Annotated in this window: 48 protein-coding genes and 3 tRNA genes (1 of these 51 running past the window's edge); 20 read left to right on the top strand and 31 right to left on the bottom strand. The window is 54.1% G+C overall.

The window, feature by feature from the left end:
- Positions 1–302 carry the beginning of an ABC transporter substrate-binding protein gene (locus TH30_RS20155; protein WP_114099879.1) on the bottom strand. It extends 496 nt beyond the left edge of the window, so 302 of the gene's 798 nt are visible here — the first part of the coding sequence; its start codon is at positions 300–302; its stop codon lies beyond the left edge, outside the window.
- 175 nt (positions 303–477) lie between these two features.
- On the opposite strand from TH30_RS20155, the gene TH30_RS20150 reads away from it, so the two are divergent.
- Complete coding sequence (locus TH30_RS20150) at positions 478–1,167, top strand: FadR/GntR family transcriptional regulator (RefSeq protein WP_114099878.1); 690 nt, start codon at positions 478–480, stop codon at positions 1,165–1,167.
- Between the two features lie 11 nt (positions 1,168–1,178).
- On the opposite strand, the gene TH30_RS20145 is transcribed toward TH30_RS20150, so the two are convergent.
- A complete protein-coding gene (locus TH30_RS20145) occupies positions 1,179–2,105 on the bottom strand; it encodes a LysR family transcriptional regulator (RefSeq protein WP_114099877.1) in 927 nt (308 codons plus the stop codon).
- 120 nt (positions 2,106–2,225) lie between these two features.
- Between TH30_RS20145 and TH30_RS20140 the strand changes: the two genes are divergently transcribed.
- From TH30_RS20140 to TH30_RS20120, 5 genes are all read left to right on the top strand, one after another.
- Positions 2,226–3,530 carry an aspartate aminotransferase family protein gene (locus TH30_RS20140; RefSeq protein ID WP_114099912.1) on the top strand — a complete coding sequence of 435 codons (1,305 nt, stop codon included), beginning with the start codon at positions 2,226–2,228 and terminating at the stop codon, positions 3,528–3,530.
- 38 nt (positions 3,531–3,568) lie between these two features.
- Entirely contained in the window at positions 3,569–3,916 is a 348-nt protein-coding gene (locus TH30_RS20135) for a Dabb family protein (RefSeq protein WP_258548806.1), read from the top strand.
- Between the two features lie 192 nt (positions 3,917–4,108).
- The gene (locus TH30_RS20130; protein ID WP_114099876.1) at positions 4,109–5,119 is read left to right on the top strand and encodes an HlyD family secretion protein; all 1,011 of its coding nucleotides are present in this window, start codon (positions 4,109–4,111) and stop codon (positions 5,117–5,119) included.
- Complete coding sequence (gene rbbA, locus TH30_RS20125) at positions 5,119–7,890, top strand: ribosome-associated ATPase/putative transporter RbbA (RefSeq protein ID WP_114099875.1); 2,772 nt, start codon at positions 5,119–5,121, stop codon at positions 7,888–7,890. Before TH30_RS20130 ends, rbbA begins: the two co-directional genes overlap by 1 nt.
- Before the next feature lie 4 nt (positions 7,891–7,894).
- Positions 7,895–9,037, top strand: a complete 1,143-nt coding sequence (locus TH30_RS20120) for an ABC transporter permease (RefSeq protein ID WP_114099874.1) — start codon at positions 7,895–7,897, stop codon at positions 9,035–9,037.
- A 53-nt stretch (positions 9,038–9,090) separates the two neighbouring features.
- On the opposite strand, the gene TH30_RS20115 is transcribed toward TH30_RS20120, so the two are convergent.
- The 3 genes from TH30_RS20115 to TH30_RS20105 all read right to left on the bottom strand — a co-directional run bounded on the left by TH30_RS20115 (position 9,091) and on the right by TH30_RS20105 (position 9,353).
- Positions 9,091–9,167: transfer RNA gene (locus TH30_RS20115), tRNA-Val, on the bottom strand.
- A 16-nt stretch (positions 9,168–9,183) separates the two neighbouring features.
- A tRNA-Val gene (locus TH30_RS20110) sits at positions 9,184–9,260 on the bottom strand.
- A gap of 16 nt (positions 9,261–9,276) precedes the next feature.
- Positions 9,277–9,353, bottom strand: a tRNA-Val gene (locus TH30_RS20105).
- A gap of 259 nt (positions 9,354–9,612) precedes the next feature.
- Between TH30_RS20105 and TH30_RS20100 the strand changes: the two genes are divergently transcribed.
- On the top strand, positions 9,613–10,479 hold the full coding sequence (locus TH30_RS20100; protein WP_114099873.1) for an N-formylglutamate amidohydrolase: 867 nt from the start codon (positions 9,613–9,615) through the stop codon (positions 10,477–10,479).
- Positions 10,479–11,054 (top strand): GNAT family N-acetyltransferase, encoded by a 576-nt coding sequence (locus TH30_RS20095; RefSeq protein ID WP_114099872.1) that lies wholly within the window; start codon positions 10,479–10,481, stop codon positions 11,052–11,054. The genes TH30_RS20100 and TH30_RS20095 overlap by 1 nt, the downstream gene beginning before the upstream one ends.
- Positions 11,055–11,861: 807 nt before the next feature.
- On the opposite strand, the gene TH30_RS20090 is transcribed toward TH30_RS20095, so the two are convergent.
- From TH30_RS20090 to dgcN, 3 genes are all read right to left on the bottom strand, one after another.
- Entirely contained in the window at positions 11,862–12,833 is a 972-nt protein-coding gene (locus TH30_RS20090; protein WP_258548805.1) for a GGDEF domain-containing protein, read from the bottom strand.
- Positions 12,834–13,433: 600 nt separating this feature from the next.
- Positions 13,434–14,414, bottom strand: coding sequence for an N-acetyl-D-Glu racemase DgcA (dgcA, locus tag TH30_RS20085; RefSeq protein WP_114099870.1), 981 nt, complete (start codon positions 14,412–14,414; stop codon positions 13,434–13,436).
- A 1-nt stretch (position 14,415) separates the two neighbouring features.
- Positions 14,416–15,420, bottom strand: coding sequence for an N-acetyltransferase DgcN (gene dgcN / locus TH30_RS20080; RefSeq protein WP_114099869.1), 1,005 nt, complete (start codon positions 15,418–15,420; stop codon positions 14,416–14,418).
- Between the two features lie 270 nt (positions 15,421–15,690).
- Between dgcN and TH30_RS20075 the strand changes: the two genes are divergently transcribed.
- From TH30_RS20075 to TH30_RS20055, 5 genes are all read left to right on the top strand, one after another.
- On the top strand, positions 15,691–17,040 hold the full coding sequence (locus tag TH30_RS20075) for a glutamine synthetase family protein (RefSeq protein WP_114099910.1): 1,350 nt from the start codon (positions 15,691–15,693) through the stop codon (positions 17,038–17,040).
- Between the two features lie 224 nt (positions 17,041–17,264).
- The gene (locus TH30_RS20070) at positions 17,265–18,365 is read left to right on the top strand and encodes a polyamine ABC transporter substrate-binding protein (RefSeq protein WP_114099868.1); all 1,101 of its coding nucleotides are present in this window, start codon (positions 17,265–17,267) and stop codon (positions 18,363–18,365) included.
- 399 nt (positions 18,366–18,764) lie between these two features.
- Positions 18,765–19,931 carry an ABC transporter ATP-binding protein gene (locus TH30_RS20065; RefSeq protein ID WP_114099867.1) on the top strand — a complete coding sequence of 389 codons (1,167 nt, stop codon included), beginning with the start codon at positions 18,765–18,767 and terminating at the stop codon, positions 19,929–19,931.
- On the top strand, positions 19,928–20,857 hold the full coding sequence (locus TH30_RS20060) for an ABC transporter permease subunit (RefSeq protein WP_114099866.1): 930 nt from the start codon (positions 19,928–19,930) through the stop codon (positions 20,855–20,857). Before TH30_RS20065 ends, TH30_RS20060 begins: the two co-directional genes overlap by 4 nt.
- The gene (locus TH30_RS20055) at positions 20,854–21,687 is read left to right on the top strand and encodes an ABC transporter permease subunit (protein WP_114099865.1); all 834 of its coding nucleotides are present in this window, start codon (positions 20,854–20,856) and stop codon (positions 21,685–21,687) included. Before TH30_RS20060 ends, TH30_RS20055 begins: the two co-directional genes overlap by 4 nt.
- A gap of 98 nt (positions 21,688–21,785) precedes the next feature.
- Here the strand turns inward: TH30_RS20055 and TH30_RS20050 are convergent, their stop codons facing one another.
- Entirely contained in the window at positions 21,786–22,499 is a 714-nt protein-coding gene (locus TH30_RS20050; protein ID WP_114099864.1) for a TetR/AcrR family transcriptional regulator, read from the bottom strand.
- Between the two features lie 359 nt (positions 22,500–22,858).
- Positions 22,859–23,317: an Lrp/AsnC family transcriptional regulator gene (locus TH30_RS20045; protein WP_114099863.1), complete on the bottom strand. Its 459-nt coding sequence runs from the start codon at positions 23,315–23,317 to the stop codon at positions 22,859–22,861.
- 204 nt (positions 23,318–23,521) lie between these two features.
- On the opposite strand from TH30_RS20045, the gene ald reads away from it, so the two are divergent.
- Positions 23,522–24,637, top strand: a complete 1,116-nt coding sequence (gene ald / locus TH30_RS20040; RefSeq protein ID WP_114099862.1) for an alanine dehydrogenase — start codon at positions 23,522–23,524, stop codon at positions 24,635–24,637.
- Positions 24,638–24,710: 73 nt separating this feature from the next.
- On the opposite strand, the gene ilvD is transcribed toward ald, so the two are convergent.
- A complete protein-coding gene (gene ilvD / locus TH30_RS20035) occupies positions 24,711–26,564 on the bottom strand; it encodes a dihydroxy-acid dehydratase (protein ID WP_114099861.1) in 1,854 nt (617 codons plus the stop codon).
- A gap of 503 nt (positions 26,565–27,067) precedes the next feature.
- Between ilvD and TH30_RS20030 the strand changes: the two genes are divergently transcribed.
- On the top strand, positions 27,068–29,140 hold the full coding sequence (locus TH30_RS20030; protein ID WP_114099860.1) for an O-linked N-acetylglucosamine transferase, SPINDLY family protein: 2,073 nt from the start codon (positions 27,068–27,070) through the stop codon (positions 29,138–29,140).
- 20 nt (positions 29,141–29,160) lie between these two features.
- Here the strand turns inward: TH30_RS20030 and TH30_RS20025 are convergent, their stop codons facing one another.
- The gene (locus tag TH30_RS20025) at positions 29,161–29,802 is read right to left on the bottom strand and encodes a D-glycero-alpha-D-manno-heptose-1,7-bisphosphate 7-phosphatase (RefSeq protein ID WP_114099859.1); all 642 of its coding nucleotides are present in this window, start codon (positions 29,800–29,802) and stop codon (positions 29,161–29,163) included.
- A gap of 193 nt (positions 29,803–29,995) precedes the next feature.
- On the opposite strand from TH30_RS20025, the gene TH30_RS20020 reads away from it, so the two are divergent.
- Positions 29,996–30,871: an AEC family transporter gene (locus TH30_RS20020; protein ID WP_114099858.1), complete on the top strand. Its 876-nt coding sequence runs from the start codon at positions 29,996–29,998 to the stop codon at positions 30,869–30,871.
- Between the two features lie 3 nt (positions 30,872–30,874).
- Here the strand turns inward: TH30_RS20020 and TH30_RS20015 are convergent, their stop codons facing one another.
- The 4 genes from TH30_RS20015 to glmM form a co-directional block, all read right to left on the bottom strand.
- Positions 30,875–31,222, bottom strand: coding sequence for an aromatic amino acid lyase (locus TH30_RS20015; protein WP_147252085.1), 348 nt, complete (start codon positions 31,220–31,222; stop codon positions 30,875–30,877).
- Between the two features lie 21 nt (positions 31,223–31,243).
- Positions 31,244–31,786, bottom strand: a complete 543-nt coding sequence (locus tag TH30_RS20010; protein ID WP_181850414.1) for a DinB family protein — start codon at positions 31,784–31,786, stop codon at positions 31,244–31,246.
- 49 nt (positions 31,787–31,835) lie between these two features.
- Positions 31,836–32,633: a bifunctional hydroxymethylpyrimidine kinase/phosphomethylpyrimidine kinase gene (thiD, locus tag TH30_RS20005; protein WP_114099855.1), complete on the bottom strand. Its 798-nt coding sequence runs from the start codon at positions 32,631–32,633 to the stop codon at positions 31,836–31,838.
- A gap of 63 nt (positions 32,634–32,696) precedes the next feature.
- Positions 32,697–34,046: a phosphoglucosamine mutase gene (gene glmM / locus TH30_RS20000; protein WP_114099854.1), complete on the bottom strand. Its 1,350-nt coding sequence runs from the start codon at positions 34,044–34,046 to the stop codon at positions 32,697–32,699.
- Between the two features lie 245 nt (positions 34,047–34,291).
- Between glmM and TH30_RS19995 the strand changes: the two genes are divergently transcribed.
- Both TH30_RS19995 and TH30_RS19990 read left to right on the top strand, forming a co-directional pair.
- Positions 34,292–36,331, top strand: coding sequence for a sensor histidine kinase (locus tag TH30_RS19995; RefSeq protein WP_147252083.1), 2,040 nt, complete (start codon positions 34,292–34,294; stop codon positions 36,329–36,331).
- A 58-nt stretch (positions 36,332–36,389) separates the two neighbouring features.
- The gene (locus TH30_RS19990) at positions 36,390–38,342 is read left to right on the top strand and encodes a sensor histidine kinase (protein WP_181850413.1); all 1,953 of its coding nucleotides are present in this window, start codon (positions 36,390–36,392) and stop codon (positions 38,340–38,342) included.
- A gap of 36 nt (positions 38,343–38,378) precedes the next feature.
- Here TH30_RS19990 and TH30_RS19985 read toward each other — a convergent pair whose 3' ends face one another.
- The 15 genes from TH30_RS19985 to TH30_RS19915 form a co-directional block, all read right to left on the bottom strand.
- A complete protein-coding gene (locus tag TH30_RS19985) occupies positions 38,379–39,167 on the bottom strand; it encodes a response regulator transcription factor (protein WP_114099909.1) in 789 nt (262 codons plus the stop codon).
- Positions 39,168–39,433: 266 nt separating this feature from the next.
- On the bottom strand, positions 39,434–40,549 hold the full coding sequence (gene folP, locus TH30_RS19980) for a dihydropteroate synthase (RefSeq protein WP_114099851.1): 1,116 nt from the start codon (positions 40,547–40,549) through the stop codon (positions 39,434–39,436).
- Between the two features lie 12 nt (positions 40,550–40,561).
- Entirely contained in the window at positions 40,562–42,505 is a 1,944-nt protein-coding gene (gene ftsH / locus TH30_RS19975) for an ATP-dependent zinc metalloprotease FtsH (protein ID WP_114099850.1), read from the bottom strand.
- Between the two features lie 84 nt (positions 42,506–42,589).
- Complete coding sequence (gene tilS, locus TH30_RS19970; RefSeq protein WP_114099849.1) at positions 42,590–44,041, bottom strand: tRNA lysidine(34) synthetase TilS; 1,452 nt, start codon at positions 44,039–44,041, stop codon at positions 42,590–42,592.
- Between the two features lie 21 nt (positions 44,042–44,062).
- Positions 44,063–45,193 (bottom strand): tol-pal system protein YbgF, encoded by a 1,131-nt coding sequence (gene ybgF, locus TH30_RS19965; protein ID WP_114099848.1) that lies wholly within the window; start codon positions 45,191–45,193, stop codon positions 44,063–44,065.
- Between the two features lie 153 nt (positions 45,194–45,346).
- Complete coding sequence (gene pal, locus TH30_RS19960) at positions 45,347–45,841, bottom strand: peptidoglycan-associated lipoprotein Pal (RefSeq protein WP_068518111.1); 495 nt, start codon at positions 45,839–45,841, stop codon at positions 45,347–45,349.
- A 129-nt stretch (positions 45,842–45,970) separates the two neighbouring features.
- The gene (gene tolB, locus TH30_RS19955; RefSeq protein ID WP_114099847.1) at positions 45,971–47,341 is read right to left on the bottom strand and encodes a Tol-Pal system beta propeller repeat protein TolB; all 1,371 of its coding nucleotides are present in this window, start codon (positions 47,339–47,341) and stop codon (positions 45,971–45,973) included.
- Positions 47,342–47,381: 40 nt separating this feature from the next.
- The gene (locus TH30_RS19950) at positions 47,382–48,344 is read right to left on the bottom strand and encodes an energy transducer TonB (protein ID WP_114099846.1); all 963 of its coding nucleotides are present in this window, start codon (positions 48,342–48,344) and stop codon (positions 47,382–47,384) included.
- Positions 48,345–48,350: 6 nt separating this feature from the next.
- On the bottom strand, positions 48,351–48,803 hold the full coding sequence (gene tolR, locus TH30_RS19945) for a protein TolR (RefSeq protein ID WP_114099845.1): 453 nt from the start codon (positions 48,801–48,803) through the stop codon (positions 48,351–48,353).
- A gap of 2 nt (positions 48,804–48,805) precedes the next feature.
- A complete protein-coding gene (tolQ, locus tag TH30_RS19940; RefSeq protein WP_114099844.1) occupies positions 48,806–49,537 on the bottom strand; it encodes a protein TolQ in 732 nt (243 codons plus the stop codon).
- 7 nt (positions 49,538–49,544) lie between these two features.
- A complete protein-coding gene (locus tag TH30_RS19935) occupies positions 49,545–50,006 on the bottom strand; it encodes a YbgC/FadM family acyl-CoA thioesterase (RefSeq protein ID WP_114099843.1) in 462 nt (153 codons plus the stop codon).
- Positions 50,006–51,079 (bottom strand): Holliday junction branch migration DNA helicase RuvB, encoded by a 1,074-nt coding sequence (gene ruvB, locus TH30_RS19930; RefSeq protein WP_114099842.1) that lies wholly within the window; start codon positions 51,077–51,079, stop codon positions 50,006–50,008. Before ruvB ends, TH30_RS19935 begins: the two co-directional genes overlap by 1 nt.
- Positions 51,076–51,762, bottom strand: coding sequence for a Holliday junction branch migration protein RuvA (gene ruvA / locus TH30_RS19925; RefSeq protein ID WP_114099841.1), 687 nt, complete (start codon positions 51,760–51,762; stop codon positions 51,076–51,078). The genes ruvB and ruvA overlap by 4 nt, the downstream gene beginning before the upstream one ends.
- A complete protein-coding gene (gene ruvC, locus TH30_RS19920) occupies positions 51,759–52,289 on the bottom strand; it encodes a crossover junction endodeoxyribonuclease RuvC (RefSeq protein WP_114099840.1) in 531 nt (176 codons plus the stop codon). Before ruvC ends, ruvA begins: the two co-directional genes overlap by 4 nt.
- A gap of 130 nt (positions 52,290–52,419) precedes the next feature.
- A complete protein-coding gene (locus tag TH30_RS19915) occupies positions 52,420–53,166 on the bottom strand; it encodes a YebC/PmpR family DNA-binding transcriptional regulator (RefSeq protein WP_114099839.1) in 747 nt (248 codons plus the stop codon).
- 485 nt (positions 53,167–53,651) lie between these two features.
- Between TH30_RS19915 and TH30_RS19910 the strand changes: the two genes are divergently transcribed.
- Both TH30_RS19910 and TH30_RS19905 read left to right on the top strand, forming a co-directional pair.
- Positions 53,652–55,826 (top strand): HAMP domain-containing methyl-accepting chemotaxis protein, encoded by a 2,175-nt coding sequence (locus TH30_RS19910; protein ID WP_114099838.1) that lies wholly within the window; start codon positions 53,652–53,654, stop codon positions 55,824–55,826.
- 362 nt (positions 55,827–56,188) lie between these two features.
- On the top strand, positions 56,189–57,671 hold a 1,483-nt coding region (locus TH30_RS19905), incomplete at its 3' end, for a HAMP domain-containing protein (RefSeq protein WP_114099837.1).

The raw sequence follows: 57,671 nt of genomic DNA, 5'->3' as shown, positions 1-57,671 counted from the left end.
AGCCGCTTGTCGGTGATGGTGATCGAGGAAACTGCCATGTCGATACGGCCCGATTGCACCGCCGGGAACAGACCGTTGAACGGAATGTTGACGAATTCGACGCTTTTGCCCAGACGCTTGGCGATTTCATTGACCAGATCGACTTCAAAGCCAACCACGGTGCCGTCTGCGGTTTCGAATTCCCACGGAACGTTGCCGATATTCGCCCCGACCGTCAGATCGGCGGCATTGGCCGAGCTTGCGACACCCATCGCAAGAACCCCACCGACAACGGAAGCCGCAACATATGAAAAGAGCTTCATTTTATTATCCTTGTGTTTTTCGATATCCCTGATAACTACTGGTCTAACTGGTCAGACCAGTTAGACCACAAGGAAACATAAATCCGGAACCGTTGCAAGTGGGTTGGAGAAAAATCGTGACAAGCACACAACCAGCGCGGTATTCGCTTTAAGAACAAGGAACGAGGGAAGAGCAATGTTCAACAGGACCCTTTTGCCACAATCGGTGGCACGGGAAATTCAGGGGATGATTCAGGACGGCACCCTGAAGCCCGGCGAAAAGATTCCCTCGCAGCGCGAATTTGCTCAGAAATTCGGGGTAAGTCGCGCATCGCTTCGCGAAGCCCTTTTAACGCTCGAAACCCTTGGCCTGATCAAGACCGAAGCCGGACGTGGCACCTTTGTTACCGCCGGTGGCACAAAATCAGAAGGCGATATGGCGCCTTGGCGCTATTCGGAAACCCATAGCGTTTTTGACGTTTTCCAGACCCGTCTGATCCTCGAAGGTGAAATCACGGCACTGGCCTGCGGCCGGTTGGCAGCAACCCAGTTTGAAGCCATGGAAGATGCCACCAACCGCATGGAAAAATGCTGGGCCGATCAGGACCTTATTGCCAATGTCGAGGCCGACCTTGAGTTCCACGGCACCATCGTGGCGGCATGCAGCAACAGCATGTTGCGTGATCTTTACAAAACCGTGCGCGATCAGATCACCGAAACCCAGCGCCAGCCGATTCCGATCACCGATCCGGAACGCATGCGCGAATCCATTGGCGAACATCGCAAAATCATGGCGGCCCTGCGCGACAATGACGCGGACCGTGCCCGCAAGGAAATGCAGGCCCATGTGCGCAATACCGCACGCTGTGCGGGTTTGCAGGCCTAGCACCCCTCCCCTTACAAAAACGGCAGCATGTTTTTGACGTGATCGGCAAAGGCGGCTGTGGCGGGGTTTTGGGTGCCCTCGCCTGCCATCACCTTAAGGCCCAGCTTGGGCAAGGCCGGTAGCGGCGCCTTGAGGATGTAAAGGTCATTGGGCACCGCCTTTTGCATCATCACACTGATGGCAAGTCCCGAACGGGCCACCGCGATCAGGCCGGTCAGGCTGCTGCTGGCATAGGATATCTTGTAGGGAATTCCGGCGGCGTTCATGGCATCACAGGCGGCCTTGTGATCAAGCGCGTTTGATGCCGGAAGGGCAAGCGGGATGATGCGACTGCTTGATGTTGTGGTATCGCCTGCCCCTTCTCCGATCACGTTTCCGATCCCGTTTCCAATCCCTGTGTCGAAATCATGCAGATCAAGGGTCGGTTTGGCACCTACCCATGCAAGTTGCTCGGCCCGTGCGATGTTAGGTTCCCCGTCCGGGTTGGCGACAGAGACCAGTGCCAGATCAATCTGGCGCGCGCGCAGCATTTTATGCAGTTCCGGCGTCGGGGCCGAAACCACCTTGATCTCCACATCCGGATAGATCGTCCCGAAGCTTTTGAGCAGGGCCGGGAAGAAGGCGATCAGGTAATCCTCTGGACAGCCAAATACCATGGAACCGCGAAGACCCCGGTCGGAAAAGGCAAAGACTGCCTCGTCATGGAGTTTTAATATCCGTTCGGCATAGCCAAGGAACCGTTCGCCACTGCCGGTCAAGGTAACGCCACTGCCACTGCGATGAAAAAGCGTCTGGCCCAGCGCATCTTCAAGACGTTGAATTTGCATGGTGACGGTTGATTGCGTGCGCCCGACCTGAAGCGCGGTGGCGCTCAGCGTCCCGGAATGGGCGGCGCGCACAAAGGTCGTCAGCAGTTTGAGATCAAGCAAGGTTTGCATGGCTTTGCCACCGCATATCAATTTTTCCAATACCGGAATACCATCATTATCAATTTTACGATGATATCAACAGCCGATACCCTGCATCCATCAAAGACACATGCTGACGGGGAGCCGATCATGTCAAACAATGCCGATCCGAAATTCTGGGATGCCGCCCAAAAACACCTGATCCGCTATGGCGGAACGTTTGAGCCCGCAATCATTGAACGTGCCAAGGGATCGTTTGTTTATGATGCCGATAACCGTGCGATCCTTGATTTCACATCCGGGCAGATGAGTGCGGTTTTGGGGCATGGGCACCCGAAAATCGTCGAAACCGTGCAGCGGCAGATCGAAACCGTCGCCCATCTGTTTAGCGGCATGTTGAGCCGCCCGGTGGTGACCTTGGCCGAACGGTTGGCCGCCCTTGCGCCGGGGCTGGATCGGGTTTTACTGCTTTCGACGGGGGCAGAAAGCAACGAAGCGGCCATTCGCATGGCAAAGCTTGTCACCGGTAAGCATGAGATTGTGGCGTTTTCCAAAAGCTGGCACGGGATGACCGGGGTTGCGGCATCGGCGACCTATAGTGCCGGGCGTAAGGGATATGGCCCGGCCGCGGTCGGATCACTTGCCATTCCGGCCCCCAATGCCTTTCGCCCGCGTTTCAGGAATGCCGACGGGTCGCTTGACTGGCAGACCGAGCTTGATGACGCCTTCACCCTGATTGATGCGCAATCGACAGGCAATCTGGCGGCCTTTGTCGCCGAACCGATCCTGTCAAGCGGCGGGATGCTGGAGCTCCCCAAGGGATACATCGCAGCCCTTAAGCAGAAATGCCATGAACGCGGGATGCTGCTTATTCTGGACGAAGCCCAGACCGGCATTGGCCGTACCGGCACCATGTTTGCCTTTGAACGCGATGGCGTGATGCCCGATATCATGACGCTTTCAAAAACCATCGGGGCGGGATTGCCGCTTTCGGCTGTGATGACCACGCCCGAAATCGAGGATGCCGCCCATGAAAAGGGGTATCTTTTCTATACCACCCACGTATCCGATCCCCTGCCCGCCGCCGTGGGTGTCACGGTTCTTGATGTTGTGGCGGAGGAAAACCTTGTGGCGCGGGCCGGTGTGATGGGCAAACGGTTGTTTGACGGGCTTTCCGCGTTGAAAGACCAGTATTCATGTGTTGGCGATGTGCGTGGACGCGGGCTTATGCTGGGTATGGAAATCGTCAAGGATGGTGGTGCGCCTGATCATGATCTTGGCGCTGCGATTGCGCGTGAAGCGTTTAAACGCGGGCTTAGCATGAATATCGTCAAGCTTCCGGGCATGGGCGGCGTGTTCCGCATTGCCCCGCCCCTGACCATTTCCGAGGACGAACTTGATCTTGGCATTTCGATCATTGGCGACAGCATTGCCGCAAGCCTTAATGGCCGCTGATCACGTTCAGATCAGTTGACAGACCAGACGAAACAAAGGTGAAATCAGGCAAAGTCAACCTTCATAAAGGCAGTGTCATGATCCGCCATATCGTTCTGGTCAAATTCCAACCCGGCATCAAACAGGATGACATCGCATCCCTGTTTGATGCCCTTGCCAATCTTGGCACGCTTATTCCCGGCATGCGGGGATTTGACGGCGGCGTTTCCGTCAGCCCGGAAAAGCTTGAACAGGGTTTCCGTCATGGTTTCTGCATTGATTTTGACGATGCCACCGCACGCGACGCCTATCTTGAACATCCCGAACATCAGAAACTCGGCGGGCAACTGGTCGGGATGCTTGACGGCGGGCTGTCGGGGTTGGTGGTGTTTGATCTTGAGATGTGAACCTTCGCAAACTGGTACTTTCTAATTTGCTCGACATCAAAGAATGCAGTGCGGCAACCCATTAGGATCATTCCAGAAAATCGGACATTGCAAGCGTAAGCGAACTCTGGTCAGATAATACGATCCGAGATTGTAAATTCCTTGCCTACATGTTCGAGGGTCAGAACCCTAGCCCCGTTTCCGGAGGATGGAATGAAGAACCTGCGTTCTTTGATGATTGTTCTTGTCGTGATTGTTGCCGCGGCCGGTGGCGGCTTTGCCTATTGGAAATCGCAGCAATCCGAACTTCCATCCTATATCGCATCGGGCAATGGCCGCATTGAAGCCGAAGAAATCCGGGTGGCGACCAAATATGCCGGGCGGATTGATGAAGTCCTTGTCGATGAGGGCGATACGGTCACGACCGGTCAGGTTCTCGCACGCATGGATACCGCCGAACTGATGGCCAGTCAGGCGCGTGCACGGGCCGAAGTTGCCGGTGCCGAACAGGGTATTGCAGAGGCCGAGGCCCTGATTGTCCAGCGCCAAAGCGAGCTTTCCTTTGCCCAGCAGCAATTGGTGCGCGCCAATGAGTTGGTCAAAAACAACAACATTTCGCGTGAACAGGTCGATCAGCGCCGCGCAGACCGCGATGTGGCACAGGCCGCGCTCAGTGCTGCCGAGGCCCGGCTGGTCAGCGCCCGGCGCAATGTCGAGGCGACCGAGGCCGAACTCAGACGCATCCAGGTCCAGATTGATGATTCTGTCCTGAAAGCCCCGCGTGACGGGCGTGTGCAATATCGCCTTGCCGAACCGGGCGAGGTTCTATCGGGTGGCGGACCGGTCATCACGTTGATTGATCTGACCGATGTTTACATGAATGTGTTCCTGCCGACCCGTCAGGCAGGCCTTGCCTTTGTCGGCAATGAGGCGCGCATCATTCTGGATGCAGCACAGGGCTTTGTGATCCCGGCCAGGGTATCGTTTGTCGCCGATGATGCGCAATTCACCCCGCGCGAAGTCGAAACGCGGTCGGAACGTGACAAGCTGATGTTCCGGGTCAAGATCCGCATTGATCGGGAATTGCTTTCTGAACATATCAAGCGGGTCAAAACCGGCCTTCCGGGTGAGGCCTATATCATGCTGGCCGATCATAATGACTGGCCCGCCGAATTCACCCCCAATGTGCCCGATGACGCCACCCTTCGCCAGAGCCTGCAATAATGGCGGGCGTGGTGGCGCATCCTGATCACGGCACTGATTTTGCCGTGCGGCTTCGTGATGTTTGCCATCGCTATGGCAAGGTCACAGCCCTTGATCATATCCATCTGGAAATTCCGACCGGACAGACTGTGGGCTTTATCGGCCCCGATGGTGTGGGGAAATCATCGGCCCTTGCCCTGATATCCGGGGCGCGTAAAGGTCAGGACGGGCTGGTCGAGACACTGGGCGGATCCATGAGCGACAGCGCGCATCGCAATGCGGTCCTGCCCCGGATTGCCTATATGCCCCAGGGGCTTGGCAAGAACCTTTATATGGACCTGACGATCCGCGAGAACCTTGATTTCTTTGGGCGTCTGTTCGGTCAGGGCAAGCGTGAACGCAATGAACGCATTGCGTCGCTGACCAGGGCAACCGGACTGGCGCCGTTTACCGAGCGCCCGGCGGGCAAGCTTTCGGGCGGGATGAAACAGAAACTGGGGCTTTGCTGCGCACTTATTCATGATCCCGATATCCTGATCCTTGATGAACCGACCACCGGGGTTGATCCCCTGTCGCGTCGGCAGTTCTGGCTGCTGATTGATGCCATCCGCGAAACCCGAAGCGAAATGACGGTTCTGGTCGCCACCGCCTATATGGATGAAGCCGCCCGGTTTGATCATCTGATTGCGATGAATGACGGCAAGGTATTGGCGACCGGTAGTGCCGACGAGATTTTAAGCCGGACGGGGACCGAGAGCCTTGAAGCAGCCTTCATCGCGCTTTTACCCGAAGAAGAACGCAGCGGGCATCATGAGCTGATCATTCCGCCCCGCACGGAAAATGGCGACATACCGGCCATCGTTGCCGAAAACCTGACCCAGCGATTTGGCAATTTTACCGCTGTCGACAATGTCAGTTTCCGGATCGAAAAAGGCGAGATTTTCGGGTTCCTCGGATCAAATGGCTGTGGCAAGACCACGACCATGAAGATGCTGACCGGGCTTTTGGCAGCGACCGAAGGCACGGCAGAACTTTTTGGCAAACCGGTTGACGGGCAGGATATCGAACTGCGCCGTCGGGTTGGCTACATGAGTCAGGCCTTTTCACTTTATTCCGAACTGACCGTTCTTCAGAACCTTGAGCTGCATGCAAGGCTGTTTCACCTCCCCGATGATCAGATCAAACCGCGGATTGCCGAACTTTCAGACCGGTTCGGGCTCAGTGAATATCACGACGATCTGTCCGAACGCCTGCCACTTGGTGTGCGGCAGCGCCTGTCGCTTGCCGTTGCGATCATTCACGATCCGGAAATCCTGATCCTTGATGAACCGACATCGGGTGTGGACCCGGTGGCGCGTGACGGGTTCTGGGAATTGCTGGTCGAGCTTTCACGCAAACAGGGCGTGACGATCTTTATTTCCACCCATTTCATGAATGAGGCCGAGCGATGTGATCGCATATCGCTGATGCATGCGGGCAAGGTTCTGATCAGCGACACACCCGACGCCATTACCAGGGGGCGAGGATGTGCGACACTTGAAGAAGCCTTTATCAGCTATCTGGTGGAAGCCAGCGGCGAACAGGAAAGCGCACCTGAACCGGACCCCGATCAGATTGCAGGCGATGATATCCAGCCTGATCACTGGAAACCGGCAAAGGCATCGATCTTCAGCCCGAGACGGCTATGGGCCTATTCACTGCGCGAGACCATGGAACTGATCCGCGATCCGATCCGGTTGATGTTTGCCCTGATCGGGACGGCGATCCTGATGCCGGTCTTTGGTTACGGCATTACCTTTGACGTTGAAAACCTGACCTATGCGGTTTTGGATCGCGATCAGACGCCCGAAAGCCGGACCTATATCGAAAATCTGTCGGGATCGCGCTATTTCGAAGAGCAACCCGCACTGATCAGCAATAACGATCTTGAGGCGCGGTTGTTATCAGGCGACATATCGCTGGCGATTGAAATTCCGCCCGGTTTCGGACGGGATGTCGGCCGGGGGGCAAGCCCGGAAATCGGGGCGTTCATTGACGGCACCATGCCATTTCGGGCCGAGACGATTCACGGCTATGTCGAAGGTATTCATCAACGTTATCTGGCCGAAAGTGCACGTCGCGCACAAGGCAGCGCGTCATCCCCCCTGCCGATCCGGATCGAAACCCGGTATCGCTATAATCAGGATTTCAAAAGCATCTATGCCATGGTGCCATCGGTGATTGCCCTGCTTCTGATGTTTATTCCCGCCGTCCTGATGGCGGTAGGCGTGGTGCGCGAAAAGGAACTGGGATCGATCACCAATCTTTATGTGACGCCGGTCTCGAAACTTGAATTCCTGCTGGGCAAACAGTTGCCCTATATCGGGCTTGGGCTGATCAACTTTGTTCTGATGACAGCGATGGCGCTGTTCTGGTTCGAGGTACCGTTGCGTGGCAACGGATTGACGCTTTTGGTCGGTGCAACCCTGTTTGTGATTGCAACCACCGGGCTCGGACTTCTGATTTCGTCCTTTACCAGCACCCAGATCGCCGCCCTGTTCGGCACAGCGATCATCACCATGGTGCCATCGGTGATGTTTTCAGGGATGATGCAGCCGATCTCGTCGCTTGAGGGCGCGCCTGCGGTGCTTTCGACCATCATCCCGACATCGCATTTCATGTCGATCAGTGTCGGCACCTTTACCAAGGCGCTGGGCTTTGCCGAGCTTTATCCCGAACTGATCAAGCTTGCGATATTCTTCCCGGCCCTAAGTGTGATTTCGATGCTGCTTTTGAAAAAGCAGGAGGTGTAAGGCGATGTTTTCAAGACGGATTGGCAATATCTATCGCCTTGGTATCAAGGAGCTTTACAGTCTCAGGCGCGATGTCGTTTTGATGGCCCTGATCGTCTGGGCGTTTTCATTTGCGATCTATAACGCGGCGACCGGTTTTTCGCATGACCTGAATAATGCATCGATTGCAATTTCCGATCAGGACGGATCGGCCATATCGCTTCGCATTCGGGATGCTTTCCTGCCGCCATTTTTCCAGACACCGGTGCAGATTGCCGAGCGTGATCTGGATGCAGCAATGAATAGCGGAGCCTTCACCTTTGTCCTTGTTATCCCGCCACGGTTTGAGCGCGATCTGATTGGCGGGCGCAATCCGGAAGTGCAGCTTAATATCGATGCCACCGCCATGATGCAGGCCGGGATCGGTCAGGGCTATGTCAGCAACATCATCGCACAGGAAGTTTCAAGCTGGCTGGGGGGCAAATCGGCCTATGCGGGGGCCAATACGGATAGTGCGGCACAGATCGTCACACGCTATGCCTATAACCAGAATGCGACGAGTTCCTGGTTTACGGCGACCATGGAAATCATCAATGCCATCACGATGCTGTCGATCATTCTTTCGGGGGCGGCCCTTATTCGGGAACGCGAACATGGCACGATTGAACATCTTCTTGTGATGCCGCTTGATCCGTTTGAAATCATGATGGCAAAGGTCTGGGCCAACGGCCTTGTGATCCTGATTGCCAGTATGCTGTCACTGATCTTCGTGGTTCAGCTGGTGCTTGGCGTGCCGGTGATCGGATCAAAGCTTTTATTCATGGCGGGGACGGTCTTGTATCTGTTCTTTGCCACCGCACTTGGCATTTTCCTTGCGACCATGACCCGATCAATGCCGCAATTCGGATTGCTATTTATCCTTGTCGTCCTGCCGCTTCGCATGCTGTCGGGGGGAACGACCCCGCTTGAAAGCATGCCCGAAACCCTTCAGAACATCATGCAGATCGCCCCATCAACGCATTTCGTCAAATATGCGCAGGCGATCCTGTTTCGCGGGGCCGGGATTGATGTGGTATGGCCCGAATTCCTGCTGGTCTTTGTGATTGCCAGCGCCTTCTTTGCCTTTAGCGCCATGCGCTTCAGAAAAAGCATCGCGCAGATGCGATAATCATTCAGGCTGGAAAATGCAAAACCCCGCGCGGCAACCCGGCGGGGTGGGAATGGTGGGCCTAACAAGACTCGAACTTGTGACCTCTCGCATGTCAAGCGAACGCTCTAACCAACTGAGCTATAGGCCCCTATGGGTGTGAAAGATGGTGGGCCTAACAAGACTCGAACTTGTGACCTCTCGCATGTCAAGCGAACGCTCTAACCAACTGAGCTATAGGCCCCTATGGGTGTGAAAGATGGTGGGCCTAACAAGACTCGAACTTGTGACCTCTCGCATGTCAAGCGAACGCTCTAACCAACTGAGCTATAGGCCCGCAAATCCATCTTTCAGAAGACCGCCCCTATCATATCGAAAGGATTGGTCTGTGCCGTTTGCGTCGGCGAGGCGGTATTTAGCCCAAGGCAGACAAAGGCGCAACCCCAGAAATGGTTTTTTGACAAAAAATCTTCATCAATTCTGCTCCAATTACCATATGCTAGAGGAACATATTGCCCCTGATCAGGTGCAATATGATTTTTGGGGACCGCGGGACATTCAACACACCCATTCAGGGATGGACATTACGAAAGACAATGAACCAGTTGCCTTCGGAAATTGCCTCTAGCGGGCCTGCTACTGTTATCCTGCCGCCACGGCAGACCTTGCCTGTGGTCTTTGCATCCCCGCATTCGGGGCGCCAATACCCGCAGGATCTGATTGAAAGCGCACGGATCGGATCGTTTGAATTACGCGCATCGGAAGATGCCTTTGTCGATCAGCTGTTCAGCGCGGCCCCGAAACTCGGCGCACCGCTGCTTTGCGCGACCTTCCCGCGGGCCTATGTCGATGTGAACCGGGCGGCGATGGAACTTGATCCGCGCATGTTCGAGGGTGACCTGCCCCATGATGCGGAAATCAATTCGATGCGCGCGCTTTCGGGACTTGGGTCGATTCCGCGTGTGGTCAGTGGCGGGGTCGAGATTTATAAAGGCCGCCTGCCCGTCGAAGAAGCATTCGAACGCATTGACACCTATTACCGTCCCTATCACCGGGCCTTGCAGAAGCTGATTGAGCAGACGCGCGATACATTTGGCTATTGCATCCTGATTGATTGCCATTCGATGCCCGGCGATTCCACCGACAGCACAAAAAACCGCGTTGATCTGGTGCTTGGCGATTGCTATGGAACATCATGCCACCCGTCACTGACGCGGTTTGTGGATGATTGTCTTCGCGATATGGGATTTGGCCCGGCGCACAATGACCCCTATGCCGGGGGATATTGCACCCGTCATTACGGCCGCCCCGAGGAGCATGTGCACAGTCTTCAGATCGAGCTGTCGCGCGCGCTTTACATGGATGAAGCCACAATCACCCCGCATCGCGGATTTGACGTTTTGCGCGACCAGATGACCAATCTGATTGCGTCCTTCCATGATCTCGACGGGAACCCGCTTTAATGACCGATACCGCGACCAGTGTTGTTTTGCACGATCTGGTGATCCGTGACGCAGAACCCGAAGATTTCGAGCGCATCACTGAAATCTATGGCCATCATGTCCTGCATGGGCTGGCCTCGTTTGAGGAACGCGCCCCGGAAATCGCCGAACTGACATCGCGCTGGCAACATGTGCGCGAGCGCGGCCTGCCCTATCTGGTAGCAGAGCTTGACGGCCGGGTTGAGGGATTTGCCTATGCCGGGTCCTATCGTACGCGCCCGGCCTATCGTTTTACGGTCGAAGACACGATCTATATCGCACCCGATGTCGTCGGCAAGGGTGCGGGTCGCGCGTTGCTTTCAGAGCTGATTAAACGGTGCACAGCGCTTGGTTATCGCCAGATGGTCGCGGTGATCGGTGACAGCGCCAACGTAGCCTCTATCGGCCTGCATGCGCGTCTGGGCTTCCGGGTTGCCGGAACCCTGCAATCAGCGGGTTTCAAACTCGGTCGCTGGGTCGATAGCGTGATCATGCAGCGCGGGCTTGGGGATGGTGACGGCACGATTCCCGAAGGCAACCCGACCCGAGAGAAGTAATCTCAGAACATTCGAAACCGCGAATTCCAGGGCGCCATTGCAGAAACAACTGTGATGGCGCCCTTTTTAACACTTGAACCGAATCAACAGGGCGCGATGTTCGGTAAAAGCATCCTGCGGTACACAAGAGTTCACACATACAAAAGACACAGCCACATCAGCAAAACCGGAAATTGATTTGCAGCGCACAATAATATTTTCAAAGCAGGGGAGTTTTGGACCAATCGGTTAGTTTCAAGCACAACCATCAACCGAAACGGCAGAATTCAGGCAAAAAAGAAGGCCGCCTGTGACAGCGGCCCAAGTCTAGGGAGGAAACGTCCAAGAAACGAGCGACAAGTCGCTCGCCGGAATGCACTGCGTCCTACCGCAGCGCACAAATGAACATTACCGATTTGCCGGGGAGGACGCAACAGCTTTTTGACTATTTTTTCGCCAAAAATATTACTGCACGTTTTTTGATCACAATTTTATGACAATGCCCGTCAATCGCCCTGAAAATCCCCAGTCAGAGATTATTTTTTGATCACTGAAGAAAAGCGTATTTTCACAATCGGAAAGAGAATCGGCGCGAATCTGGTTTCAGGCAGGACCAAAAATCACCTGTCCGCCACCATCATTTCCCGTTGAACGGTTATTTTGGCCTCTAATTGCACCGGAAATGATCCAAGGGATTCGCAAATCCGCGGTCCAAGCGATCACAATGATGACTTTGGCCCTGCCTAAAACACGTTCCTGTTGTCACAATCCAGCAAGACTGGTGTTTTAATACAAGGATCAAAATAAAATCAGGAAAGCTCTGAAAGCCTAGTTCAGCGTCCGGTCAACAGGCTGAACCTTGGCACTGCAGGGAGCACCGGGATTGCGCGCCACAGCGTTGCGACGCCCCGAGAGGCTATTGGCGATCATATCATCATGATCGCGACGCTTCTTGGCCTCATACATGCGACGATCAGCCAGCTCGATCAGGTTTTGCGGCAGGGCAATCGCATCTTCGATCCGCTCTGACAGGCCAACACTGGCCCTTTGAACCTGACCGTTTTCGAGTGCCGCCAGCCCCGGCGCCATAACACGGTCCAGCACTTCGGCTGCACGCGCATGATCAAGCTCGGGCAGCAGAACAAGGAATTCCTCCCCGCCCCAGCGGACAACAAGGTCGGATCGCCGGAACCGGGTTACCAGATTTTCCCCGACCTCGCCCAGAATGCGATCCCCGTAATCATGACCATAGCGGTCATTGATCTGCTTGAAGTCATCAAGATCGATAAAGGCCACGGTGTAAGGGGCGCGTTTGCGAAGCGCACCATCGAAGCTGACCTTGATCATTTCCATGCCAAAGGCCCGGGTATAACAGCCCGTAAGCGGGTCGATCGCAATTTCCTGGGCAGCCATGATCGTCCGGTAAAGCTGCACAAGGGCCGAAAAAACGGCAAGCGGCAGCAAGACCGACAACAGCATTTCAAGCGGGATGACCCCGGTTGCCAGATCGACATAACTGCCAACGATCAAAAGCGCGATGATGGGAAGCGATAGCAAAATCGCCTCGACCAGGGTCACTGGCATGATCGCAATCATCAGCACAAGGCCCAGCATCAAACAGCTATGGGCGGAATGCATCAAGATAGTGGATTCGGGATCATTGCCGGAAAAGATGCTGAGCAAACAGGCCGCAACGATCAGCATCAACATCGGCAAATAGGGAAACCGGCGTCGCAACCGCGCACTGACAGCCCGATTGGTAATGACCGCCAAGGCAACCAAACCAACCAGCAATCGCATTATAACAGTCTGTGACGACCAGATATCGGTGGAAAAACTGTGATCCCAGAAAGGGGCCGCCAGCAGAAGAACAAGAACAAAAAGAGCAGCAAAACGTGCGGAAAGCTGAATCGACTCCTTGCGCCGCAAATGCATCAATTCTGCATGCCTTGGCGTATAGAGGAAGTCACGATAGCAACACCGCAAAGATCCGGCAGTGCGTCTACTATCTTTAAAGGGATCAGATAGCACGCAGTACAGCTCCAGCTTCAGTTTTTTAAAGGGCCCTACCTGTCCCCTCATATGAGCATCATGGTTCCCTTATTTAACCCAAGATACAACTATCCATTAGAGGTGGAAGTACCCGACCGGTGAGTATTTCGATACTTTTCCGTTGGAAATCTATACGTAAGCACCTGAAAATAAATAACAATTTGTTAACCAATATTTTCAGCGCCGCTTTAAGAAAAATGCAACTTTCTTGATCGGCACCGTAGGTCATCGGCCTGTCAACGACCTTTCCCGAACGAACAAGGCCGCACCGGGTCTTTCGGTGCGGCCTTGTATATCGTAACAGGGATCAGAATTGCCCGATCCCGGGCAATCTCCGGTACATGATGATCAGCCCCAAAGAGCACGATCAGGAAGCCCCATGACCCCATTGTTAAAGGTCAGGGCATTTTCCCGGTCCTTGGCCATCCAGATCGGGCCATCGAGATCGACAATGCGTGACATTGCCCCGGTGATCATGGCCGGTGCCATCGCAAGCGAGGTCCCCACCATACACCCGGTCATCAGCTGCATCCCGGCCTTGGAAGCGGCTTCTGCCAGTTCCAGCGCACCGGTAAGACCGCCGGTCTTGTCGAGCTTGATATTGATCATGTCATAGAGATTGGCCAGACGCGGAATGTCGGCAACCGTGTGAACCGACTCATCGGCACACAACAGAACCGGACAGTCGATATCGATCAGACCATCATCCTGCCCCGCAGGAAGCGGCTGTTCGATCATTTCAACGCCAAGCCCGTCAAGTTCCGAGCCGATATCGGCAAGCAGATCCAGCGTCCATGCCTCGTTGGCATCAACAATGATACGGGCCTTGGGTGAACCTTCGCGAACCGCACGCACGGATTCGAGAACATTTTCACCATTCAGCTTGACCTTCAACAAAGGCGCATGGGCAATTTTGCGTGCCGCTTCGCGCATGTTGTCAGGCGTATCGATGCTGAGCGTTTCGGCCGTCACCAACCCTTCGGGGGCCTTGTGACCGATCATTTCCCAAACGCGGCGTCCGGTGCGCTTGGCTTCGAGATCCCAATAGGCACAGTCGACAGCATTGCGCGCTGCGCCGGCTTTCATGGCATCCTGAAGCTCAAGACGCGTCATGCCACGTGACAGCGCATCAGCCTGTGCATTGATGTCAGCAATGACACCTTCCACAGTTTCGCCGTAACGGGCATAGGGAACGCATTCCCCATAGCCCGTATGCGTGCCGTCCGTCAGGGTCACCTTGACCACATGTGCCTCGGTCCGCGCCCCGCGCGAGATTTTGAAAACCTGCGCCAGAGGAAAGACTTCGGAAATCACACTAAGCTGGGGCAACTTAAATCTCCTGGAGCTTGTCGACGATCGGACCGACGCCGATGCGAACCGGATCAACTGCCGGCAGACCGAATTCCGCTTCGATCTCTGCCAGAAGTTTCTTGGCAGCGGCATCGTCAAGCGCCTTGGTGTTGATTGCAAAACCGACGACCACACAATCGGGATTGGTCAGTTTGGCATGCATCAGGTTGACATCCATGCAGGTCTTGAGATCGGGCAGTTTGTAGCCCGGAAGACCGCGCATATGCGCACGGGTCGGTTCGTGGCAAATCACAAGCGCGTCAGCCTGCGAACCGTGGATGAGGCCCATGGTTACACCCGAGAAGGATGCATGGAACAGGCTGCCCTGCCCTTCGATGACGTCCCAGTGGTCTGCATCATTTGCCGGTGCGATGGTTTCAACAGCACCCGAAATGAAGTCAGAGATCACCGCATCAACCGAGATGCCTTCACCCGCGATGAAAATGCCGGTCTGACCGGTCGCGCGGAAGTCGGACTTCATGCCGCGTTTTTTCATCTCTGCATCAATGGCAAGCGTGGTGTACATTTTACCAACCGAGCAATCGGTACCGACGGCCAGAACACGCTTGCCGGAACGTTTTTCACCGTTACCGACCGGAACCTTGCCATCGAAGTGACGCACGTCAAACAGGTTCACGCCCTTGGCAGCAGCAGCTTCAACCAGTTCGGGAATGGTCGAAAGGCGGGTATGCAGACCGTTGGCGATATCCATGCCGGCATCGATTGCTGCCAGAAGGGTTTCCATCCATGCCGGACCGATGATGCCGCCACGGTTGGCAACGCCAAGTACCAGAGTCTTAACACCTGCTGCCTTTGCTTCGGCAATGGACATTTCCGGAAGGCCCAGGTCGGCCTGACAGCCCGGAAGGCTGAGCTGACCGACGCACCATTCCGGACGCCACTGTTTGATGCCGATTGCGGTTTTTGCTGCCAGTTCGTCCGGCGCGTCACCAAGAAACATAAGATAGGGATGTTCGATTTTCATAATACCTCCTTGACCAGCGTCCAAACGCTGCCCTTATAATCTGGAGCACTTATAGCGCAATATGGTGGAAGCGTTCCAGAGATATGAATTGATATCTTCGACGATAACACCAATATTTCGACTATAATTCGAAAAACAAAGACAATAAGAAAATTAAATACAAAACTCTTCGAAGACCAACATTCTTTCTTGTGAATTTTGTCGGGAATGGCCCGAAAAACGCAAGAAAATGCAATTTTGAAGGACTGGCGTGAAAGCGCCCGACTACATATGAGCACCGATCTCAAGAAGTGGCTATCTGAGCGTAAAATCGAAGAAGTCGAATGCATCGTCCCCGATATGTCAGGGGTCGCAAGGGGCAAGGTCCTGCCGACGCAGAAATTCCTGCGCGGTCTGGAGGCCAAAAGCCTTGCCATCCCGGAGGCAATTTTCTGCCTGACTGTGACTGGCGGCTATCCCGAAGAAACCGATGCATTCCTTGATCCCGCCGAGAAAGACGTTGTGATGGTTCCTGACCCGAAGACCATCCGCGTTGTGCCCTGGTACGAGGAGCCGACTGCTCAGATCATCTGCGACTGTTATCATTTCTCGGGCGAGGAAGTTTCGACCTCGCCGCGCGGGGTTCTCAAACGTGTTCTCAAGGCTTTTGAGGAACGCGGCATGACACCGGTCATTGCCCCTGAACTTGAATTTTATCTGGTGGCAAAAAACACCGACCCGGACAACCCGCTTGAGCCGCCGATTGGACGTTCCGGGCGCCCGGAACGGGCATCGAACGCGTTTGGAATCGACGCGATCAACGAATTCGATCCGCTGATCGAAGACCTGTATGACTATTGCGAGGCCATGGATATCGATGCCGATACCATGAGCCACGAATCCGGCCCGGCCCAGCTTGAAATGAACTTCAACCATGGCGAGCCGCTTGAACTGGCCGACCAGTCGTTCCTGTTCAAACGCACCCTGCGCGAAACTGCACTCAAGCACGGAGTCTATGGAACTTTCATGGCAAAACCGATGGGCAACCATCCGGGCAGCGCCATGCATATCCATCAAAGTCTGATCGACATCAACACTGGCAAGAACCTGTTTGCCGATGATGATGGCGAGAACTCCAAGATGTTCCTGAACTATATTGGCGGCCTGCAGCGTTATCTGCCTGCGGCCATGCCGCTTCTGGCTCCGAACATGAACAGCTATCGCCGTTTGCAGCCCTGGTCGGATGCGCCGATCAACATGCACTGGTCCCTTGATAACCGTACCGTCGGCCTGCGTCAGCCCAATGGCCCGGCTGCGGCACGCCGTATCGAAAACCGGATCCCGGGTGCAGATGCAAACCCGTATCTGGCGGTTGCCGCATCACTTGCCTGTGGCTTGCTTGGCATCATTGAAGAAATCGAGCCGACCGCACCGATCGAAGGTTCGGGCTATGACCGCGCCCATTCCCTGCCCCGCCATATCCATGAAGCATTGGCGAAGTTCCAGCGTTGCAAGCCGCTTAAAGAGCTGCTTGGCGAGGAATTCTCAGCAGCGGTTCTGGCGGTCAAGGAAGCCGAGTGGGATGCCTATCAGACCGTGATCAGTGCATGGGAACGCGAGCATCTTCTGCTGAACGTTTAAAACTGCGGGTCGAATTTTGCGCCGGGTGTGAAGTCCCGGCGCAAGATTATTGCATCGAAAATGCCTAATTTTTTACTTGATGCGAAAAATGCACAATTTTCCATCTTGTGTTTGACAATATCCTGATGCATTCGAAGGATATTGGACGTGTCCTCGGGTCCTGGAGGAAGCAAACAACAGGATCACCAAACTTTCAAACGCTGCCACATGGGAGGCTCAGCGAAATGAAATCTCTTCTTAAATCTTCAAGCCTTGTCGTGCTTGCCTCGATCGGCTTTGCCGGTGCAGCGCAAGCCGAAGATGTTTTGAACATCTACAACTGGTCTGACTATATCGGCGAAGAAACCATTGCCAATTTCGAAAAAGAAACCGGCATCAAGGTTAACTACGACGTCTATGACAGCAACCAGGTTGTCGAGGCAAAGCTTCTTGCCGGCAATTCCGGTTACGACATTGTTGTCCCGACCCTGGCCGATGCCCAGCGCCTGATCCAGGCGGGCATTTTCCAGAAAGTCGACAAGACCAAACTGACCAATTTCGGCAACCTTGATCCGGTCATTCTGGCCCAGACCGCAAAATACGATCCGAACAACGATTTCGCTGTTCCGTATCTTTGGGGCACCAACGGTTTTGGTTATAACGTTGCCAAGGTCAAGGAAGTCCTTGGGGATGACGCGCCGCTTGACAGCTGGTCGCTGATTTTCGATCCGAAATATGCCGAAGCCCTGTCCAAATGCGGCCTGACGCTTCTGGATGATCCGGGCGAGATCGTCCCGCTTGTGAACTTCTATCTTGGCAACATGCCGGAAGGCGCACCGACCGCAGAAAGCATCGAAAGTGCGATGGCCGAGCTGGAGAAAATCCGCCCGTACATCACCTATTTCCACAGTTCGCAATACATTAACGACCTTGCCAACGGCAATGTCTGCGTATCTGTCGGCTGGTCGGGTGACGTTGGTCAGGCAGCAGCCCGCGCAGAAGAAGCCGGCAACGGCAACGAGATCAAATACGTGATCCCGAATGAAGGTACCCTGATCTGGTTTGACGTGATGATGATCCCGGCCGATGCACCGCATGCCGAGCTCGCACACAAATTCATCGATTATGTCCTGCGTGCCGATGTTGAAGCCGACATTGCAAACTATGTCGCCTATGCAACACCGAACCTTGCAGCCATGCCGATGATCGACGAAGCGCTGAAATCTGATCCGGGCGTTTACCCGTCTCAGGAAGTCAAGGAACGTCTGCGTTCGAAAATCGAACCGGGTCCTCGCGAATTGCGTACCCGTACCCGTCTGTGGACCAAACTTAAAACCGGTCAGTAAGAAATCTATTGCGACCATCACTTGATGGTCGGACCTTCTGAACGTCAAAGGGCGCGATTTTGATCGCGCCCTTTTTGATGTGCAGCCGGGCCGTGATGTGACTCGCGATCCTGTGATGATATTCACACATGCCCGACCAACAGCCCACAGCCTGAGGCCCGTTGAATAATGCACATTTTCTGAACACCCCAAGGTCATTTCCTGCCATTTTTGGCGGCATATACGGGTTGTTGTTCAAAATATCGCACACCCCTCTTTACAGATTGTAGAATTGCTTCATCCTGTTATCAGAGCGAACCGACATACCGGCGCCGACGCAACATTCAAAGATTGCGCAGCAGATCATCAGGGACTGTCGTCTGGAATTATCGGTTCATCATGAATTTGAAACAGGGGAGAATGCTGGTGCCTGAGGCGGTTTTGGATCGCGCGCATGAGGACGTGCATAAGACGCAACCTTGGAACAACCCGGATGCGGTTCCCTATATCCGCTTTGAGAATGTGACCAAGAAATTCGGTGACTTCTACGCCGTTGATGATGTTTCCCTTGATATTTATCGCCACGAACTGTTTGCCCTTCTGGGCGGTTCGGGCTGCGGGAAAACAACGCTTCTGCGCATGCTGGCCGGGTTCGAGGAACCGACATCGGGAAAAATCTATATTGATGGCGTCGATATGGACGGTGTTCCGGCCTATGAACGCCCGACCAACATGATGTTCCAGTCCTATGCCCTGTTCCCGCATATGAGCGTCGAGCAGAATGTCGCATTCGGCCTTGTGCAGGACGGGGTTTCGCGCAGCGAGATCAGGGAACTGGTGGCCGAGATGCTTGGCCTTGTCCAGATGAGCAAGTTTGCCAAACGCAAACCCCATCAGCTTTCGGGCGGACAGCGCCAGCGCGTCGCCCTTGCCCGTTCACTGATCAAGCGCCCCAAGGTTCTGTTGCTTGATGAACCGCTTGGCGCACTTGACAAGAAGCTTCGCGAACAGACCCAGTTCGAACTGGTCAATATTCAGGAAAAAGTCGGCACGACCTTTGTCATGGTAACCCATGACCAGGAAGAAGCCATGACGATGGCATCACGTATCGCCGTGATGAATGAAGGCGTGATCAACCAGATCGGAACGCCGTTCGAACTTTATGAATATCCCAACAGCCGCTACACGGCGAACTTCCTTGGTCAGGTCAACCTGATCGAAGGCGTTCTGGTTGATGATGACGAGAAATACGCTGTCATCAAATCCGACGAAGCCGGTTGCGAAATCTACATTGATCACGCGGTTCAGGGCCACGAGGGCATGACATTCTGGGCCGCCATTCGCCCCGAACGCCTGCGTCTGACCAAAGAGGCACCGGAAGACACCAAATATAACTGTGTGTCGGGCAAGGTTGAAGAGATCGGCTATCTTGGCGGCATTTCGACCTATCACGTGCGCCTTGCAAGCGGCAAACGCATCAAGGTGACCGAACCGAATTCCACCCGCCAGATAGAACCGCGTTACACGTGGGAAGACAGCGTCTGGGTATCGTGGGAGGCCGGGGCTGCTTCGGTTCTGAACCAATGAGCAGTGACAAGCTAACCCTGAAACAACGTTTTGATCGCTGGATGATCAAGCATGGCCGGGTACTGGTCATAGGTATTCCGTATTTCTGGCTTTTCCTGTTCTTCCTGGTGCCGTTTCTGATCGTTCTGAAGATCAGTTTTTCCATGGCCGAATATGCGCAGCCGCCTTATAGCGCGCTGTTCGCCTGGATTGATGAAGGTGTAACGATAACGCTTAATTTCGGGAACTACCTGTTCCTGTTATCAGACAGCCTTTATGCGACGGCCTATCTGAATTCGATCCGGATTGCCGCGATCTCCACCGTCATCACCCTGCTGATCGGCTATCCGATGGCCTACGGGATTGCCCGTGCGCGCGGATCGATGCGCAGTGTGCTTCTGATGCTTGTGATCCTGCCATTCTGGACCAGCTTTCTGATCCGTGTCTATGCGTGGATCGGGATTCTGGATCGCGAAGGCCTGATCAATGCATTCCTGCTGTGGACCGGCATCATTTCCGAACCACTGATCATGCGCCAGACCGAGTTCGCGGTCTATGTCGGGATTGTCTACACCTACCTGCCCTTCATGATCCTGCCGCTTTACTCGACACTTGAGAAAATGGATATCAGCCTGATCGAGGCAGCCCTTGATCTTGGCTGCAAGCCCTGGCAGGCCTTTGTCAAAGTTACCCTGCCGCTGTCACTTCCGGGGATTCTGGCGGGATCGCTTCTGGTCTTTATTCCGGCTGTGGGCGAATTCGTTATTCCGGAACTTCTGGGCGGTCCGAATACCCTTATGATCGGTCGAACGCTTTGGAACGAATTCTTTGCCAACCGTGACTGGCCGATTGCATCGGCGGTGGCGATTGCGATGCTGGTCTTCCTGGTTGTTCCGATCATGTGGTTCCAGCATATCCAGACCAAGCAGGAGGAAGGCCAGCAATGAGTGGTAAACGTTCAACCTTCCTGATTTCGGCACTGGCCTTTGGCTTTGCCTTTCTTTATGTGCCGATCCTGCTTGTCATCATCTATTCGTTTAACGAAGGCAAGCTGGTGACCGTATGGTCGGGCTTTTCGACCAAATGGTACGTGTCGCTGTTTAACAATGACGGCATGATTGATGCCGCCTGGAACAGCCTTCGGATCGGTGTGATGTCGGCAACCCTTGCACTTGCACTTGGCACGCCAGCCGGGCTTGTCATGTCACGCTTTGGCCGGTTCAAGGGACGCACCCTGTTTTCAGGCATGATCGCAGCCCCGCTTGTGATGCCCGAAGTCATTACCGGTCTGTCGCTTTTGCTGTTGTTTGTAACCCTTGAACAAATTGTCGGCTGGCCGGCAGGACGCGGGATTTCAACAATCACGATCGCGCATTCGACCTTCTGTGCGGCCTATGTCGCGGTTGTTGTGCAGTCGCGCCTGTCGGGGATGGATATCTCGGTCGAGGAAGCCGCGATGGATCTGGGCGCAAAGCCCGGCAAGATCTTTTTCGTCATCACGCTTCCGATGATCCTTCCGGCCCTTCTGGCGGGCTGGCTTCTGTCCTTTACGCTGTCGCTTGATGATCTGGTGATTGCAAGCTTTGTCGCCGGACCGGGGTCAACCACCCTTCCGATGAAGGTCTTCTCGTCCGTGCGTCTTGGGGTATCGCCAGAGATCAACGCATTAGCCACACTGATCATTCTTGCTGTGTCGATCTTGATTGTGATCGCAAGCATCATGATCCTGCGATCTGAACGAATGCGCAACCGCACAGCAAATGCGAGCGACATATAGACCCGATTTCCTGAACCAAAATGCTCAGACAAAAACAGCGCCGAAAGAAATCTTTCGGCGCTGTTTTCATGTAATCAGATGATCTGAAAACCTGTTGCTCAGGAACATTCACCTGCTGCGGCACGTCGCATCATCTCGCGACATTTCATGCCCGGTGCAGCAACCTGCCAATAAGACACCACGGCCTCTTCGGCAGCTTCTCCAAAATCGATGATAAGGCTGTTCAGGGCGTTCTGTTCCATCAGGCGCTTCACCCGTTCCGGAAGCTGTGACATCTGCCACAACCCAAGCACCAGCGCATAGGAAGACCGCATCAGCTTGCTGGCCTCGTCCGGCGTGATCGCATAAAGCTCTGCCAGGGCATCAGCCGTACGTTTGACCATAGAGGCCAGAAAACGGCGCTGACCGACGACCATTTCATCGTCCGAGCCTGATTCCAGAACGCCTTGCGCCAAGGATGCGAGACAGAGAAACTTCTCGTTCTTCACCAGATATTGCACGAATTCGCGCGCCACACGGGTAGAGTCCCGCTCTTCGGGGCGACGCAATGCTTCCTGATCAATGATATCAAGATTGTTCTCAAACCAGCCCTTCTGGAAATGGCGCAGCACTTCAAGAAACAGGGCTTCCTTGCTTGAGAAATAGAGATAAAGGGTTCCCTTGGCCAGATTGGCCTTTCGAGCAACCTCGGCTGCCGATGGCAAGGTTCCATCGCCTTCAAGATACAGCGCACGTGCAGCCTCAAGGATATCAGCACGACGCTTCAGTTTCTGTTCGTGGCTTCGCGCACGAACAAGATTTTCTTGTTCCATATTTATTAGCTTCCCCCAGCGTTTTTCCCCGCAATATTATTGCATTGTAATTCACCTAAAAGTCAAACCGTGGAACGAGAATAAATAGACAAAACTTATGACACCTTGAAAAAACAGGGATTTTATCTGTGACACATCCTCTCCGGTAGATGAATAACGGTCACATAAAATCAACCAGCACCAAATTTCCGAACAAATCTTGCGAATCTGTACATTTCCCTGACGAGTCGCAGATGCCGAAACCGGTTTTATCCCGCCGCACGACTTTTAAAAGATCAAGGCAAGGTACCATCAAGGCCCGTCAGATAACGGGCCTTGTATTCGCATCAGAGATGCACACGTTCAGTATTTCAGGGGTTCTAGACCGGCAATTCGGTGGTGCGTTTGACTTCACGAAGCGTGATCACGGTTTGAACGCGCTCGACACCGGGAAGCTGGGTCAGGACTTCGCTGTGGATGCGCTCGTAATCGGCGGTGTCACTATAGACAACATGCACCAGATAATCGCTTTGTCCGGCCAGAAGATAGCATTCGACAACCTCGGGCACCTTCTGGACTTCTCGTTCAAAGGTCTCAAGTGCTTCGCGGGTCTGACGGGTAATTGCGATATTGACGAACGCATTGCCCGGTTTGCCAATCCGGGCCGGATTGAGCAGCATCGTGTAATGATCAATAAAGCCCGCCTCTTCGAGCAGGCGCACACGCCGCAAACAGGCCGAAGCCGACAGGTTGACCTTTTCAGCAAGGTCCGCGTTGCTGATGCGACCATCTTTCTGCAACAAACGCAGGATCATGCGGTCACGTTCGTCCATCTGCATTAGAATAATCCTCCGAGATTTAGGTCATTCTTTTAAATTATCTAGCAATGATATCACCAAACGGGTCTGGAATTGAAGATTAATTGCCCCATTTTTAGGGTATCATGCACAAACAATCAAAAATGGGCGCGAAATGCCCGGGAGTCCCCGGTCAAAGCCGGGAGATAACCCGATTACCACCTGAATTCGTCGGGAGAAAACGAAATGCTGATTGGTGTTCCAAAGGAAATCAAAAACAACGAGTACCGTGTCGGACTGACGCCAAGTTCAGTCCGGGAGCTGACCATTCATGGTCACAAGGTGAAAATCGAAACCATGGCAGGTGCCGGGATCGGTTGCAGTGATGAAGATTATGTGGCTGCGGGTGCGGAAATTGTCGGAACCGCAGCCGAAATTTTTGCCACCGCTGAAATGGTTATCAAGGTCAAGGAGCCGCAGAAGGTTGAATATGAACAGCTACGCGAAGGTCAGTTGCTGTTTACCTATCTCCATCTTGCCCCGGACCCGGACCAGACCGCTGGCCTGATCAAATCTGGCGCAACAGCAATTGCCTATGAAACCGTGACGGACCGGAATGGCGGCTTGCCACTTCTGGCACCGATGTCCGAGGTGGCAGGACGCATGGCCCCGCAGGTCGGTGCAACCGCCCTTCAGAAAGCAAATGGCGGACGCGGGGTCTTGCTTGGCGGTGTTCCCGGTGTGGCGCCCGCAAAGGTTGTCGTGATCGGTGGCGGTGTTGTCGGCACCAATGCCGCAAGGATCGCTGCCGGCATGGGGGCTGATGTCACCATTCTCGATAAGAATGTCAAACGCCTGACCTATATTGATGACGTTTTCGGTCCCCGCATCAAAACCCAATATGCAACGATTGACGACACCGAAGCCCTGGTCTTTGATGCCGACATGGTTGTTGGCGCGGTTCTGATCCCCGGTGCTGCGGCCCCCAAACTGATCCGCAAGGAACAGCTTTCAAAGATGAAACCCGGATCGGTGATTGTCGATGTCGCCATTGATCAGGGTGGCTGCTTTGAAACATCCAAAGCCACCACCCATGCTGATCCGACCTATATCATTGATGATGTCGTGCATTACTGCGTTGCCAATATGCCCGGTGCCGTTGCACGCACATCAACCTTTGCACTGAACAACGCCACCCTGCCCTTTGCCCTTGCACTGGCCAACAAGGGGTGGAAACAGGCCTGCAAGGATGATCCGCATCTGGCAGCGGGCCTTAATATCCATAATGGCAAGGTCACCTACCAAGCGGTGGCAGATGCGCTTGGATATGACAATTTACCGCTGGAACAGGCCCTGTCCTGAATGCGGGCATTCCAAAACAAAAAAGGGCACCCAAAGGTGCCCTTTTTCATAACTGTTGTTGGTGCAGGACCGATCAGAACTCGACCTGACTGACATCACGAACTGCCCCCTGATCGGCACTGGTTGCCATGGCGGCATAGGCGCGAAGGGCGGTCGAGACTTTACGCTTGCGCGGCTTGGCCGGACGCCACGCCTCGGGACCCTTGGCCTCCATCGCCTTGCGGCGTTCGGCGAGAACAGCGTCGTCCACAGCGATTTTGATCGAACGGTTCGGAATATCAATTTCGATCATATCGCCCGGCTCGATCAGGCCGATATCGCCACCAGCAGCGGCTTCCGGAGATACGTGACCGATCGACAGGCCCGAAGACCCCCCCGAGAAACGACCATCCGTGATCAGAGCACAGGCCTTGCCCAGCCCCATCGATTTCAGATAGCTGGTCGGATAGAGCATTTCCTGCATGCCCGGTCCGCCTTTCGGTCCTTCGTAACGGACGATGACAACGTCACCTTCCTTGACTTCACCACCAAGAACCTTGGCAACAGCCTCGTCCTGGCTTTCACAGATCACGGCCGGACCGGAGAATTTCAGGATGCTTTCATCCACACCACCGGTTTTAACAATGCAGCCATTGACCGCAAGGTTGCCAAACAGAACCGCAAGACCGCCATCCTGACTGTAGGCGTGCGCCACATCACGAACGCAGCCCTCTTTTTCGTCAAGATCGAGATCGTCCCAGTAGCGTTCCTGAGAAAATGCCGTCTGGCTCGGAACGCCGCCTGGCATCGCACGATAGAATTTGTGGACAGCTTCGTTGGTGGTGCGTTTGATGTCCCATTTTTCAAGGGCATCGGCCATGGTCTTGGTATGCACGGTCGAAACATCGGTGTGCAACAGACCGGCACGATCAAGTTCACCCAGAATACGCATGATGCCACCGGCACGATGGACGTCTTCCATGTGGAATTTCGGGTGGTTTGGCGCAACCTTGGAAAGATACGGGATCTTGCGTGACAGACGATCCATATCGGCCATGGTAAAATCGACCTCGGCTTCCTTGGCAATCGCCAGAAGATGCAGAACCGTATTGGTCGAGCCACCCATTGCGATATCAAGCGCCATGGCGTTTTCAAAGGCCTCGAACGTGGCAATGCCACGCGGGGTCGCAGTTACGTCTTCTTCTTCGTAATAGCGACGTGCGAGCTTGACCGAAGTCCGTGCTGCTTCAAGGAACAGTTCCTTGCGCGCAGCATGCGTTGCCAGCACAGATCCGTTACCCGGAAGCGCAAGACCAAGCGCCTCGGCCAGACAGTTCATCGAGTTCGCGGTAAACATGCCCGAGCAAGACCCGCAAGTCGGGCATGCAGAACGCTCGACCACCTTGGCCTGTTCATCGGAAACATTCGGATCGGCAGCCTGGATCATCGCATCAATCAGATCAAGGTGATGCTCTTCGCCGTTCAGAATGACCTTTCCTGCTTCCATCGGGCCACCCGAAACGAACACAGCCGGGATATTAAGGCGCATCGCAGCCATCAGCATACCCGGGGTAATCTTGTCACAGTTGGAAATGCAGACCATCGCATCGGCGCAATGGGCATTGACCATATATTCGACAGAATCGGCAATGATTTCGCGCGAAGGCAAACTATAGAGCATGCCGTCATGGCCCATCGCGATACCGTCATCAACGGCAATGGTGTTGAATTCCTTGGCCACACCGCCAGCAGCCTCGATCTCGCGGGCGACCATCTGGCCCAGATCCTTGAGATGGACGTGACCGGGCACAAACTGGGTGAAACTGTTGACGACGGCGATGATCGGCTTGTCGAAATCTTCGTCAGTCATACCAGTGGCGCGCCAAAGGCCGCGCGCACCAGCCATATTGCGGCCATGGGTTGTTGTACGGGACCGATATTCCGGCATGGAAGGAACCTCTCTAAATCTTCGCGGGGTCTGTTTCTTTAATATAGTCGCGTTCTAGCACAGTATTCGCGCTTTTTGACAGTTTTTTGCCTGAAAATTTCGCACGGACCGATCATTGGGTATGATTGCTACGCGACCATCCACTTTGCACATGATAATCAGACAAGATAACAGACCATTTCGGAAATAAGTGAACCACTTCACATCTTTTATTCCATTATCCTGAAATACCTACCCCAAATACCAAAGCCACTATCCCCTTGGATAGGCGATCTTCATCCAAACAATCCATATCTTAACAAGTGATTATCGCCGCCAGGCGATTCTCCCACTCCCATTCTCGCCCCGGACCCGTAACGGTTCGGGGTTCTTTTTTTTCCGATTTGGCAACCGTCTGCCCGCCTGTCACAACTGACCACTTTAAAGGTTCCCCCAAACCCTTTAATGTCTTGAGACCAATTGCAGAATTCAGAAATGATGATCCGGCGGAGAAACGCACCCCCATGTCCGACCAACTCAAGACATTGTTGCGACGCGGACTTAGTGCGCATGAGGGTAATCGCCCCGAAGAAGCAGAGAAAATTTACCGCCAGGTTCTTGATATCGCGCCCAATAATGCAGAGGCCGAGCATCTTCTGGCAACACTTCTGACCGGACTTGGGCGCCATGGCGAGGCGATTGATCTTTTTGAAAGCTGCCTTTCAAGTTTCGGGGCCAATCCGGCCGCCAGATGCAACTATGCGATCGCGCTTGAGAGTTCAGGCCAGATTGAAAAGGCAATTGATCAGTTCAAACAGGCCATCAGCTATCACGGCGACTTCCCCACAGCCCTTTATCATCTGGCGCGTCTTGAAATGCCGCGCGGGCATCTGGGACAGGCGGTTGATCTTCTGGGGCGCTTGCTGGGGTTAAAACCGGATCATTACGAAGGCTTGTTGCTGTTTGGTGATGCGCTGCACGCACTGGGTCAGGAAGAAGCGGCTTTGACTTCGCTTGAACATGCGGCCCGGACGGCGGGGATTTCACCGGAATATATCTGTCGTGTTGGTGGCGCTTATTTGCGGCTTGGGTATCCTGAGCTGGCACAAGGCCTGTTTCAGCGCGCGCTCAGCATCAATCCGAAATTCGTTCCCGGATTGCGCGGACTTGGACAGGCACTTGCCCATCAGGGGCAATATGCCAAGGCAATTGCGCTTTTGAAAACCGCCCGGCAGCTCACCAAGGATACAGCCGATATTGATCTGGTTCTGGCAGATATCACGTTGAAATGCGGCGATATCGCAGCAACCATCGAAACCCTTGAAGCGATCCTTAAAAAACATCCTGACCATGCGACTGCCGACGCCCTTTTGCTGCGCACCAAGGTCAAACTGGCATCCGCAAACACCTCGGACCATGCCAAGGCCGCGAAGAACTGGGCAAAGCACCATATGCCGATTGCAGCAAAACCGGTATTTGCCAATAGCACACAGGCCGACAAGCGTCTGCGCATCGGGTGGCTGTCACCATTTTTCTGCGAGCATCCGTCGCATGCTCTTTTGGGGACGCTGGCGCGCCACCTGAACCGGCATGAGATCGAGCTGTTCCTGTATTCGGCAACACCGCGACCTGATGATGTCACACGGTCCTGGCAAGTCATGGCTGATGGCTGGCGCGAGGTATTTGGTCAGGACCCGATGCAGATTGCCGATCGCATTCGCAAGGACAAGATCGATATCCTGATTGATATTTGCGGCGCGCACCCGACCCAGCCGATTGAGGTCTTTGCCCTTTACGCCGCACCGGTTCAGGCCAGCCTTTCAGCGGCAACAACCGGGATTGCGCAGATTGACTATCTGATCGGGCACAAGGAAGTGTTCAGTGGCAGCCTTGCCGATAACAAACAGTTTTCCGAACGCCCCCAGAGACTGGAGATGGGGCCGTATCTTCCGGCTGAACGAGATGATGCTTTACCTGTCAGCCCGCTTCCGGCGGCATTCGGTGACGAAATTATCCGGTTTGGCTGCATTGACCGGGTTGCCAATATCAGTGACGAAACGCTGATTTGCTTTGCCCGCATCCTCAATAAAGTCAAAAACAGCCGCATCGTCATTCAGGACGACGTTCTTGAGGATTCATATGCCGCCAAGACGTTCCTGGACCGCATCCGTCAGGCCGGGATCAATCGTGACCGACTGGATCTTGCCGGTGCTGTTGCCAAAGAAGATCGCCCGGCTCTGTTTGCCCAGATTGATATCGGTCTTGCGCCGTTTCCCGCCATGTCGCTTGAAAACTATTTCGAGATGCTGTGGTCTGGCGTGCCGTTTGTATCGCTTGCCAATGACCTTCCAGGGTCTCGACTGGGGCTTGGATTACTGAGTGATATCGGGCTTGAGGCATTATGCGCGCAAACCGAAAAAGGGTATGTCGATAAATGCATCATGCTGAGTTCCGACCTTACCGCCCTTGCCAGCATCCGCGAAAACATGCGTGAACGCATCCGCAACAGCAAGGCGTTTCACCCACCGGCCATTGCCCGCGAATTCGAAGAGGCCTGCCGCGAGATGTGGCAGAACTGGTGCCTTCAACGGGGGTAGGCCCCTGACAACTCACCGCCTTATCGGGCGATCATTGAATCCAGAATGATATCAATCGCAGCGGCGAGATCATCGGCTATCACGTCTGCTTCGGCTGCTTCGGGCAGTTGCGTTTCCTTGGCCCCATGCCCGGTTCGCACCATGACCGCACGCGCCCCCGCGCCATGTCCTGCGCGAACATCATTGATACGATCACCAACCAGCACACTGTCAGGTAATGAAATGGCGAACTCGTCCGCCGCAGCCAGCAACATGCCTGGTTGCGGTTTGCGGCAGGTTGTTTCGCGCCGATAATCTCCCTCGCCCTTTTCATGATAGGGGGAATAGAAGATGCCCTGCAAAGAGGCCTTTTGTTCAGCCAACATGGCGACAAGTGCCTTATGAATATCCAGAAGCTGATCTTCCGAGATATAGCCACGGGCAACCGCCGACTGGTTGGTGACAACAATCACCGGAATCCCGGCCTCGTTCAAACGACGGATGGCGCTTGCAACACCGTCAATCAGACGCAAATCCTCGACACGTGACAGATAATGGACTTCTTCATTGATCACGCCGTCCCGATCCAGAAAGACCGCAGGAAGCAAATGCCGCCGATCCCGAAATCGGGGTGCAGGATCAATCAGATGACGTTTGACGGAATCATGGGACGGGCTTTGCATCAGCAACCTTTTACGCAATCAGTTTCGGGCAACAATGCCGCAAGCTTTGCCAATATGGCAAGTTCGCGGGCAAAAGGCACCCCACATTCCGCAGCGCGAAAAACAAAGTGGTATTACCATTATTCGCTTGCAGAAATATGGCCCGCCGTGACAGGTTCTGGTTAAAAGAACCTGATCAGAGAAAGCGTATTCAATGTTTGCCGATATTCTAGCCATTCTGGCACCGGTCTTTATTACCGCAGGACTTGGCTATTTCTGGGCCCGTGCCGGCAAGCATTTTGATACCAACCTTGTGACATCCATTGTCACCTATTTCGCGACACCCTGTTTGACCTTTGCCGCCCTTGCCACGGTCGAACTTGGGGGGGATGCCCTGATTTTAATGGGAACGGCTGCCCTTGCGGCGAACATTCTGTTTGCGCTGATCGGCTGGCCGATCCTTAAGGTTTTCAATCTGTCTCCGCGCACCTATTTGCAATCGCTGACCTGGCCGAATGTCGGCAATGTCGGCTTGCCGCTTTGCATGCTGGCTTATGGCAAGGAAGGTCTGGCTTTGTCGGTGGCGTTTTTTGCCACCTATGTTGTTTTGCAACTGACCATCGGGGTTGCTTTTGTCTCGGGCAGTTTCTCGATCCGATCACTGGCCAAGATGCCGATCATTCCGGCAACCCTGATTGCGACGGTTTTCCTTGCGACCGACACCGACGTTCCGGCATGGCTTTACAACACCACCAACCTGATCGGGCAGCTGACCATTCCACTGATGCTGTTCACGCTTGGTGTGTCACTGGCCAAGCTGCGTCCGGTCAGCCTTGCGCGCAGCACAGCGCTTAGCCTGTTGCGCCTTGGCATGGGGTTCGGGGTTGGTCTGGGTCTTTCGGAAGTCATGGGGCTGGAGGGCATCGAACGCGGCGTTGTGATCTTGCAATGTTCGATGCCGGTTGCGGTGTTCTGCTATCTGTTTGCGCAGCTTTATAACCGCGAACCCGAAGAAGTCGCAGGCGTTGTCATCAGCTCAAGCTTCCTTGCCGCCATCGCCCTGCCTGCCCTTCTTTGGTATGTGCTTTAGGGCCTAGCGGACAATCAGCCGATAGTCGCCGGTCACGGTCTTTTTTTCCGCATCCCTTTGCGGGTAAAAGCCGACTGCACATTCAAAACTGCCTTTTTGAAGGTCAGGATCGCCACGCTCGGCCGCCAATTCCATGACATGGTCACGGCAGGCCGCAACATCGGCAAAGACGGCTTCGCTGATTTCGATCTTGCGAGGCTCCGCAGCATCCGGCGTATAGACCGCTGTTACCTTTTCCCAGGGGGCGGCATCATTCTTCCAGATCAGATCGGCGATATGGCGTTCGGGATCGCCATAGCTTGCCGCGGCAAGAACAACAATCCCGCCCACCAAAATTGCACGACGTAGCATTCGTTTATTCATCGGTATCCTTCAGGCACCTTTACCGCCGGGAATTTCAAACCCCGTTCCGGGAAAAGGCGCATCATATTCAAGATGATAGTCATCAAGTGGTGGCGGTGACTGTGTGGTCTGGCCCAGCAAAACATGGACCTGCCCACGATGATGGGTTTGATAGACAAACAGATGAGACAGAATATCGGCGACGGTTTCGTGTGTAACCCCGTTATTCTGACGTTCGAGTTTCACGTCACGCATGGCATCCTTTTCGCCCAGCTGTTCACAGAAGGTCATCAGTTTATGATCTGTGTCGCGCTGGGCAGCGGCCAGTTTGGCGATATCGCGAAACGGCATTTCATTGATCAGGCAATCAGCCCCCCGTCCCCCGTCGGTAAGAGCATCGAGATAATACCAGTCAACGGTCAGCATATGGTTCAGGGATTCAAGAATTGAGGGCGAAAAATTTGTACGTTTGGCATCAAGTTCGTGCGCTGTCAGCTTCTGACAGACCCCGAACAGACTGTGATTGGACCAGGCATTATTACGCGCCTGATGAAAAAACGAAGTTCCCGGCATACCGCAAGTGTCCCAACTTTTGGCGCCCTGTGACATTTCGTTAAGTGACTTACCCGGTCACAGGATGCGCATGGTTTAGCGGACCGTTTCCTTTGCCGTAATTTGGTGCGGTTCGGATGGCTTCACGGACATAAGCCCGTGCGCGAGCAACAGAATCACTCAATCCCATGCCCTGTGCCAGCCCGGTTGCAATCGAACTTGCTAACGAGCAGCCCGTACCATGATTATTTTCAGACGGAATACGAGTTCCTTCAAAGCCCTCGATATCGCCATCCCGGCGCCACAGGATATCGACGATTTTATCACCCTCGGCGTGACCACCTTTTATCAGGACTGCCTCGGCACCGAGATCGCCAATTTTGTGCGCCGCAGCAATCATATCACCTTCGTCGGTAATTTTCATGCCTGACAATGCTTCCGCTTCGGGAATATTTGGTGTCAGAACGGTAGCCAGCGGGATCATCTTGCCAATCAGGGCCGAAACAGCGTCTTCCTGCAACAGGGGGGATCCGCTTTGCGATACCATCACAGGATCAACAACAACCGGAATACTAGCTGCCTTTTGCTTGATGAATTCCGCCACCGCTTCGATCACCGGCACGCTGTGGAGCATCCCGGTCTTGATGGCATCAGCACCGATATCATCAATCGTCACAGTCGCCTGATGAACGATCATCTCCGGGGTGATGCCCAGAACGTCGAAGACTCCGGTCGTGTTTTGCACCGTCAAGGCGGTAATCGCCGTTGCAGCATAGCCACCAAGAGCAGTTACCGACTTGATATCGGCCTGAATACCTGCCCCGCCCGAACAGTCGGATCCGGCTATAATCAAGACACGACCTTTCATGATCGACTTCCTTTATGCATGCAAAGTGTTGTTATGACGTCAGTAAACGGCGTTTAACCGGCATCAGCCTGCCACTGCGGTAATTTGTGCGACAATGCGGTCAACGATCTGTTCGACCTTGACCGCGTCATCGCCCTCGGCCATGACGCGGATCAGTGGTTCGGTACCCGATTTACGAATCAGGACACGACCGTCGCCGTTAAATGACTTTTCAGCTGTCGCAATAGCCTCGATCACGCTGCTATCGGAAAGCGGATCAGAACCGGCAGAATAGCGCACGTTTTTAAGGATTTGCGGCAGCGGATCAAACACGCGGCTCATTTCCGATACGCGACCCTCACGGCTGGCAAGAACGGCAAGCACCTGAAGGGCTGCCAGAAGGCCATCACCGGTCGATGCGAAGTCGGATAGCACGATATGCCCGGACTGTTCCCCGCCAACATTGCAATCAAGAGCGCGCATCTGTTCAACCACATAGCGGTCACCGACCTTGGTGCGGATCAGGCGCACATCATTGCGTTCAAGGTATCGTTCAAGCCCAAGGTTTGACATGACCGTCGCCACCAGCGCGTTGCCACGCAGCTGACCGGTTCGTTTCCAGTGGGTGGTCACAAGACCCATCAACTGATCACCATCGATCAACTGACCTTTTTCATCACACATCTGAACACGGTCGGCATCCCCGTCCAGCGCAATACCGACATCAGCCTTTTCGGCCAGAACGCGATCGCACATGGTTTTGGTATAGGTCGAACCGCATTTGTCATTGATGTTCAAGCCATTCGGGCTGGTGCCGATTTCGATCACATCGGCACCAAGTTCACGCAGAACCTTGGGCGCAACCGAATATCCGGCACCATGGGCACAATCGAGAACGATGCGCATGCCTTCAAGGGTGACCGAACCGGGCAAGGAGGATTTGACAGCCTCGATATAGCGACCGGGCGCATCATCAATGCGTTTTGCCCGTCCAAGTGCATTGGCCGGGACCAGCTTGCCGGAAAGGTCGCTTTCCATCAGGGCTTCGAGTTCCAGTTCGACTTCGTCAGACAGTTTGAAGCCGTCCGGACCGAACAGCTTGATGCCGTTATCCTGAAACGGGTTGTGCGAAGCAGAGATCATGACACCGATATCGGCACGCATCGATTTGGTCAGCATGGCAACAGCGGGGGTCGGCATTGGCCCGACCAGCATCACATCCATCCCCATGGAGGTGAAACCGGCAACCAGTGCCGGTTCAAGCATATAGCCCGACAGACGGGTATCCTTGCCGATGACGACCTTGTGCCGATGGTTCCCGCGCGTGAAATAATGCCCGGCAGCCATCCCGACCTTCAACGCAACCTCGGCGGTCATCGGGGCCGTATTGGCCGTTCCACGAATTCCATCGGTACCAAAATATTTGCGGCTCATGTTCTTTTCTCTGCTTACGTGACGGACAGTGATGACCGCCTCATGAATTCTGACTGCCGGTTATATCAAAGTGACGCTTCAATGCTACTCTTCAATCATCCTGACAAGGGCTAGATTTTACGCCCAGTCTGCCATCAATACGTTAACGCGATTACATGCTTACCTTCTGATAAAAGCAATGACCTGCTTTCAAAAACCCGCTATCAAAAAGGTCATCGTTTTAAAGGATTGAAACCGGGGGAATTTTGCGCGTTTTTCGCTCAAACATGGCGGTGATTGTGCTTTGGGCAATCATTATCGCTGTTTTCATTGAAATGTTCCCGGCGCCATCCCGCGCCCATGACAGGCAGCAACATTTCGTAATCGGAAACAACGGTCCGGCCAGTGATATCACCCTTGATCATTTTCTGACCCGTCTGACGACAAGCCGGGAAATATCGATCCCGGCCGACGTCATAAACATTCCCGAAACCGAATTTGAAACGATTTATAACAGGCCCGGCCCCGGATATACCGACCAGCCGGTCTGGTATCGCGCCCCGTTTATCGTTGAAAGTCGATTTGACAGCCCGGGTACCAATGCTTTTATCGAGCTGGGAGCAGCTTATCTCAACGATATTTTATTAACTGTTCTTTCCCGGGAAACAGGAAAGGTGCTTTGGGAAGACCGGGTTGGTGACAGGGTTCCCAACGATCCCGGCGCCCCGGCCAACCTTAAATATATAAGTCTTTGGCCCGAACTTGCCCCCGGTCACTACTGGCTTGTCATCCGGGTTGTCACAAACAGCGCACATGTCCTTGAAGCCAAGCTTCAGACTCAGAAAACATTCATTGCAGAAACCGGTTCGCAAAGTTACCGCAATGGCAGTTATCTTGGGGTTTTGCTTGTTGTTTTTGCCCTTTATATGACGTTTGGCGTGTTTTCGCGCGATGCATCTGTGAGCTGGTATGCGATATATATTCTGGGGTTGTTCCTGCTTAATCTCGGAACCACAGGATATGCCCAGCTGTTATTCAAGGATGTCTCGTTATATGCAAACGACCTGATTACCGGGACCGGAACGGCGATTTCTATCGGGTCATCTGTCGCAATGTGGGCCCATATTATTCGCCTGGACAAGCACAACCCGTTCCTGTTCCGTGTGATGATGGGTCTTGCCGGTCTCATGATTTTGGGGGCTCTCACCTCCACATCGGACCTTTATATCTATTATGCCAAGCTGTTCTTCATTCCCCATACATTCCTGCTTTTCATCTTGCTTGGCTATCTGATCGCGACCGGGTACCGGGAAAACAATACACTGATGTATTGGTTCTTCCTTCTTGCTTTGGGCTTTCCGACGCTGTCGGCCTGTATTCATCTTTTGATGCTGATTGGCAGCCTGCCAATCAACAGCCTAACGTCCAACATCTACAAGGCCAGCTCGACAATCCATCTGGTCATGGTTGCGATTGCCATGGGTGTTCGTGTCTATCGACTTGCACACAAGCGCATCCATGCCTATCAGAGCAATCAGCGCGCATCCCAGCTTGCCGGAGAACAACGTACATTCATCACCATGCTGTCGCATGAGTTCCGCACACCGCTTGCAATCATACAGCGCTCCTCGGAAATTCTGGGATTGCATATGCGTGATGAAGATGAATCCGTTCATAACCGACTGACGACGATCCGCCGAAATGCCGGCCAGCTATCAGCTCTTGTTGACGCCTTTCTGACCAAGGAAACCCTTGATAGTGCGACCTTCACGACATCGCGTGAACAGGTTGCCATCGACCAGTTTCTGACAGATCTGATTGCACGACGGTCCATAGAAGTTCAGGAGCAGAATGTCAGCCTGATCAATGCAGATTTCGCGATCGTCAATATTGATCGCATTCTGCTGGAACGTGCCATCATCAATATCATCGAAAATGCCCGCAAATATGCACCGGGCGCCCCGGTATGGATTGCCTGCAACCGGTCTGCCAACGGCTATGTCTATATCCGCATTGTCGATGAAGGCCCCGGCATCGCGCCGGATGAACTGGGCAAGGTCCAGAATGCATTTTATCGCGGCCGGGAATCTTCGGTGACACAGGGTGTGGGACTGGGTCTGCATATTACCAACCGGATCATTGAAGCCCATAAAGGCAGCATGTCACTTAGTGTCGGCGAACATGGCGGGACAACGGTATTGCTTAAGCTGCCCTACAACCTTCAAGCAACAGCCGGGAAAACCAACGAAATCCAGTTCGGCCTTTCGGGGAAGCTGCCCTTGATACCCTCAGACAAAAGGCGCTGACCTAATGTTATCAGCGTTAGCATCCATCAGAAAAAAGCTTGGCCATTTGGTGGTCACGATGACTGTGGTCACGGGTTTGATCGTCATCGCCCTTAATGTCACGACAATTCAATCGGCGCAGGCGCAACAAGCCCCTGAGCCCAATGAATATTCCAGACTGAAACTATCAAGCTTTATTCACGGACCGATTGAAATTACGCCCTATCTTCGATGGTATGTCGACAAGACTCGCCGTATGGTATTAAGCGATATCAGGGGGCTTCCTGACAGCGCCTTTGTCATGACCACCGGCATCCCGTCCTTTGGCTATAGCCGGGATGCAATATGGTACAGGCTGGACATCACAGTTCAGGACAAACTGACCACAAAGCCGCTCATTGAACTTAATCCCACCTACCTGAACTTTATTGATGTGATGATTGTCGCAGACGGCACACGCGACCCTGTCTGGCAAGAGCATCTCGGAGATCACGTTCCGGCAAGCGAACGGACCTATGCGGGCTCAACCCAAGTGGCCGCCCTGCCATTGCTTGACACTGGCGACTACCAGATGTTCATCCGGGTAAAAAGCAACAGTGCGAATTTTCTGCGGGCAAAATTGTGGCCTGCGGGTGATCTGATCTCGTCGCTAACCTATCGGAACATTGCGACCAATGTGTTCTTCGGGATAATCGCAACACTTGGCTTTGCCTATCTGGCGCTTGGCGTTATGGCGCGCGACCCTATTGTGGTTCTGTATGGAATCTGGGTAGCCAGCGTCGGGGGTGTTGTCGCAATTGTAAACGGTGTTGTATTAAGCGATATCCAGCCGGAAACGCCCTGGATGAATGATCTTCTTCTAGGGCAACTAAATGTCATCTCGCATGCCGCCACGGCGTTCCTGTGGTTACATATTACCGGAATCAGGAAACGACATCCCTTGATGTTCAAAATCTATTGCGGCTATAGCGCAATGATTTTGTTTTTCCTTTTTGGAGCAACCAACGATCTGTATACGGTCTTTGGCACCTATATTATTCCGAGCCATTCAGTATTCATGGCCCTGATGTGCCTTCACATCATCAGACGACTGTTCAAAAATGTTCGCAACAAGATGAGCTGGGCATTTCTGATCGTTCTGGTGATGCCGACAGGCCCTGCCATCATGCTGCAACTTGCCCATGTCGGACTGATAGAGGCAACACCGATGCGTCTGGGACTGCATCAATTCACATTGCTGTTCCACATCATCGCTATGAGTATCCTGATGGGCTTTCGTCTGGCGTCTATGGATCGAGAACGTATCTCTGTTGCAATGAAGGCAGCTGAGACCACCACACTGGTTGAAGAACAGCGCAAACTGATTTCGATGCTGTCGCATGAGTTTCGTACACCGCTTGCGGTAATCCAGAGGTCGGCTGAAATGCTGATGCTGCGCCTGAAAAACCATAAGGGCGATGTCATGGATCGACTGCAACGGATCCAGCTTCAGGCGCGCAAACTTGCCCGTCTGGTCGATATATTCCTGAGCAAGGATGGCATTGATAATCAGGAACTTTCACTGGCTCGCGAAGTGGTTTCCGTTGATCGTTTCATGGAAGAATTCGTTGCCAACACCACCCGCGAAGGTGCCGAAATTTTCCTGACCATCCACCATGCCGAAGGTGTCGAGGCCTACATTGATGAAACGCTGATTGGCCTTGCTATTACCAACCTGATTGAAACATCCCGACGTTTTGCCCATGGCAATCCATTGCATCTGGTATTGCAGCGGCAAAGCAAATGGCTAGTCGAAATTGCTATTCCCTGTAGCGGTCCGGAACTTGATGATGAGGAAATCCGCCTGATCGGGGCAGCCTTGTTCCGCAAGGACGTTGAGTCCGGTTCGCAACGCAGTGCGCTTGGCCTTCATATTTCGCAACGCATTGTCGATGCCCACGGAGGATCAATCAAATTGCGTGACCGCGGACAGTCCGGGATAGAACTGTGCTTGCTTTTGCCTATTAAAGAGCCCGCTATCAAGACATCCTGAAAGAAGATCGACAGGAAAACGGATCGTAACGCCGCGTTATGATGCGTCGGCAGCGCCCAGAACAACCCCAGTCGAAGTAAAGGCATAACCACGACCATAGGCCGTTCGAACCGGCAGTTCTTCACCAATTTCCTTAAGGATTTTCTGGCGAACACGGCGGATGGCCGTATCGAGGTTGCGACAGTTTTCTGCGGTATCGGCCTTGCCAAGTTCCATAACGATTTCCGGGCGGGTCAGCCAGGCACCATTGGCTTCGATCAGCAATCTGATGATCGTGCGTTCCGTTGCAGTAAGGCTCGCCTCGTTCCCGTTTGGATTACGCAGGGTCCAGTTCAGCAGATCCAGCACCCAGCCATCATCAGGCACAACCTGTTCCTGGCCTGTGTCCATGTCACTGCGTGTCGTGCGGCGCATCAGCGGTTTCAGGGCGGCTTCAATGACCGAAAGCGGGCTGTCCTTGGTCAGATAGACATCCGCACCGGACTTGTAGCCGGTCAGATGATTATCCATGCCCGAAAGCGACGTCAGCATCATGATCCCGCAATCAATATTCTTGCGGACATGTTGCGCCAGTTCATAACCGTCCGCATCCGGAAGCATGATATCAAGAATGACCGCATCCGGTTTTCCGGTTTTGAGCGCACGATAAAATGCCGCACCGGTTTCGCATCCGACGACATCGAAACCGCACATATCAAGATATTCGCACAGATCCTTGTTCAGGTCTGTGTTGTCTTCCACGACGAACACACAGTGTTTCATAGCATCCCGGCCGGAAGTGGCACCGTCGAATACGGACTGCGCCAGACCCTCAAATCCGTTCATACAAAGACCTTCGCATTTACTTTTGCGCCAACCAACAGTTGTGACTTTTGAGTCACTTTTATTCATTCACTGTTTGGTATGTGACGATGCGTCCCAATGTGCAAGCCCCAACCTTCAAAGGTCAGAAAATGCCAGAATCCCGACAAAAAAAAGCAAGACCAACTCAGGTTGAGAATATCTTTCTTCAACAACCTGACTGATCTTGCTTTTAATCAAACCGTCAAAAATCACAAGCTATACAGCCAGTGATATATCGACCTGTCTTGCTATACGATTGAGGTGGAACTGGCCACGGAAAGCGCCTGTACGGTTTCCTGAACGTCATGCACGCGGATCATCTGAACCCCGTGACGCCATCCATTAACCGCCGATGCAATCGAACCACCCAAACGCTGTTTGGGTTCTGCCTTGGGATCGATTTTGCCGATAAAGGATTTACGCGACGTTCCAAGAAGGATCGGACATCCCAAGCCGTGGAAAATCGCCAACCGCGACAGAAGTTCCAGATTGTGCGACAGCGTCTTGCCAAATCCGATGCCCGGATCGATGCAAATGCGATCACGTGAAATCCCTGCCCGTTCGCAGCTTTCGATGCGATCAAGCAAATAGTCATAAACATCGAGAACAGCGCAATCATATTGCGGATCTGCCTGCATCGTGCCCGGTTCACCCTGCATGTGCATCAGCATGACCGGCTTGCCCGATGCAGCCGCAACTTCCATCGCGCGTTCATCACCCTCAAGTCCGGTAACGTCATTAATGATCGCAGCACCGGCCTCAATCGCGGCCTCCATTACCGAAGCATGGCGAGTATCAATTGAAATCACATGACCGTCGGCAGCCAGGTCACGGATGACCGGTACAACGCGGTTGATTTCTTCTTGTTCAGAGACTTCATCCGCACCCGGCCGGGTCGATTCGCCCCCGACATCAAGAATGGATGCCCCCATCTCGACCATCTTGCGGCCACGAGCAACCGCGTCAGCAGTCGTGTTGTAGTCCCCGCCATCGGAAAAACTGTCGGGCGTGACATTGATGATGCCCATGACGTGACAGGAAGCCATATCAAGCCCGGCATATTCCGGACGCTTGGCCATCAGCCGGTCAAGGACATTGTTGATTTCATCCACGCGCCCGCTGTTCTGAACCCAGCCTTCGAGGGCCAGAAGCGGCAGGATCATGCTTTCAGCACCACCACCTTCGCGACGACGAATGATTTCAAGGGCGGAAAACCCGCGCCGTGATCCCGCAAGCGGCAGCGTATTGGGATCATCGGCATGATCAATGAAACCCGTGGGTGCGTAGTAAAGCGGTCCATCAAAATCAGCAAAGCCCCGCACATCGGCGGGGCTTCGCAGGACCGATCTTTTGATCTCGTCCATCAGTCTCTTTCGTTAGCTTCCCGGTTGCGGTTCGGGAGAAAGATCTCCGCCACCTTCACCAGGGTTATCCTTGCGGGCACCACCGGTGCTCGGCACGGTGGAACGGCGTCCACCACCGGCATCCTTGCCACCGCCAGTCGAATGGCCCGAACGGTTGAGTTCCTCGCCGCGCAGCAGCGCGTTGATTTCATCACCCGAAAGGGTTTCATATTCCAGAAGCCCCTTGGCCAGAATATGCAGATCATCAAGATGTTCGGTCAGAACACGCTTGGCGAAAGTATAGGCCTCGTCAGAATAACGACGCACTTCCTCATCGATCAGCTGTGCAGTCTTCTCGGAAACATTCTTGTGCTGTGCCACGCTGTGACCAAGGAACACTTCTTCCTGATTATCAACGTATTTGACATTGCCAAGTTTGTCCGAGAAGCCCCATTCCGTGACCATCTTGCGGGCATACTGGGTCACCATATTGATGTCCGAGGATGCACCCGTGGTGACCTTGTCCTTGCCAAAGATGATTTCCTCGGCAACACGACCACCCATTGCAACTGCAAGATCGGAGATCAGCTGTTCATAGGATTTGGAAACCTGATCACGTTCCGGCAGACGCATCACCATACCCAGCGCACGACCGCGCGGAATGATGGTCGCCTTGTGGATCGGATCAGATGCCGGGGTGTGAATAGCAACCAGCGCGTGACCACCTTCGTGATAGGCCGTCAGCTTTTTCTCGTCATCGGTCATGATCATGGAACGACGTTCCGCGCCCATCATGACCTTGTCCTTGGCGTTTTCGAAATCGGCCATGGTAACGACACGCTTGCCAAGACGGGCTGCAAGAAGAGCTGCTTCGTTGACAAGGTTTGCCAGATCAGCACCCGAGAAGCCCGGCGTACCACGTGCGACCGTACGCAGATCAACATCCGGCCCCAGCGGCACCTTGCGGGCATGGACACCAAGAATGTGTTCACGGCCTTCAAGATCAGGGTTCGGAACAACAATCTGACGGTCAAAACGGCCCGGACGCAGCAATGCGGGGTCCAGAACGTCCGGGCGGTTGGTCGCAGCCACAAGGATCACGCCTTCGTTGGCTTCGAAACCATCCATCTCGACGAGGAGCTGGTTAAGTGTCTGTTCGCGTTCATCGTTACCGCCGCCAAGACCGGCACCACGATGGCGACCAACAGCGTCGATTTCATCGATGAAGATGATGCAAGGAGCGTTTTTCTTGCCCTGTTCGAACATGTCGCGCACACGCGATGCACCGACACCAACAAACATTTCAACAAAGTCCGAACCCGAAATGGTGAAGAACGGAACGTTTGCCTCGCCTGCAATCGCACGTGCCAGAAGCGTCTTACCAGTACCCGGAGGACCAACAAGCAGCATACCTTTGGGGATTTTACCGCCAAGGCGCTGGAATTTCTGGGGATCGCGCAGGAAGTCGACGACTTCTTCAAGCTCGCCCTTGGCTTCCTCGATGCCTGCGACATCATCAAAGGTCACGCGACCGGATTTTTCGGTCAGCATTTTGGCCTTGGATTTGCCAAAGCCCATGGCTTTGCCGCCGCCGCCCTGCATCTGCCGCATGAAGAAAATCCACACACCGATAATCAGCAGCATCGGGAACCAGCTGATCAGCGCGCTCATGAGCGGCGAAAGGCTTTCTTCCGGCTGTGCAATGATGCGCACACCCTTGTCATTCAGTTTTTCGACAAGGTTCGGGTAATTCGGGGTGTAAACATTAACAGAGCGACCGTCGCGCGTTTCTGCAATCAGAGTATTGCCCTGGATGGTGACTTCCGAAATCTGGCCGCTATCAACTTCGGCAAGGAAGTCCGAGAACGCCAGCGACGACTGGCCGGACCGTCCGGAGGGCGACTGAAACAGGTTAAACAAGGCCACCAAAAGGATGGCAATGATAACCCACAGTGCGAGATTTTTTCCCATATTCATTCCAAGCTACTGGTCGCAATTATGTGTGCCGTGACGCAAAACTTCCTGCGCAAGGCTTGAACATCAGATAGTCACAAGCCCTGCTTACGCAAGTAGGTTGCCGGGTTTCGGCGACGATTTGAAACCACTTTCCCACAAAGGTACCGGTGGTGCAAACCGCCATCGCCCGCCAAATGAAAATTTCCCCCTGCCCGGGGGCCATTCGCAGTCGGCGGCGGATAATACGTCGGAAAGCTCCGAAACCTCAAGCCCGCCAACGGATCGCAAGCCTTCTTTATCGTAGAGTGCAGGCATTGATGCAAGGGCTGCGCGTGGCAAATCACCAATAAATGGTACAATTTCGCGTAATGCAGCCCGAAATGCTTTCGTGTGACACACATCACAACGATCCAAAGGCGCAATCCACATGTGATCCTGTGGCGTTAATGTCTGCCGATCAAAGACCAATTCGAACCGGTTATCCCACCTTATATAACTGTCCCGACCAACAATGTCCCTTGCAACACGAAGCGGCTCCCGGTCCATGCGACCAAGTTCCCGATAAACGCAAATCTTGCCTTTGCGACCATGCAAGACGCAGCCCCCAAGACTGACACGCGCAGACGGGGCTGATGCCAATCTGGCAAGTGCAGCAGCCAAGCCGTCAATGGCCGGCATATAGGCGGCCCCGCCAACGGTGCGCACCACCTGCCCCAGCGCATAGACCCGCACAGATTCCGGAATTTGGGTGTCGGTCAACAGATCGCGGGCGCATTGCACCACACCGTTGCCATGCAACGTGACCGCCTGTGCCAGCAATCGGCCGATAGCGGCTTCAAACCTGATGCGCTCCGAAGCATCATCAAAAGATACCAAACCCGCACCTTGTGTTTGCAGCTCGTTGCGAACCCGCACGCGTTCGAATTTTTCGTTGCAGTTTGACGGGTCTTCCACCCATTCCTGACCCGATTGCCGAAGCGTTGCGATCAAATCGGTTTTCGGAACCGACAGCAACGGACGCAAGACACGCCCGTTGCGCAGGAAACGCCGGGCAGACATGCCCGCCTGCCCCATAGTCCCGGTCCCCCGGGCATCCCGCATGGCAATGGTTTCGGCCTGATCACCGCCATGATGGGCAACCAGCAGATGGAAGATGCCGCGATCAGCCATGAACTGATCAATCAGATCATAGCGTGCCTGGCGGGCGCGTTCCTGCACCGCACTGGCGGGTTTTGTCCCCTCCCAGCGCAGGATGACATGCTCGATCCCGTATCTGGAAAGCTGATCACCGACCCATCGGGCTTCGGCAGCAGAACCGGATCGCAGCCCGTGATCAACCGTGAGCGCAACGACCGAACCGCCACGCGCCTGACACCATTGATGCGCCAAAAGGGCAAGCGCCATGCTGTCCGCGCCCCCCGAAACACCAACGACCATTTTCGGGGCAGCTTCGAACGGAGCGAAGCTCATCATCAGGCGATCAAAGACAACGGCGTCCAATGGAGTTCCACTGGACGCCGCCGAAAGATTGTCATTTGTCGGGACACTGTCGGTCATGACATGCCTTTTACAGTCGGCTTACTGCGCGCATCCGCGATTTTTGCGTTCCTGACGGGCGCGATCAAGCACAACATTCGACGCGTTCGGGAAGTTATCAATCAGATGACTGAATGCAGTGCAGGCATCTTCATTCTTGCCAAGATTGGCAAGCGACATGCCAAGCTTCAGCAGATTGTCCGGTGCCTTGGTGCTATCGGGATATGTCTGGAAACCTTCGGTAAAGGCGATGGCAGCGTTTTCAAATTCCCCGCGCACATAATAGGTTTCGCCCAGCCAGTATTGCGCATTGCCCGCCAGCGGATCATTCGGATGTGCAGAGACAAAGCTGCTAAGTGCCTTTTCCGCGGCAGGGAAATCCTGTTTGCGCAGCAGACCGAATGCTTCGCGATACTGTTCTTCGGGTGTGCCACCAGACAGGGCAGCAGACTGGGTCTGTGCACCGGCAGTTGCAGCGGCACCTGACGGAATTTTCGGCGGCTGACCTTCGCTTTCGATCACGCCAAACAGTTTGGTTCCGCGATCATTAAGCGGTTCGCCAGTACCGGCACCACCGCCAAGATCACCCGATGAAACCGCGTTACCGGTCGGGGTCGCTGTATTTGCCTGCCCGGCTGCAAGCGGGGACGCGCCAGTTGCACCACCCGAAACGGCAGCACCACCTTCAAGCTGCCCAAGGCGGAAATCAATATCAGCCACCAGCCGTTCAAGCCGTTCTTCGATCTTGCGGATGCGGAAATCGAACTGCTCAAGCTGTCCGGTCAGTTGGGAAGAATTGCGTTGAAGTTCGTTAATCTGGACCTGCTGACGGGCCGCAGCCGGGGTCGAGGCGTCTGCACCGCTTACCGCACTCCCCGCAGCAGCGGCTGCACCATTGGTACCCTCGCGATAGACATAGCGCTGTAAAAGATCAAGATCCTTGCGCAGCTGTTCGACCTGCCGGGACATGTTCGCATCCTGTGCATGCACAGGAACAGACCCAAGTGACGTCACGCCAAGCACTGTACCAATGGCAAGTGCGACAAGAAAGTTGCGGCCTTTGCGCGAAGTTGCGGCCCCTGTTACGCGTGAAGCTGTGATATTGGCCCAAACAGAACGGGCGTGATCACAGGCAATAATTTGCGATTCAGTCGTGGGTCGAACTCGGATCATTATCAGGTCCTTTGTCGTCAATGCGGTCTTCGATGCGTCACTATGAACAGGACAGCATGACATTTTCAACATTTTCAGGCGGCAAAAATAAGGCGCCTGCCCCGGATGGGACAGGCGCCTTGATATTCAAGTCAGGCTTTCACCTGCACGCGCTTAACGGATAACCGATACAGCGCGGCGGTTTTTCGCCCAGCTTTCTTCGTCATGGCCAAGAGCAACCGGGCGCTCTTTACCATAAGAAATGGTCTCAACGCGCGACGGGTCGATACCCAGAGCGATCAGGTAATCTTTAACCGAGTTCGCGCGGCGTTCGCCGAGTGCAAGGTTGTATTCACGGGTGCCGCGCTCGTCGGCATGACCTTCAACAACAACTTTGTACTGCGGGTATTTTTTCAGCCAAGCGGCCTGCAGTTCGAGGGTGCGACGTGCTTCACCGGCCAGATCGTATTTATCGAAACCAAAGAAGACGCGGTCACCAACGTTAACAGCGAACCACTCTGGGCTGCTTTCCGACAGCGACGTGCTGGTGGACGGCTGGTTTACAGTCGATACACCCTCGCCACCAGTGGTCGCAGAGCTATCAGGTGCAGTTTCACATGCAGCCAGAAGAGCGGCAGCAGCAAAAACGCTGAGAATACGAAGTTTCATTTAAGTTTTCCCCTTAACACCGGACGCATTCGCCCGAGGTTGGTGTTTTCCATGTCTCGCGACACCGAAAATGCCCGCGATTAAAGCGAATCGCATTCAGTGCTTCGCGATGACTATACTCTTGAGATATCAGGGAATCAAGGGTGACCATGCTGGGTCCGACCCATCCGCAGGTGTAACGATCTCTCGTTCGTTATAACCTGTGAGATCGATCGAATACAGACGATAGCGATCCTTGGTCCCGTCCCTGGACGGGTGCTGGCGGTGATACATCAACACTCTTCCGTTCGGAGCCCATGTTGGTCCCTCGACGAGGAACCCTTCGGCCAACAGCCTTTCACCACTGCCGTCTGGCCGCATGACACCGATATAGAACCGACCTCCTTGTGATTTGGTGAATGCAATCAGGTCTCCGCGAGGCGACCAGACCGGGGTGGCATAAAGACCGCCACCAAAGCTGATACGCTGTACGCCCCCACCATCTGCATTCATCACGTAAATTTGTTGTGACCCACTGCGATCAGAGTTGAACGCAATGCGCGAACCGTCAGGCGAGTAGGAAGGCGAGGTATCCACGGCCGGATGTCGCGTCAGCTGGTGCTTTTCGCGCGTGCGCAGGTCCAGTTGATAAATTTCACTGTTCCCGTCAAGCGCTTGCGACATGACAACCGAGTTCCCGTCTGGCGCGAATCGGGGTGCAAAGGTCATCCCCGGAAAATCGCCCAGCAATTCCAACTCGCCGGTATCAATGTCCAAAACATAAACGCGTGGCTTGTCGTTGAAGTACGACATATAGACCACTTCCTGTGCTGTCGGCGAGAAGCGCGGGTTCAGCACAAGGAACCGACCGTCCGACAGGAACCGGTGGTTTGCACCATCCTGATCCATGATCGCCAAACGTTTCACACGTTTGTCGGCCGGGCCTGTTTCAGACACATACACAATTCTGGTATCGAAATATCCGCTTTCGCCGGTGATGCGCTTATAGATCTCGTCGGCGATCTTGTGTGCAATCCGGCGCCAGTTATTGGGCTGTGTGCGATAGGCAACCCCTGACATCTGGGTTTCTGCCAACACATCCCAAAGACGGAATTCGACACGAAGCAATCCGTTTGGTTCCGTAACAACACGACCATTGACCAATGCCTGGGCATTGATGGCGCGCCATTCGGCAAAGTTCGGGTTGACCGCCAGCGAAGCAGCACTCTGGATGAATGCCTTCTCATTGATCGGTGCAAACAGCCCCGAACGTTCGAGGTCGGCGGCAATCACCTGTGTCAGGTTTTGCCCGATCTCGGTCTCGGCAACACCGTCGCCCGGGAAACGGGTGACAGCAATTGGCATCGGCTTGAGTTCACCCCGGGTGATGTCAATCCGGAGTTCCGCCTTTGCCGGCGACATGAAACCGACATTCAGGCCAGCGACAACGGCAAGGGCACACAGTGTGGCAACACCGCTTCTTACCCAAAATCGTTTTCCTGCGTTGGTCTTGATCGTCATCCTGCCTCGCTATTTTCCACGCGTGTTCAAGAACTTATCACTAAAGGCCCAGCATTTCACGCATGTCGAAATTAAACGTGAATGTGCGCCACATTTCGTATTTATCCAGCGGCAGTTTTAGAGGACTGCATTGCGGATTTAGCACTGCTCGCAAAGCACTTTCTGCAATCGTACGGCGAGAAGAATCGCCCTGAATGTCATTCAGATTACTGATGCGTGCCTGTCGAACAGTTCCGTCGGGATTTGCGCTGACATGAATTTCAACAGCAAAGTTCCCTGCTTCCTTTGCACCCGCCGGCGGGCTCCAGCAGCGTTCAATCTGACGTTTGACCGCATCAAGCTCGCTCATGGTCAGATTGGCATCCAGTCTGGTTGCAACAACCTCGCTGGCATTTTCCTCTGGAACGTCATCGGGTTGCGTATCCGGTGTTGCCTGTGCCGTCTCCTTTAGCTTGCTCACATCCTTGAGAACGCTCATGAGGTCGCGTTTCTTCGGTTCCTCCTTTTTCGGTTCCGTTTTTTTCACCGGTTCCGGTTTGGGAGGCTGAGGTTTGCTATCGGGTTTGACCGCAGCCAGTTCTTTTGGCTTTGGTTCAGGTTTTGGTTCAGGCTCTTTTTTAACCTCGGGCACGGGCACCGGTTCCGGTTTTGGTTCGGGCTTTGGCTCGGGTTTCGGTTCCGGCTTGGGTTCCGGTTTCGGCTCAGGCTTTGGCTCGGGTTTCGGTTTCGGTTCCGGTTTCGGTTCGGGCTTCGGCTCCGGCTTGGGTGTCGGTTTGGGCTCCGGTTTCGGCTCAGGCTTGGGTGCAGGTTTGGGTTCCTTTTTCGGTTCGGGCTTTGGCAAAGCCTTGGTCGGGGCAGCAGAAAACTCGTCCACTGTCACGACTTCGACCGAAATGGACTGCAATTCCAGCGGCGTTTCATCAAACAGGTCAGGCAAACCCAGCCATGCGACCAGAAACAGCGCAAGATGCAAACCAAGCGATATGAGAGCGTAACGCAGCATCGTCTGTTACGAGCCCTTTTTGGGCAGTTCGGCGATCAGGGCGACCTTGGTAAAGCCGGCATCCTTGATCAGCCCCATGACTTCCATCACGCGTCCATAATCAATGGCCTTGTCCCCACGGACAAAGATGCGTGTGTCAGCCTTGTTGTCGGTAATCGCGGCGAGCTTTTCGCTCAGGGTGTCCTGGGCGATCTCGCTATCCATAATATAGATGGTGCCTTCGCGTGATACCGAGACAACAAGCGGTTCGTCCTGCCCGGTCATCGGGGCAGCACTGGTTTCAGGCAGATCAACCTCGACACCGACTGTCATCAGCGGGGCTGCGACCATGAAGATCACAAGCAGCACCAGCATGACGTCAACCATCGGTGTGACGTTGATATCGCTCATTGCGGCACGCCGGTTATTGCGACGTCCGCGGCGACCTCCGCCAGATCGGGATGCGAGTTGTGCGCCCATGATCAGTCTCTCGAATCGTCAAGTTGGCGCGAGAGGATCGAGCTGAACTCGTCCACGAAAGCTTCCAGACGATTATTGTAACGATTAAGGTCGCTGGAAATCTTGTTATAGGCAACAACCGCCGGAATAGCGGCAACAAGGCCCATGGCGGTTGCAAACAATGCCTCGGCAATACCCGGTGCAACCACAGCCAGCGACGTGTTTTTCGAAGCCGCAATCGACTGGAACGATACCATGATGCCCCAGACCGTCCCGAACAGACCAACGAACGGTGCGGTTGAGCCGACCGATGCCAGGAAGGTCATGTAACGTTCAACCCGGTCCATTTCACGGCCCAGCGTAATTTCCATCGACTTTTCAAGGCGCTGCTGCAAACGGGCACGCATGGTGTCCCCATGGACGCCGCGTGCGTTCGAACGACGCCATTCGCGCATTGCCGATACAAAGATCGCCGACATCGGATCACGCGGCTTGTCCGCAATCCGGTCATACAGGTCTTCAAGCGAACCGCCCGACCAGAAGGCTTCTTCAAAGGTATTTGCCTGCGCGCGCAGTTTGCGAAGGCGCAAAATCTTTTCGATTACGATCGCCCATACCCAGACAGAAGCCATCAAAAGCCCGATCATCACAGTTTTGACGACCAGTCCAGCCTGCATGAAAAGTCCCCACAGAGACATGTCATGTGCCATGACCGACTGCCCCAGCGTTACCGCGTCGACCACTTGATTTTCCATATTCCCGTCAGTCCTTGTTCACATCCAGATATCGACTAAATATCGTTCTTAATTCATCGGGCAGTCTTTGTGCCCGAAGCTCTTCCAGCGACATGCAGGCGAGATAAATCTCGATCACCACAAGTATTTCCCCGTCGCGCATGACTTTCTGTTCGAAACCAAGCGATGCGCCCCCTAGCTTAATCACCCGGCTTTCCACCGTCAGGCGGTCTTCCAACTGGGCAGCGCGACGAAAATCGACGGTACAGTGTCGAACCGCTATGGCAACTTTGTGGCGTTCTGCAACATTTCGATTGGTAAAGCCCAACAGGTTAAGCATCGCTGAACGCGCACGCTCGGCAAATGCAAGATAGTTGGCATGATAGACAATTCCGCCCGCATCAGTGTCCTCATAGAAGACAACAAGCGGATAGACATGCCGGGTGCCATCCATATAACCCAGCAACGCATCGTGATGATTGTGTGGCATCAGGAATCGCCCCCGGACGACCCGTTAATCTGCCGGTCAAACAGGTCCGATATCGGCATCCCGCCCGCCTCGCGCGGCGGTGTCAGACCAAGATGCTGGAACCCCTTGATGCCCAGCATACGCCCGCGCGGGGTGCGCTGAATCAGGCCCTGTTGCAGCAAATAGGGTTCAATCACGTCTTCGATGGTATCGCGCTCTTCTGACAAGGCTGCCGCTAGCGTATCAACACCAACCGGCCCGCCGCCATAGTTCCCGGCAATACAGTTCAGATACCGGCGGTCCTGACTGTCCAGACCAAGATTATCGACTTCAAGCCGGGTCAGTGCGGCATCGGCAATAAATTTATCAACCGGTGACTTTTCGGCCACAGCGGCAAAATCGCGCACACGACGCAGCAACCGTCCGGCAATACGCGGCGTTCCGCGCGACCGGCGGGCAATTTCCATCGCGCCTTCTTCGGTCATATCGAAATGCAAAAGCCGCGCCCCACGCGAAACGATGCTAACCAGCTCTTCGGGTTCATAGAACCTAAGACGCAACGGAATCCCGAAACGGTCACGTAACGGCGTGGTCAGAAGCCCGGACCGGGTGGTTGCACCAACAAGGGTAAAGGGCGGCAGATCAATCCGCACAGAGCGGGCAGCCGGTCCCTCGCCGATGATCAGATCAAGCTGGAAATCTTCCATCGCCGGATAAAGGATTTCCTCCACCGCCGGGTTCAGACGATGAATTTCATCAATGAACAGAACGTCTCGCGGCTGAAGGTTGGTCAGAAGTGCGGCCAGATCACCAGCCTTGGCGATCACAGGACCGGAAGTTGCGCGGAAACCGACACCAAGTTCGCTGGCAACGATTTGCGACAATGTGGTTTTACCCAAGCCCGGAGGCCCGAAGAACAGGACATGGTCCATGGCTTCTTCACGGGCGCGCGCGGCCTGAATGAACACATCAAGATTTTCGCGCACTTCTTTCTGCCCGGTGAAATCATCCAACCGGCGCGGACGCAGCGATCCATCCTGATGATCTTCTTCGCGACGCTCACCACTGAGCAGGCGATCTTCTTCTTCGCTCACGCGCTAAGCTCCTTTAGTCCCAGACGGATCAGGGTATCAATCGATTTGTCTTCACCCGCCTGCTGGGCTGCTTTGCCCACCGCCCCGAAGGCCTCGGAGCGGCCATATCCAAGATTAACCAGTGCCGAGACGGCATCAGCCATCACCACACTATCATCGACAACCGGTTCGACCGGGGCTGTGTGCACGCTCACATCGGCTGATGATTTGTCAGATTTCTTTGATTTCGTCGGCTTTGCCGGTTCCGGGGCCGCTGGTGCTGCCACCGGGCCAAGATTGAGCTTGGCGGCCTTGTCTTTAAGTTCGCCAACGATACGGGTCGCAACTTTCGGGCCGATGCCCGGTGCGCGACACAGGGCTGTTGTATCTTGGGCGGCAAGCGCGCGCAGCAGATCGGTCGGGCTGAGAACAGACAAAAGTGCCAGTGCGACCTTGGCCCCGACACCCTGTACGGTGGTCAGCAAGGAGAACCACTGCTTTTCCGCATTATCGGCAAAACCATACAGATGAATGTGATCTTCGCGGACATGGGTTTCGATCATCAGACCGGCATCCCCACCCTTTTGGGGCAGCATGGATAAAGTCCGGCGCGAGGCAAAAACCAGATAGCCGACACCATTCACATCAATGATGACACTGTCTTCGCCAATGAAATCGACAATTCCGCGCAGTTTCGCGATCACCTGTATCGTCTCCCGTTTCCTGTTGGTTTGGCCGCCATGCTTGCCGCAAGCGATCTGTTTCCGGCATGTTGCGCGTGACAAATGGCAACTGCAAGCGCATCAGCCGCGTCCGCCCCGGCAATTTCACATCCCGGAAGCAAGGTCGAAACCATCATTTCCACCTGCTGTTTGGCAGCATGACCCGCACCCACAACAGTCTTTTTGACTGCATTGGGTGTATATTCCGTTACCGGAATACCATTCCGTGCCGGTGCCAACAATGCGACACCACGGGCCTGACCAAGTTTAAGGGTGGATACCGGGTTTTTATTGACGAAGGTTTCTTCGACTGCGGCTTCGTCAGGTGTCCAGATCCGGATCACTTCGATCAGTCCGGAATGGAGCTGATCAAGGCGTTCTGCCAGGGTCAAAGACTGGGTCGAGGTAACAATACCGTTGGCCACATGGCGCATGCGGTTGTCCTGAAGGTCAATGATCCCCCAGCCCGTACGTTGAAGACCGGGGTCGATTCCGAGAACTCTGACCACAGTGTCACCCTAAAATTCAGAAACCAGATACAAAACACCCGCCATTCACAAAATGAAGGGCGGGCATAGAACCGTCCCCGAATATGATGGCCTTGGCAACCATATTCGGGGGAGAGGTTTTTAAACAAGTCTAGTTATCGAGACCGGCAACGATTTCGTCGGTCCAGGCAACGTTGGTCCAGACGTTCTGGACGTCATCGTTGTCTTCAAGCACATCAACAAGTTTCATGATGCTCTGTGCCTGATCGACATTGATTTCGGCTTCGGTTACCGCACGGAAGACCATTTTCGCACTTTCCGGATCGCCGAACTTTTCAGTCAGCGCTTCGCGCACAGCGTTAAGGTCTTCAAGTTCGGTATCGACAACGTGGCTGTTTTCATCAGATTCAACATTCGCCGCACCCGCTTCGAGGGCTGCTTCGAAGATTTCGTCTGCATCCGCAGCATCGGCCGGATAAACGATTTCACCAAGACGGTTGAACATGAAGCCGACCGAGCCGGTTTCGCCAAGGTTACCACCGCTTTTTGCAAAGGCAGCACGCACTTCCGACGCCGTACGGTTACGGTTATCGGTCAGGGCTTCGACGATTACGGCAACACCTGCGGTGCCATAGCCCTCGTAACGAACTTCTTCGTAATTGTCGCCGTCGCCAGCACCGGTCGCCTTTTTGATCGCGCGATCGATGTTGTCCTTGGGCATGTTCTGCCCGCGCGCCGCTGCAATTGCCGCACGCAGACGCGGGTTGCTGTTGATGTCGTCACTGATCTTTGCCGACACGGTGATTTCGCGGGCAAGCTTGGTGAAAATCTTGGCGCGCTTTTTATCCTGCGCACCTTTACGGTGCATGATGTTCTTAAATTGGGAATGGCCGGCCATAACCTGTAACCTGTATTCATTGAACTCGATGTGGAACGGTATCGGCTGATACCACGCCGGTCATGCGGGAGTTCCCTGTCAGACCAGCCCGCTCGGGCATCCGCAAGACTGTTTTATGTCATCTGCAGCAGACACGAACGAAAAATTCGACCGCTCCTATAGCGTGTTTACCTGTGAAGGTCCAGCGATGCTTGGCATTCCGAACACGATCTCGTCGATGACACTCCCCGCCAGCCCGACGCCAGCCCTTTGCAACACCGTAATTTTCTTGCAATTCGTGGCACCTGTTTGGTTTGATGTTGCAGATGTAAGGATATTCTTTCATTAATAACAAGAAGGGTACTTATTAAACTAAAGAAGAATACTCTCAGGGGTCCAAGAAACCGGCTATCAGCAAAGGGAGCAATGCCCTTTCAAGCGGTCGAGTTAACCCGAATGGACAAAGAAGCCATACGGGAACAGTCAGGAAACAAAGGTTAGATAGAATGGGAACTAAATTCGGGGTCCAAAGCAAATTACTGATTTCATTTGCTCTGGTTGGACTGATGGCGGTTATTTCCGCTGTCGTCGGCGCGGTTTCTTTCAATAAGTTCGGTGATGCTCTTACGACCATCACAGAAGAAAAGCTTCCGCCAATTGCAGCAGCCCAGGCACTGGCAACAGAAAGTGCCGAGATCGTCGCCATTGCACCGCGCATTGTTGCCTCTGCGAATACCGACGAAGAAAATGCGATTAACGATGAACTCGCCTTGCGTCTTCAGGAACTCGTTTCGAAAATCAACGAGATCGAAGCCACCGGTTTCATGCCCGAGGTTATTGCCAGCATCAATAACAATCGCGGACTTTTGCAGGACAATCTGGAAAAGCTCCACACGGTCACGCAGGAACGTTTCCAGATTTCTGACCAAAAATCCGAGAAACTCGCAGAATTCCAGAATTTGGCAAAACGTTATGCCGATACGCTGAAACCGGTTCTGTCTTATACGCAAAACGATATCTCGCAGGGCGGACAGTTCGCCGCATCGCTGAAAGATGATCCGGCAAAGCAGTTCAGCACTGACAAAGAAGAAATTCTGGAGACCTTCCAGAAATATGCCTCGGCAATTGATGTCCGCACCCCGATCCTTGATATCGAGCGTCTGGGTTCTGCCGCGGCCAACATGATTATTTCGAGCACCACGGAAACGCAGGCCGTTCGCCTTTCGATCATCCCTGTGCGAATTCGGGGCACCTATACCGACGCACTCAGCAAGCTTGACTCTCTTGGCAATGAACGGCTTAAGGCGTTCTATGTCGATCTGATCGAAAAGATGCAAGCCCTTTCGATCGGCGAAGGCAGCCTGCCCGAATTGCGTAAACGTGAACTTGAAGCCAGCGAACAAAGCCAGGCACTTGTGGTTCAGAGTGGCGAATATGCCAATGCCATGCGCGCAAGCGTGAATGAACTGGTTGCCGGCCTTAATCAGGAAGTTAACGATGCCGCGGCCCAGGCAAAGGTTGTTGAAAAACAGAGTTTGACGGCCCTTGTTGTCGTTGCAGCCATTGGCGTTGTCATTTCACTTCTGATCTATGTTCTGTATGTCCGGGGTAACGTTCTGCGTCGCCTTGGCAGCTTGCAGAAAACCATGGTTCAGCTTGCGGATGGAAATCTGGAAGTTATCGTTCCGGCCAAAGGCAATGACGAAATCAGTGCCATGGGCCGTGCGGTCGAGGTCTTTAAGGACAATGCCCTTAAGGTTCGAGAGATGCAGGCCGAGGAAGAACGCCTTAACCGCGAACGCAACGAGGCACTGCGCGACGAACTTCTTGCCCTTGCCGACACCTTGCAGGGTGAAGTCGAAACAGCGGTGAATGAAATTGCCGCACTGGGCGAGCAGCTTCAGGGCGTTTCGGGTCAGATGACATCAAGTGCCGAACTGGTTTCCGGCCAAACCGAAGATGTTGCCAATTCTGCGCAGGAAGCCACCGGCAATGTTGAGACGGTCGCAGCTGCAACCGAACAGCTTTCGGCATCGAATGCGGAGATCAATCGTCAGATGGCGGAATCCACCCGCATTTCTGGCGAGGCATCAACCCGTGCCCAGCAGACCAACGAACTGGTGGTCAGCCTGTCACAATCGGCTGATCGCATTGGCGAGGTTATCGCACTGATCACCGATATTGCCGAGCAGACCAACCTTCTGGCACTGAACGCCACCATTGAGGCGGCCCGTGCTGGCGATGCAGGCAAGGGCTTTGCGGTTGTTGCCGCCGAGGTCAAAAACCTTGCCAACCAGACCGAAAAAGCAACCGAGGAAATCTCGGGCCAGATTGCCGGCATTCAGAAAGCAACCGGTGAGTCTGTCAACGCGATTGGCGACATTGGCCGCATCATTGAAAATATCAATGAGATTGCCACCACGATTTCGGCGGCGGTCGAGGAACAGGGTGCTGCAACCGACGAGATCACGCGTAACGTGCGCGGTGCGGCGGATCGGACCCGGTCTGTCTCGGCCTCAATCACGGAAGTCGCCAGTGAAACCGGCAAAACTGGTGAACTGTCCAGCCAGGTTCTTGCAACCGCACAGGATGCGTCCGAGAAGGTCGAAAACCTGCGGTCACGGATCAACGGTATTCTTGATGATCTGCGCAAACAGGCACATGACCGGGCAGCGTCCTGATCGAAGCCTGAACACTCCTGACTTCAAGGGTCCGCCACATGGCGGGCCCTTTTTCGTTTCTGTCACCTCTGCTTACCAAGACAGCCCACCTGTCAGCGTTAGCCACAATATACGCAAAAGCAACACAACCTATACGTCTGGTTGAGCATAAAAACTCATGCCTAGTTTGTACTCTGTGTGCTATATGAGCGGTAACTATAAATGATAAGTCACTTTTTCCGGTCATGCCGCCCCACGATCTGGCTGATCGGCCTTCCTTAAGTGACGCCTCCGGGAAGCTACATCTGAGAGACCCGTAATTAGTGTGTCGATGCAGTTCTGCGTCGATACTCGACTTATTCGTCTATGGGGTATCAAGAACTATGGGACTTAACTTTAAGCGCGGCACCTCCCCGTCGTCATCCAGTAGAACAAAAAAGTCAGGACTGGGGGTTCGCGAAAAACTTGCTGGCGCGTTCTTTCTCGTCGGTCTGATTGCCATCCTTGCAGCAAGTGTATCGGTATTCTCGTTCAACAAGTTTGGCGGGCAGCTTGACGACATTACCTATGAACAGCTTCCTCCAATGTTCACAGCCCAGCAACTGGCAACCGACAGTGTGAAAGTTGTAGCAGCAGCACCGCGCATCGTCGCGGCAACCTCGCCCGAGGAAGAACAGGTTGTAAAAATCAAACTTGATATTCTGCTCGACAGTCTGCGCGAGAAACTTGACGTACTGGCAAGTTCGGGATTGCCCACGTCTGCCCTGTCGCAAATCGAGGTAGATGGCAAACAGCTTGCCCAGAATCTTGAAACCCTGCACGAAACGACACTTCGCCGCTTCGACGCCGCAAATAAACTTGCGGAAGGCATCGGCAAGTTTCAGGACCTGAACAGCAAATATAACTCGATGCTCAAGCCGTTGCTGGCAATGTCGCAGAACCAGATCAACAATATCGGCAATCAGGTTGAAGAAATCCGCAAGGATGTTTCATATCTGACATTTGAACAGAAAACCCAAGGCACAGAACTTCTGATCAAACTTGACGATGCCATTGCCGAACGCGAACCGGTTCTTGAGCTGTCCAAGCTTGGTGGCGAAATCGCAAACACCGTGCTTGGCGCAGCATCCAGCAACGACGAGACACGCCTCAAGATCACAGGCGTACAGGTCAATGCCGCAATCGGTGCAGTTGAGACCCTGATCGAAGGCCTGAAGAACAAAAAACTCCAGAAATACTATTCCGACCTTATGAGCGAGATCAAACCGCTTGCCGTTGGCGATAACAGCATCCCGGCCATGCGCCTGTCCGAACTTGCGCTGATCAAGGAACAGGCGGATGTTGTTGCGGAAAGTGGTGAATTTGCAACGGCGATGGAAAGCGGTGTTGATGCACTGGTTCAGTCCCTGCAAACCGGCGTTGACCGTTCTGCCGGAGCAGCAAAGACCCTGAATACCCAAAGCACCTACGTGATGTATGCAGTCGGTGCCTTGGCGATTGTTCTGCCGCTTATGATCTTTGTTTTCTATGTCCGTGGCAGCCTTTTGCGTCGCCTTGCCGGTATGCAGAAAACGATGGTGTCGTTGGCCGAAGGGGATCTTGAAGTTGATGTCCCGTCAAGCGGCAGTGACGAGATTGCAGCAATGGGCCGTGCGGTTGACGTGTTCAAGGAAAACGCCATCAAGGTCCGCGACATGCAGGCCGAGGAAGAACGCCTTAACCGTGAACGCAATGAAGCCCTTCGCGACGAGTTGCTCAGCCTTGCCGATACGCTTCAGGGTGAAGTCGAAAGTGCGGTTAACGAGATCGCCGCCCTTGGGGAACAGCTTCAGGGCGTTTCGGGTCAGATGACCCAAAGTGCCGAAC

The sequence above is a fragment of the Thalassospira profundimaris genome (genome assembly GCF_003326795.1).
GTDB lineage: Bacteria > Pseudomonadota > Alphaproteobacteria > Rhodospirillales > Thalassospiraceae > Thalassospira > Thalassospira profundimaris_C.
This window is presented reverse-complemented; position numbering and strand designations above follow the sequence as displayed.

Bases quoted from the DNA above. Each gene is read 5' to 3' on its own strand.
- TH30_RS20150 (WP_114099878.1), top strand. From the start codon at position 478: ATGTTCAACAGGACCCTTTTGCCACAATCGGTGGCACGGGAAATTCAG.
- TH30_RS20145 (WP_114099877.1), bottom strand. From the start codon at position 2,105: ATGCAAACCTTGCTTGATCTCAAACTGCTGACGACCTTTGTGCGCGCC.
- TH30_RS20140 (WP_114099912.1), top strand. From the start codon at position 2,226: ATGTCAAACAATGCCGATCCGAAATTCTGGGATGCCGCCCAAAAACAC.
- TH30_RS20130 (WP_114099876.1), top strand. From the start codon at position 4,109: ATGAAGAACCTGCGTTCTTTGATGATTGTTCTTGTCGTGATTGTTGCC.
- rbbA (WP_114099875.1), top strand. From the start codon at position 5,119: ATGGCGGGCGTGGTGGCGCATCCTGATCACGGCACTGATTTTGCCGTG.
- TH30_RS20120 (WP_114099874.1), top strand. From the start codon at position 7,895: ATGTTTTCAAGACGGATTGGCAATATCTATCGCCTTGGTATCAAGGAG.
- TH30_RS20100 (WP_114099873.1), top strand. From the start codon at position 9,613: ATGAACCAGTTGCCTTCGGAAATTGCCTCTAGCGGGCCTGCTACTGTT.
- TH30_RS20095 (WP_114099872.1), top strand. From the start codon at position 10,479: ATGACCGATACCGCGACCAGTGTTGTTTTGCACGATCTGGTGATCCGT.
- TH30_RS20090 (WP_258548805.1), bottom strand. From the start codon at position 12,833: ATGCGATTGCTGGTTGGTTTGGTTGCCTTGGCGGTCATTACCAATCGG.
- dgcN (WP_114099869.1), bottom strand. From the start codon at position 15,420: ATGAAAATCGAACATCCCTATCTTATGTTTCTTGGTGACGCGCCGGAC.
- TH30_RS20075 (WP_114099910.1), top strand. From the start codon at position 15,691: ATGAGCACCGATCTCAAGAAGTGGCTATCTGAGCGTAAAATCGAAGAA.
- TH30_RS20070 (WP_114099868.1), top strand. From the start codon at position 17,265: ATGAAATCTCTTCTTAAATCTTCAAGCCTTGTCGTGCTTGCCTCGATC.
- TH30_RS20065 (WP_114099867.1), top strand. From the start codon at position 18,765: ATGCTGGTGCCTGAGGCGGTTTTGGATCGCGCGCATGAGGACGTGCAT.
- TH30_RS20060 (WP_114099866.1), top strand. From the start codon at position 19,928: ATGAGCAGTGACAAGCTAACCCTGAAACAACGTTTTGATCGCTGGATG.
- TH30_RS20055 (WP_114099865.1), top strand. From the start codon at position 20,854: ATGAGTGGTAAACGTTCAACCTTCCTGATTTCGGCACTGGCCTTTGGC.
- TH30_RS20050 (WP_114099864.1), bottom strand. From the start codon at position 22,499: ATGGAACAAGAAAATCTTGTTCGTGCGCGAAGCCACGAACAGAAACTG.
- TH30_RS20045 (WP_114099863.1), bottom strand. From the start codon at position 23,317: ATGCAGATGGACGAACGTGACCGCATGATCCTGCGTTTGTTGCAGAAA.
- ald (WP_114099862.1), top strand. From the start codon at position 23,522: ATGCTGATTGGTGTTCCAAAGGAAATCAAAAACAACGAGTACCGTGTC.
- ilvD (WP_114099861.1), bottom strand. From the start codon at position 26,564: ATGCCGGAATATCGGTCCCGTACAACAACCCATGGCCGCAATATGGCT.
- TH30_RS20030 (WP_114099860.1), top strand. From the start codon at position 27,068: ATGTCCGACCAACTCAAGACATTGTTGCGACGCGGACTTAGTGCGCAT.
- TH30_RS20025 (WP_114099859.1), bottom strand. From the start codon at position 29,802: ATGCAAAGCCCGTCCCATGATTCCGTCAAACGTCATCTGATTGATCCT.
- TH30_RS20020 (WP_114099858.1), top strand. From the start codon at position 29,996: ATGTTTGCCGATATTCTAGCCATTCTGGCACCGGTCTTTATTACCGCA.
- TH30_RS20015 (WP_147252085.1), bottom strand. From the start codon at position 31,222: ATGCTACGTCGTGCAATTTTGGTGGGCGGGATTGTTGTTCTTGCCGCG.
- TH30_RS20010 (WP_181850414.1), bottom strand. From the start codon at position 31,786: ATGCCGGGAACTTCGTTTTTTCATCAGGCGCGTAATAATGCCTGGTCC.
- thiD (WP_114099855.1), bottom strand. From the start codon at position 32,633: ATGAAAGGTCGTGTCTTGATTATAGCCGGATCCGACTGTTCGGGCGGG.
- glmM (WP_114099854.1), bottom strand. From the start codon at position 34,046: ATGAGCCGCAAATATTTTGGTACCGATGGAATTCGTGGAACGGCCAAT.
- TH30_RS19990 (WP_181850413.1), top strand. From the start codon at position 36,390: ATGACTGTGGTCACGGGTTTGATCGTCATCGCCCTTAATGTCACGACA.
- TH30_RS19985 (WP_114099909.1), bottom strand. From the start codon at position 39,167: ATGAACGGATTTGAGGGTCTGGCGCAGTCCGTATTCGACGGTGCCACT.
- folP (WP_114099851.1), bottom strand. From the start codon at position 40,549: ATGGACGAGATCAAAAGATCGGTCCTGCGAAGCCCCGCCGATGTGCGG.
- ftsH (WP_114099850.1), bottom strand. From the start codon at position 42,505: ATGAATATGGGAAAAAATCTCGCACTGTGGGTTATCATTGCCATCCTT.
- tilS (WP_114099849.1), bottom strand. From the start codon at position 44,041: ATGACCGACAGTGTCCCGACAAATGACAATCTTTCGGCGGCGTCCAGT.
- ybgF (WP_114099848.1), bottom strand. From the start codon at position 45,193: ATGATCCGAGTTCGACCCACGACTGAATCGCAAATTATTGCCTGTGAT.
- pal (WP_068518111.1), bottom strand. From the start codon at position 45,841: ATGAAACTTCGTATTCTCAGCGTTTTTGCTGCTGCCGCTCTTCTGGCT.
- tolB (WP_114099847.1), bottom strand. From the start codon at position 47,341: ATGACGATCAAGACCAACGCAGGAAAACGATTTTGGGTAAGAAGCGGT.
- TH30_RS19950 (WP_114099846.1), bottom strand. From the start codon at position 48,344: ATGCTGCGTTACGCTCTCATATCGCTTGGTTTGCATCTTGCGCTGTTT.
- tolR (WP_114099845.1), bottom strand. From the start codon at position 48,803: ATGGGCGCACAACTCGCATCCCGATCTGGCGGAGGTCGCCGCGGACGT.
- tolQ (WP_114099844.1), bottom strand. From the start codon at position 49,537: ATGGAAAATCAAGTGGTCGACGCGGTAACGCTGGGGCAGTCGGTCATG.
- TH30_RS19935 (WP_114099843.1), bottom strand. From the start codon at position 50,006: ATGCCACACAATCATCACGATGCGTTGCTGGGTTATATGGATGGCACC.
- TH30_RS19915 (WP_114099839.1), bottom strand. From the start codon at position 53,166: ATGGCCGGCCATTCCCAATTTAAGAACATCATGCACCGTAAAGGTGCG.
- TH30_RS19910 (WP_114099838.1), top strand. From the start codon at position 53,652: ATGGGAACTAAATTCGGGGTCCAAAGCAAATTACTGATTTCATTTGCT.